Below are 54935 nucleotides of genomic sequence, written 5' to 3'. Positions count from 1 at the left end.
GCGGACCCTCTCCATCTCCTCAGGTGTCACACCTGACAGGACATCACAACGTACCTGACGACGATCAACCGGGGTAGCTAACAAAGCCCTACTAGATCCGAACGGACACCGCTTCCCGCGTACGCGCCCGCTCCGGCCGGACCGCCACCGGCCGCTGTTCACGTTCGATCATCCGGCGCAGCGGCCCGTTCCGGGCGGCCAGTGCGGCGTACGTGCCCTGCTGCACCACCCTCCCGGCGTCCAGCACGAGGACCTCGTCCACCTCCTCCAGTCCCGCCAGCCGGTGCGTGATGAGCACGGTCGTACGGCCCTCGGTCGCCGCGAGCAGATCCGCCGTCAGCGCGTCGGCCGTCTCCAGGTCGAGGTGCTCGGCGGGCTCGTCGAGCACGAGTACGGGGAAGTCCGCGAGCAAGGCGCGGGCCAGGGCCAGCCGTTGCCGCTGGCCGCCCGACAGCCGCGCCCCGTGTTCGCCCACCAGCGTGTCGAGGCCGTCGGGGAGTGACCCGGCCCAGTCGAGCAGACGGGCCCCGGCGAGCGCGTCCCGCAGCTGACCTTCCGTCGCCCCGGGGCGGGCGAGCCGCAGGTTCTCGCGGATGGAGCTGTCGAAGACATGTGCGTCCTGGGCACACAGCCCGACGAAGGAGCGGACCGTGTCGCCGTCCAGCGCCGTCGCCTCGACCCCACCGAGGCTGTAGGTCCCCTCCGTGGCGTCCAGGAAGCGCAGCAGCACCTGAGCGAGCGTCGTCTTCCCGGAACCGGACGGTCCCACGACGGCCACCCGCTTGCCGGGGAGCAGCGTCAGGCCGACCGAGTCCAGGGCGTCGCGATCCGCACCCTGGTAACGGGCCGACAACCCCCTTATGACGAGCGGGAACGGGGAGTCGGGCGCCTTCGTGGCTTCGGCGGGCTCCTCGACCGGCACGGGAGCGTCGAGCACCTCGAAGACGCGCTCCGCGCTCCGCTCGACACGCCTGCGGTACTGCACGGCGAGCGGGAGCCCCGCCACCGCCTCGAAGGCGGCGAGCGGGGTGAGGACGACGACGGCGAGCTCGACGCCCGCCAGACGCCCGTCCTGGACCGCGGGCAGCGCGACGATCGCCGACGCCACGACGGTGAGCCCGCAGATCAGGGCGGACAGCCCGCCGCCGAGCGCGGTCGCCGTCGCGGCCCGCGAGGCGATCCGGGTGTGCACGGCATCGGCCTTGCGCACCCGCTGCTTACGGTCGGGCAGCGCGCCCGCCACCGCCAGCTCCGCCGTCCCGCCGAGCAGGTCGGCGACACGGACGGACAGCTCGGCCCGCGCGGGCGCCAGTTGGCGCTCGGCGCGCCTGGCACAAGCGCCGCTCAGCCACGGCACTCCCACGCCGGCGAGGAGCAGCCCCGCCGCGAGCACGGCGCCCGCCCCGGGAAGCAGCCAGCCCGTGAACCCGACGGCGGCCGCTCCCACCGCGAGCGCGGTACCCACCGGCAGCAGCCAGCGAAGCCAGTAGTCCTGCAACGCGTCCACGTCGGCGACCAGACGGGACAGCAGGTCTCCCCGCCGGGTCGTCCGCAGGCCGGCGGGGGCGACGCGCTCGAGCCCGCGGTAGACGGCGACCCTCAGCTCCGCGAGCATCCTGAGGACCGCGTCATGGGCGACCAGCCGCTCGGCGTAGCGGAAGACGGCACGGCCGATACCGAACGCCCTGGTCGCGGTGACAGCGACCGCCAGATAGAGCACCGGGGGCTGCTCGGAGGCACGTGAGATCAGCCATCCGGAGACGGCCATGAGTCCCACCGACGACCCGACGGCGAGGCTGCCCAGCAGCATCGCCAGCCCGAGTTTGCGGTGCTGGGAGCCGGCTGCCCCCCGCACCCGGGCGAGCACCCGGCCGCCGGTCGTCGGCTCCGTGTCCTTCAGCAGCACGGGCTCCCCAGGCCGTCCGGCGCCGGACGCGGCCGGCGGACCGGAGGCGGCGGACGAGGCCGGCCGGTTGCGCGAACCCGACTCGGCGCCCACCGGCGCCCGCCCGGACACGCGCGGGGTCAGCGACACCACACGGTCCGCGACCGGGAGAAGCGCCGGACGGTGGACGACCAGCAGGACGGTGCGCCCCGCCGCCAGCCTCCGCACCGCGTCGACGATGCCCGCCTCGGTCTCGCCGTCCAGGCTCGCCGTCGGCTCGTCGAGCAGCAGCAGAGGCCGGTCGGCGAGGAACGCCCGTGCCAGGGCCAGGCGTTGCCGTTGGCCTGCGGAGAGGCCGGCGCCGTCCTCGCCCAGCCGCGTTTCCTGACCGTCGGGCAGCGCGGCGACGAAGTCGTACGCACCCGCATCGCGCAATGCCGCCGTGACCGCCTCGTCCTCCGCATCAGGTCGGGCAAGCCGCACGTTCTCGGCGATCGTCCCGGCGAACAGGTGCGGCCGCTGGGGGACCCAGGCGATCTGCTCGCGCCAGCGCTCGGCGGCGAGGGAGCGGAGGTCCGCTCCCCCGACCCGTACCCGGCCCTCGTCGGGTTCCGTGAAGCCGAGCACGACGCTGAGGAGCGTGGACTTGCCGGCCCCGCTGGGACCGACCAGGGCGACCGTCTCTCCCGGCTCGACAACGAGCGAAGCCGCGTCCAGCGAGGGCTCGGTGCGGCCCGGATGCCGGACCGTCACGTCCTCGAGCTCCAGCCGCAGCGACGCCGGGACATCCTGGGTGCCATCGGCCGCGGGCTCCGTCTCCAGCACCGCGAAGATCTCTTCCGCCGCCGAGAGCCCTTCCGCCGCCGCGTGGTACTGCGCGCCTACCTGCCGGATCGGCAGGTAGGCCTCCGGCGCCAGTATGAGAATGACCAGCCCCGTGTAGAGGCCGAGCTCGCCGTGGACGAGTCGGATCCCGATCGTCACCGCGACCAGCGCGACGGACAGAGTGGCCAGCAGCTCCAGGGCGAAGGAGGACAGGAAGGCGATCCGAAGGGTCTTCAGTGTCGCCGAGCGGTACTGAGCGGTGATCGTGCGGATCGACTCCGCCTGGGCCTTGGCCCGGCCGAAGACCTTCAGCGTCGGCAGGCCGGCGACCACGTCGAGGAAGTGCCCGGAGAGCCTGGACAGCAGCCGCCACTGGCGGTCCATCCGGGACTGGGTGGCCCATCCGATGAGAACCATGAAGAGCGGAATCAGCGGCAACGTCACCACGATGATCGCCGCCGAGACCCAGTCCTCGGTGACGATCCTGGCCAGCACCGCCATCGGAACCACGACTGTCAGCCCGAGTTGCGGGAGATAACGCGAAAAGTAGTCGTCGAGGGCATCGACGCCCCGGGTGGCCAGCGCCACCAGTGACCCGGTCCGCTGCCCGCCCAGCCAGTCGGGCCCCAGCTCCGCTGCCCGGTCCATGAGCCGGCCCCGCAGTTCGGACTTGACCGCGGCGCTCGCCCGGTGGGCGGCCAGTTCGGTCAGCCAGGCCACGAGCGCCCGCCCCAGGGCGACCGCGCCCAGCAGAAGCAGCGGCGTCCGGAGGCCGGCCGCGGTCAGCCCGTCCTCGAACCCGCCCACCACCACGTCGGCCACGAGCATGGCCTGGGCGATGACCAAGGCCGCACCGACCAGCCCGAGTGCCACCACGGCCGCCAGGAAGAAGCGGGTGGCGCGGGCGTAGTGAAGGAGGCGAGGGTCGATCGGTTTCACGTGAAACAGCTCCCCAGTGAGCTCGTGTCGTTCGCGTCAACGGGTTAGGTGCGCACGCGGGCTCAGTGCGCGTCGGCGATGTGGTGCGTACCGATGCGCTTGCGGAACACCCAGTACGTCCAGCCCTGGTACAGCAGCACCAAGGGCGTCGCGATACCCGCGCACCAGGTCATGATCTTCAGGGTGTACGGGCTGGACGAGGCGTTGGTGACCGTCAGGTTCCACGCGTCGTTCAGCGAGGACGGCATGACGTTCGGGAAGAGCGTCAGGAAGAGCATCGCCACCGCGGCCGCGATGGTCACGCCGGAGAAGGCGAAGGACCAGCCCTCCCGTCCCGCCCCGATGGCCGCGATGCCTGCGACCAGGGACACCACGGCGACGATCATGGCGATCAGGCTCCGGCCGTTGCCGTTCTCCGCCTGCGTCCACACGAGGAATCCCAGGGCGAGTACCGCCGTGACGAGACCCAGCTTGAGCGCCAGCCCGCGGGCCCGGGCCCGGATGTCTCCGACGGTCTTGAGCGCGGCGAACACCGCCCCGTGGAAGGTGAAGAGGAACAGCGTGACCAGTCCGCCCAGCAGGGCGTACGGATTGAGCAGGTCCCAGAGGTTGCCGACGTACTCCATGCCGGCATCGATCTTCACACCCCGGACGATGTTTCCGAAGGCCACGCCCCAGAGCACGGCCGGGATCAGCGAGGTCCAGAAGATCGCGTGCTCCCAGTTGGTCTGCCAGCGTTCCTCGGGCCGCTTCGCCCGGTACTCGAAGGCCACGCCCCGCACGATCAGGCAGACCAGAATGACCAGCAGCGGCAGGTAGAAGCCGGAGAACAGCGTGGCGTACCACTCCGGGAAGGCCGCGAAGGTCGCGCCGCCCGCGCTGAGCAGCCACACCTCGTTCCCGTCCCAGACCGGCCCGATCGTGTTGATCAGGACCCGGCGTTCCTTGCGGTCCCGGGCCAGCAGCTTGGTGAGGACCCCGATGCCGAAGTCGAATCCCTCCAGGAAGAAGTAGCCGGTCCACAGGACGGCTATGAGCACGAACCAGATGTCGTGGAGTTCCATCTCTCAGCTCCGCTTGCTCTCAGTAGGAGAAGGCCATCGGCCGGTCGGCGTCCTGGTCGTGGCCGCCGATCCGGGTGGGCGGATCGAGGTCGGCCTCGGTGAGTTCGGGCGGCCCGGCCTTCACGTACTTCAGGAGCAGCTTTACCTCGATGACCGCGAGGATCGCGTAGAGCGCCGTGAAGACGATCAGCGAGGTGATGACCTCGGCCTGCGAGACACCCGGGGAGACCGCGTCGCGGGTCTGGAACACCCCGTAGACCACCCAGGGCTGGCGCCCCGTCTCGGTGAAGATCCAGCCCCAGCTGTTGGCGATCAGCGGGAAGAGCATGGTCCACAGGGCCGTGATCCAGTAGAGCCTGGCAAGCTTCGGGCTCAGCGCCCTGTTCTTGAAGAGCACCAGGTTCGGTACCTCGTCCTCGCCGGTGCGCAGCGCCTCCGGGAGCATGAACCTCTTCCGTGTCAGCCACAGTCCCAGCAGGCCGAGGCTGAAGGAGGCCGTCCCGAAGCCGATCATCCAGCGGAAGCTCCAGAAGGCCACCGGGATGTTGGGCCGGTAGTCCCCCGGGCCGTACTTCTCCTGCTCCGCCTTGTTGATGTCGTTGATGCCGGGGACGTGCGAGGTGAAGGTGTCGTCCGCGAGGAAGGACAGGACCCCGGGGATCGAGACCTCGACGGTGTTGCGGCCCTCGGCGACGTCCCCCACCGCGAAGAGCGAGAAGGGCGCGCCCTTCTGGCCTTCCCACAGGGCTTCGGCAGCCGCCATCTTCATGGGCTGCTGCTTGAACATCACCTTGCCGAGCAAGTCGCCGCTCACCGAGGTGAGCAGGCCGGCGATCACCACGGTGACCAGTCCGAGGCGCAGCGAGGTGCGCATCACCGGGATGTGCCGCTTGCGCGCCAGGTGGAAGGCGGCGATACCGACCATGAAGGCGCCGCCCACGAGGAAGGCCGCCGTGATGGTGTGGAAGAACTGGGCGAGCGCGGTGTTCTGCGTGAGCACGTGCCAGAAGTCCGTGAGTTCGGCGCGGCCGCGTTCCTTGTTGATGCGGTAGCCCACCGGGTGCTGCATCCAGGAGTTGGCCGCCAGGATGAAGAACGTGGAGAGGACGGTGCCGAGGGAGACCATCCATATGCAGGCGAGGTGGATCTTCTTCGGCAGCTTGTCCCAGCCGAAGATCCACAGCCCGATGAAGGTGGACTCGAAGAAGAACGCGATCAGCGCCTCGAAGGCCAGCGGGGCACCGAACACGTCACCGACGAACCGCGAGTAGTCGGACCAGTTCATGCCGAACTGGAACTCCTGGACGATACCGGTGACCACGCCCATGGCTATGTTGATCAGGAAGAGCTTGCCCCAGAACTTGGTCGCCCTGAGGTACTTCTCGTTGTCCGTGCGCACCCAGGCGGTCTGCAGGCCGGCCGTGAGCGCGGCGAGAGAGATCGTCAGGGGGACGAACAGGAAGTGGTAGACGGTGGTGATGCCGAACTGCCATCGCGCCAGGGTCTCCGGTGCCAGAGCCAGGTCCAGGTTCACGCCGCTTCTCCTTACGTCGCCGCGGTCACAGCCGACCCCCTGTCCCATAAATCCACCCGATCACGGGAGGAAACGGGACGCGCTTGTGAACGCGTTCACATTCACAAGCAATTATGGCGCACATGTCTTCGAGTCCATCGCGCGGGGGGTCCCCTTCCGGCCACACCGGCCACACCGGCCACACCGGCCGCACCACCCGAAACCGGACAGGGACGCGACCCTCGGAGCGGACACTTCCCCGGGCAGGGAACACCGGTGGCCCCGGACCTCGACGATCGAGGTCCGGGGCCACCGGTGGCAGAGCGGGCTACGGCCACACCACCGCTACTGCGGGTCGTAGGACTCCGTCACCTTCAGGAAGACGTCGTTCGCCTCGGCCTCCCCGATCGTGATGCGCACACCCTCACCGGCGAACGGCCGCACGACCACTCCCGCCCGCTCACAGACGGCCGCGAAGTCGAGCGTGCGCTCGCCGAGCCGCAGCCAGACGAAGTTGGCGTGGGACTCGGGGACCGTCCAGCCCTGCCGCACGAGGCCGTCGTAGACCCGGGACCGCTCGCCCACGAGCGCTCCGACCCGGCCCAGCAGCTCACCCTCGGCGCGCAGCGAGGCGACGGCGGCGTCCTGGGCGACCTGGCTCACGCCGAACGGGACAGCCGTCTTGCGGAGCGCCGCCGCCACCGGCTCGTGGGCCACTGCGAAGCCGACCCGGAGACCTGCCAGGCCGTACGCCTTGGAGAAGGTCCTCAGCACCGCGACGTTGGGGCGGTCCCGGTAGATCTCTATGCCGTCCGGCACCTCGGCGTCCCGGATGAACTCCTTGTACGCCTCGTCGAGGACCACCAGGACATCGCTCGGAATCCGGTCGAGGAACCGTTCCAGCTCCGCCCTGCGGACCACGGTGCCGGTCGGATTGTTGGGATTGCAGACGAAGATCATCCGCGTGCGGTCGGTGACGGCGCCGGCCATGGCGTCCAGATCGTGCACGTCACCGGCGGTCAGCGGCACCTTGACCGAGGTCGCACCGCTGATCTGCGTGATGATCGGATACGCCTCGAACGAACGCCAGGCGTAGATGACCTCGTCACCCGGGCCCGACGTGGCCTGGAGCAGTTGCTGGGCGACCCCCACCGAACCCGTGCCGGTGGCCAGGTGCGAGACCGGCACGGCGTGACGGTCGGCCAGTTCGTTCATCAGGCCGGTGCACGCCATGTCCGGGTACCTGTTGAAACCGGCGGCCGCCGTGAGCACCGACTCCATCACTCCGGGCAATGGCGGATAGGGGTTCTCGTTGGAGGACAGCTTGAAGGCAACCGGTCCGTCGGCGGCCGCCGGCTTGCCCGGCACGTACGCAGGGACGCCGTCCAACTCGGCACGCAGCTTGGGGCTCGTCTCGCTCACCGCAGGTCCTCCTCGACCGTCCGTACACATCAATACTGCTCACCTTATGAGGATTGGGCATCCGTGCGAATGGCCCTGATGCGAAAACTCCACGGCCGACGGAACTGCCCTCCCGCGCGCGTTCCCGGGACTCCCTGCCAGGGGGGAGCATTCGGCGACCTGGCGCACGCCCGTCGCTCACTCCGTGGCGCGCATCCCTCGAACAGGTGAGTTGAGACCTCTTCGAGACCTGGGCCATTGGCCAGGTTCATGCGCGTCGATGCATGACACATTGACCAAAGGGACCCCAACGTCCTTACTTTGCAAGGCATTTACTGCCCTATGATCATGCAGAAACGTGCCTGCCAACGGGTGCATATGCGACCGGTCCAACCCGGCGTCCGAGCCCTACTATCGGCTCGCCATGACAGCAGCAGGGAAGCACCAGGTGAGCCGGACAGAGACGCCCCGGCGCAGCGGCCGGCCGGGACGGGCGGGTATCCGGGACGTAGCCGCGGCGGCCGGAGTCTCCATCACGACCGTGTCCGATGCGCTCAACGGCAAGGGCAGGCTTCCGGATGCCACCCGCCGCCATGTCCGCGAGGTCGCCGAACGGCTGGGCTACCGCCCGTCGGCCGCGGCCCGCACCCTCCGTACCGGCAGGTCGGGGCTCATCGGCCTGACCGTGACCACGTACGGGGATGAACCTTTCACCTTCACCGAGTTCGCGTACTTCGCGGAGATGGCGAGAGCCGCGACGTCGGCCGCGCTCGCCCGCGGTTACGCCCTGGTGATCCTTCCGGCGACCTCACGACACGACGTGTGGTCGAACGTCGCACTCGACGGCACGGTCGTCATCGACCCCTCCGACCAGGACCCGGTGGTCACCGAACTGGTGCGCCAAGGCCTCCCCGTCGTCTCCGACGGGCGGCCGGCGGGAACGCTGCCCGTCACGGCCTGGGTCGACAACGACCACCGGGCCGCGGTGCTCGACCTCCTCGACCACCTCGCGGCCGCCGGAGCCCGCCGCATCGGTCTGCTCACCGGCACGACCACCGACACGTACACCCGCCTGTCCACCACGGCCTATCTCCACTGGTGCCAGCGGGTCGGGCAGGATCCGGTCTACGAGTCCTACCCGGCCCACGACCCCTGTGCCGGGGCCGTCGCCGCCGATCGCCTCCTGGCCCGCCCCGACCGCCCCGACGCCGTCTACGGGCTCTTCGACCCCAACGGGACCGACCTGCTCGCCGCCGCTCGCCGGTACGGACTGCGCGTCCCCGAGGACCTCCTGCTGGTCTGCTGCAGCGAGTCCACCGTGTACGCCTCGACCGAGCCCCCCATCACCACGCTCTCCCTGAAGCCCCGCAGGATCGGCACGGCGGTCGTCCAACTCCTCATCGACGCCATCGAAGGGGTCGAGCACGACGGCCCGGTGGAACAGGTGATACCGACGGAACTCATCGTCCGGACCTCATCGCAGCGGCGGCCACCGCGCACCACGGTCAGCCCCCCACGGTCACCCGCCGGGGACTGATCGGATTAATCCGGACCAAATGGCCGGTGAACCGCGAGTGCGTCCGGATTCACCACCCCTGGTGCGTCACAGAGCACGATCCGCATTCCTATGATGGGCGCACGACACCGCGGACCACCTCTACCAGGCAGGGCCCGTCAGGTGTACGGCGGCGCGACGGTGGTGGAGGGGTCGATGACTCAGGGGGCCGGTCAGGAACCCGTGGTGCGGACAGCGACGTTGCGCGACTTCCGCGTACCGCCGTATGCACAGGCGCAGGCGCCTCTGCCGCATCCCGGTAGCGCCATGGTGGGCGACGAACCACCGGAGGGGTACACCCCCACCGAGCGCGATCTTCCCGTGATCAACCGTGGCGACACCTTCCAGGCCCAGGCCGTTCCGGACGCCCGCCCGGCCTCCGACACGGGACTCGGTCCCCTGTTCGTCGTCGGCGACGTCCACGGTTACCTGGACGAGCTCGTGGCAGCTCTCGGCGAGCAGGGCCTGGTCGACGCCGACGGCCGGTGGGCGGCAGGAAACGCACGGCTGTGGTTCCTCGGTGACTTCACGGACCGCGGCCCGGACGGGATCGGCGTCATCGACCTCGTCATGCGCCTCTCCGCGGAGGCCGCCGCGGCGGGCGGGTACTGCAAGGCCCTCATGGGCAACCACGAACTGCTGCTGATCGGCGCCAAGAGGTTCGGCGGCACTCCGGTGAACTCCGGCGCGGGCACCGCGACCTTCCAGGCCGCCTGGCTGCTCAACGGCGGCCAGAAGACGGACATGGAGCGGCTCCAGGACGTCCATCTCCAGTGGATGGCCCGGCTCGACGCGGTCGTCGAGGAGGACGGGCACCTGCTGATGCACTCCGACACGACGGCGTACCTCGACTACGGCTCCACCATCGAGGACGTCAACGACACCGTGCACGCCATTCTCACGCGGAACGACGCGGACGAGTGCTGGGACCTCTTCCGCAAGCTGACCAAGCGCTTCGCCTTCCGTGACGAGGGCGGGTCTCAGGCCGTCCGGGACCTCATGACGACGTACGGCGGCCGACGCGTCGTCCATGGCCACAGTCCCATTCCGTACCTGCTCGGCGAGGTCGGGTCGGAGGACGGCGAGGAGGTGGCCCGCCCGGTGGTCGAAGGGCCGCACGTCTACGCGGAAGGTCTGGCCATCGCCATGGACGGCGGCGTGACCATGGCCGGAAAGCTACTGGTCGTGCAACTCCCTCTGGACGACTGACGCTTCGCGGGGCAGACGCGCCACCACCTGACACCGTCGGCGACCGGGCCATTTCCGGAAACCCTCTGTCACCACACGCCGTACGCGCTCTACCATCGGCGTATCAGTAGCAGGCTCTCCTCCGTTTCCGCCCGATCGCCCGGCCCACGCGACGATCAGGCCCTACGGAGCATCGGGGGATGCACATGAATAGCGCTCCGCACCTGCTGGCCGAGGACCGCCCCGAATACGAGCGGATCCTTGCCGACGCGCTGCGTCATGCTCACGAACGCCCCGACCTGGACGGGGTCGGCGACCGCCTCAACACGGAACAGCTCCGGACGATGGCGTTCAACGCCACGGCTCTGATCACCGACGCGGCCGCCGCCGAGTACGACCACTACGTCAAGGTCCGCGGCGAACTGCGCGGCCCCGTCGAACCGGCGGACACCGGCACCGTCCTCGGACCCGCCGCGGACGAAGCACACCCCGAGGGCGCGGGAACCCTCGCGGTGATAGCGGTCCTGGCCCCCGTCCTCGCGGGTACGGCAGCGCTCATCTTCCTGCTGGTCGGCTACCTGTTGAAGGCGGTCAGCTCCGCCGCCTTCGCCGGCCCGATGGTCGCGGCGGGCTGGTTCTTCGCGGCCGTCGCGGCCTTCGCCGTCCTCGCCGCCGCGATCGGGCTGCTCGTCACCGCACTGCGCAACGGCGCCACCGCGCTGCCCGCCGTGGACGACGAGGAGGAGCTGCCCGAGGAGGTGGCACGTGCCAGGGAGGCCTGGCGCCACGCCCTCCTGGAGCGCGGCATCCTTCCCTTCCTGCGGGACGCGCTGGCCGACCCGACCGCGGGCGCCGCCGCCCGTACACCGCACCGCTCGGTCCACCGCATGCCGAAGATCGGCTACAGCAGACCGGACTTCGCCGGGCCCGAGGACGGCCCGTCAGCGGGCCCACGCCCCACCTTCACGAGCCCGGACTTCACCAGCCCCGACTTCGGCGGGCCTGAACACCGGCCGGAGTGATCCGGCACCGGGCGGCTCCGTGAGGCCACCCGGGCGCACACGGCAGAGGCCGGGGCGGCTCGCTGCCGCCCCGGCCTCTCAACTGCTGTGCGGGTACCCGGCTCAGCCGGTGCGACCCGTCGTCCGCGAAGTTCAGACGGCCTGCGGGGCCAGCTTCGGGTTGGCACCGTACTCGTTGACCTCACCCGTACCCTCGAGGCACGCGAAGACGAGCAGGACGATGCCGCCGAAGGGGACGAACCCGAGCAGGAGCCACCAGCCGGACCGGCCCGTGTCGTGCAGACGACGGACGAAGACGGCCAGGGTCGGGACGAGCACGGCGACGATGTAGATGAAGTAAGGGATCTGCGAGTCGATGACCGCGCCGAGCGCCACCAGCACCGCTGCCGCGATGAAGTTGAACAGCGTGTACATCCAGTACTCCTTGCGGCGTGCACGCCCGCTGAAGCCCGCGTAGTTCTTGAGCACTGCCAGGTACCAGTTCATTGTGCTTTCCCTCCCCTGGCGTCCCCCGTTCGGGACGCACATTTTTTCGGCCAAGCACAGCGGAACGTAAGGCACAGATAAGTACACGGTCAAGCACAGGCGAACTTCCGCCGAAACGTACATCTACCTGCCGCATTACCGTGTCCTTATCGACTCCGAACACATACTGAAACGGCGTCATGAAGGTACCCAGTAGCGTAAATCGGCCACAGAGAACACCTTTCGGCACCTATACGCACAACCTGATGAGCAGCCCGACGGCACCGTCGAGAGCCCGGATTTCCCCGGATGATGGTGCGGCCGGGCGCGGGCGCGTGGGCCCGGCGGAAAGGTCCGCCGGGCCCCGGGGTCCGGCTCAGTCCGCGAGCGGCAGATAGACCCTGTTGCCGGCCGCGGCGAACTCCTTGGACTTCTCCGCCATCCCCGCCTCGATCTCGGCCTGCTGGTCCCCGTGCTCCCGCCAGATGTCGTGCGGGATCTTCATCGAACACAACTTAACCAGAAACACGACATGTTAAATTGCCAGCAAACGAGCCGAAGGCAGCAGCAAGGGGGCACCGTGGCCACACGGGATGAAGTAGTCAACAGGCTTCGAGGGGTGCCAGCCGACCTGCCGTCAGTGGCCGAAGTCCAGGCAACGCTTGCGGCCGACCCATCTCTCAAGTGCGTCGTCTGCTACGCACGAATCTCCTTCGACGGACGCGCCAAGGATGCCCACGGCATCGAGGACCAGCACCGCGAGCTGGCCGCGAAGGCGAAAGGACTCGGCTGGCTGGTCGTCTACCGATATACGGACAACGACAAGAGCGCCAGCAAAGAGGAAGTCATTCGTGACGACTTCGAGCAGATGCTGGTGGACTTGACCACGGGGCGCACGCCGGAGGGGTACCCGGTCCACGGCGTCATGGCGATCAACGATGACCGGCTGTACCGACGCCCAGGTGACTGGGAACGCTATCTCCGCGCCTTCACGGTCCAGCCGGAGCGGGTGTACTACGACTCCAACGGACTCCAGGACCTGTATGCCGAAGGGTTCGAGGTCAAGGGCCTGGTAGGTGTCGCGATGTCACTCGCCGAGACGAGGAAGAAGCAACGCCGCAGCCGGAGCAGTCACCACAACCGCGCGATCCGAGGCCAGTCGGTTTCCGCATGGCGCCCGTTCGGCTGGGACGACGACAAGATCACGCTACGCCCGGCGGAAGCGGCCGCCATTCGCAAGGCCGTCAAGGACGTGGTGGCGGGAGCGTCGGTGAGTGAGATCACGACGCAGTGGAAGGAGGCGAAGTTCCTCACCAGCAGAGGTAACGCCTTCCAGTACGCGACCGTGAAGCAGGTGCTGCTGAACGCCCGGCTCTGCGGATACCGCGAGATCAAGGGCGAGCTGGTCCGCGGTGAAGACGGGCAACCCATCGTCGGCGAGTGGCAAGCCGTGGTCACTCCCAAGGAGTGGTTCGCAGTGGTCTCCACGATCCGAGCACGGGGACGCGGAACCGGACAGCCGCGAGGCGGTCTCGTTCACAAGTACCTGCTCACCGGCATCCTCCGGTGCGGCAGCGTCGCGGACGACGGGAGCGCCTGCAACAACAAGATGATCGGCATCAAGTCGAACGACTGGCTCACCTACCGGCACGCCTACATGTGTAAGAAAACCGTCGATGGTGGATGCAACAAGACGTACAAGCGCGGCGACGAGACCGACAAGCACATAGAGCGACTGGTCCGAGCAAAGCTCAAGAAAGACGCGGCAGCCGCAGCCAAGGATGTCCCCGACTGGACGAGGGGCGACGAACTAGAGGCTGCCCTTCGCAGGCGGAAGGCGTTGGAGCAGCGGTGGCAGACGGGCCAGATCGATGACGAGACGTTCTTCCGAAACCTCCCCGCGCTGGACGCGCTCGTGAAGGAGCTGCGCGCCGACGAGGCCAGTCATCTGGCGTTGGTCGTGGCAGCCGAGGCGGCCACGTCCGACATAGATGTCGAGTGGCAGGGAAAGACGCTCACCCAGAGGCGCGAGATGATCAAGGGCGCCTTGCACGCCATCATCGCGGAGCCCGGCGGAAAAGGCCGGAAGCCATTCGATGTAAACCAGCTCAAACCGGTGTGGCGCTCTTCCGAGTGAGAGAGACACCAAGGATCTCCCCGATCCGGTGGAGCTGTGCGTCACCCAGAGGCGGCGCATCGCTCAGACACCGTTCAATCCATCGGTCAACGGCGTCTTCCTCGCACGTCATCGAGGTCCGGGCGTGGGGCTCAGCCACAGTAGTCACTGCCAGACCTCTCCTTCTGTCTTAACGCGTTCTGCTTGGTCGCGGGCTTCGGTGATGTTGTGGCGGGTTTGGGCGGCGAGGAGTTCTTCTCCGGGGCGGTAGCCGGAGGCGAGGTAGGCCCAGGCGGATTCGGTGATGAGGGTGGTGTCTTCGTCCGGGTCCGGGAGGCCGGCACGGGCTTGGGCTTGGGCAGTGCGCCAGGCTCGGCGTACGTCGCGGAGCGCGCCGAGGGTGGTGGAGTAGGCGCGGGATTTAGTGGAGAAGTGGCCGCGGAAGCCGAGCATGTGGGCCCATTTCCAGAGCTTGAGTTCGGCGAGTTCCGGCAGGTGACCCAGGATCCAGGCGGTGCGGATCATCTGGCGTACGTGGCGCTGGACGCGCTGATCGGCGAAGGGTTCAGCCTGGCCGGTGCCGTCGCAGTCGGTGCACAGGTCGCGGAAGCCGTCCGGACCACTCGTGTAGCCGCGTCCCGAGCAGGGATGGCAGACAAGCGAGCGGTCGACGGTGCCGGACCGGAAGCGGAACTGCTCACCGCACGGGTGAACGTGACGGCCCCCAGCGAGGTGGCGCAGTACGCGAAAGCCTTCCGTGAGTTCACACGGCTCGCAGTGTACGGAGCGGAGGCCCGTGCGCTGATCACCGATGCCATCACCTCATTGGAGTGATCGGTGTGGAACCTTGTGGAACTTCTGCGCATGGAGACGCCGCTCGTCTCTAGCGTTTTGTCCTACGACGAAACGAGGGGGTCGAGGCCATGAAGAACCCCACCCATCCCGGTCCGCCGGTCGAACGGCCGCTGAGACTCGTCACGGACCCGCCACCGGTGCCGGGGTGCGATGTGTGCAACGCGCTGGCCAAGGCGCGGGACACGGCGCGGTCCGCAGGAGACATGTCGAAGGTCTCGGACATGAACGTCGAGATCAGGGAGCACCCGCACGGCACCAGGCCGAGGCGGTCATGACCACTCTGGAGAAGTAGCACGGTGCCCCGGAGGTGAAGGAGGTCACCACGGCGCCGGCCGAGGGCGACGACATCGAGCAGACCGTGGCGGTGATGGGCGGCACCGACTGGGAACGGTGGATCACGTTCCTGGCCGACCGGTCCCTGCTCGCCGACGGCTTCGCCACCGTCGCCCTGTCCTACATCGGCTCGCCGCTCACCGCGGCGATCTACCGGCAGGGCACCATCGGCGCCGCAAAGTCCCATCTGGAAGCCACCGCACGCACGTTGGACGAGCGCCTCGGCAAGACCCTGGGCGGTCGGGCCGTGACCTCGGTCAACGCCGTTGCCGTCACCCAGTCCTCCACCGCCATCCCCGGAATCGCCTTGTACGTCGGGCTGCTGCGTGGCGTCCTCGGCGATGCCATGGTGGCCCCGATCGGTCAACTGGTGGAGCTGTGGGATCAGCTGACCGGCGCCCGCCCTCTCGACCTCGACGACGAGGGCCGGGTCCGCCTCGACACCTGGGAACTCGACCCCGCCGTGCAGAACGCCGTCGCCGAACGCTGGAGCACCGCCGCCAGCGAAACCATCACCGAACTCGCCGAACTCGACTGGTTCAGCGACGAAGTCCGCCGCCTCTACGGCTTCTCTGTCCCCGGCATCGACTACACCGCCGCCATCGAAACCGACGTCCCCTGGCCCACTCTCACCATCTGACCCGCGCCACGAACGCCCCCGATCGCGTCGTAAAACGGGCACTATCTGTATCCCATCAGCAGGTTTACTTGACAGCCCTAGGTAACGATCGCCGACTGCGTCCATACCACGAGCAGAGCGCAGCGGAACGGGTCTCAGCGTCCCCACGTATGCAGGGGGACGCTGAGATGTCAGAAGATCAGTCTGCAATTGGCAGGTACACGCGATGGCCTGCCTCTGCGAACTCCTTCGACTTGGCGAGCATCCCCGCTTGAGCTTCAGCGTCGCTGGTCACAGCGAGATCCGGGGCGAATTGTTCTGTGATGCTTCTACTAATCTTCATCGAGCAGAACTTCGGCCCGCACATGGAGCAGAAGTGGGCGGTCTTCGCCGGCTCGGCCGGCAGCGTCTCGTCGTGGAACTCCCGTGCGGTGTCGGGGTCGAGAGCCAGGTTGAACTGGTCCTCCCAGCGGAACTCGAACCGGGCGTCCGACAGTGCGTCGTCCCACTCCTGGGCACCCGGATGCCCCTTGGCCAGGTCCGCCGCGTGGGCCGCGATCCTGTAGGTGATGACACCGGTCTTCACGTCGTCCCGGTTCGGAAGCCCCAGGTGCTCCTTGGGCGTGACGTAGCAGAGCATCGCCGTCCCCCACCACGCGATCATCGCCGCTCCGATGCCCGAGGTGATGTGGTCGTACGCCGGCGCCACATCGGTGGTCAGCGGGCCGAGCGTGTAGAACGGGGCCTCCTCGCAGATCTCCTGCTGGAGGTCGATGTTCTCTTTGATCTTGTGCATGGGGACGTGACCCGGACCCTCGATCATGGTCTGCACGCCGAACCGCTTCGCCACGGTGTTGAGTTCACCCAGCGTCCGGAGCTCCGCGAACTGCGCCTCGTCGTTGGCATCGGCGATGCAACCGGGCCGCAGGCCGTCACCGAGGGAGTACGTCACGTCGTACGCCGCGAGGATCTCGCAGAGGTCCTCGAAGTGCTCGTAGAGGAACGATTCCTTGTGGTGTGCCAGGCACCAGGCCGCCATGATCGAGCCACCGCGGGAGACGATGCCGGTCTTACGGCGGGCCGTCAGGGGAACGTACGGCAGGCGGACACCGGCGTGCACCGTCATGTAGTCGACGCCCTGCTCGGCCTGTTCGATGACCGTGTCCTTGTAGATCTCCCAGGTCAGTTCCTCAGCCCGGCCGTCCACCTTTTCGAGGGCCTGGTAGAGCGGGACGGTGCCGATCGGAACGGGGGAGTTGCGCAGGACCCATTCGCGGGTCGTGTGGATGTTGCGCCCGGTGGAGAGGTCCATGACCGTGTCGGCCCCCCACTTCGTGGCCCAGGTCATCTTGTCCACCTCCTCCTCGATGGAGGAGGTGACCGCGGAGTTGCCGATGTTCGCGTTGACCTTCACGAGGAACCGCTTGCCGATGATCATCGGCTCGATCTCCGGATGGTTGACGTTGGCCGGCAGTACGGCCCGGCCTGCCGCGATCTCGTCCCGCACGACCTCAGGGGCGACGTTCTCGCGGATCGCGACGTACTCCATCTCCGGAGTGATCTCACCCCGCCGCGCGTAGGCGAGTTGGGTGACAGGACTGCCGTCACGGCTCCGCCTGGGCTGTCGCGGGCGGCCGGGGAAGACCGCGTCGAGATTGCGCAGACCACCGCGTGGTGAGGTGTGCTTGAGCCCGTCGTCCTCGGGACGCGCGGGGCGGCCCGCGTACTCCTCGGTGTCGCCCCGCGCGATGATCCAGTTCTCGCGGAGGGGGGCGAGGCCGCGGCGGACGTCGGTTTCGGTGGTGGGGTCGGTGTACGGCCCGGACGTGTCGTACAGCGTCACGTCCTTGCCGTTGGTGAGGTGCACCTGACGGACCGGCACCCGGAGGTCCGGGCGTGAGCCCTGGACGTACCCTTTGTGCCAGCCGATGGACTTTCCGGCCTCGGTGTTCTCCGTTTTCTCGGCATTCTGCGCATGCTGCGCGTTCCGCTCCGAGGCAGGCTTGCGTGCGTCCGCTGTGGTCATGAGACCTACTCCCTACGCCGGCATTACCCGGTAACAGGTTCGGCGGTCGGCGCAGCTGTCCCGTACGGATATACGGAGGTCAGCGCCCTCTCAGCCCGGTGCTCCGAGCTCCCGCGTGTGCAAATGTGCCCCCACGCTAGCGGCCCGGCTGGCGTGCTGGCCAGAGGGCCTCCTCCGTTCTTGGGATGATCGGCGTGTGACGTCCCCCCGAAGCGCTCCCGAACCGCACGCCCCCGCGTCAGGCAGCACGCAGAGTCATGCCCACGGCCACACGCACAGCCACGGTCCCGCCGCGCCCGTCTCGAAGCACCTGCGGAAGGTCATCGCGGCTGTGGTGATCCCCTTCGCCACAGCTGTCCTGGTCGGCCTCGTCGCGTTCTGGCCGGGCGGAGCACCCGCCCACGAACGCACGGGTGTCGGCTTCGACCGGCAGACCCAGGAGGGCACGGTCGTCGAGGTCGTCAGGGTCGACTGCGCGGACGTCAACGCCTCGCAGGTGCCCCCGACCGGAGACACCTCCACGCCCTCGGGCAGGGAGGCGGTCGCCGGGCAGTCGGGGCAGTGCAGGAAAGCCACGGTCGAAGTGACGACCGGAGAGGACAGGGGCCGCAGGTTCGTCGAGATCATCCAGCCCGACGCCACCCGTCAACTTGAGGAGGGCCAGGGCGTTGTAGTGGCCTTCGCACCCGACGCGCCGCGCGATCTCCAGTACTCCGTGACGGACGTGGACCGTACGGTCCCCATGGCCCTGCTGGCGGGGATCTTCGCCCTCGCGGTGGTCGTGGTGGGGAGGCTGCGCGGCCTGATGGCGCTGATCGCGCTCGCCGTCTCGTTCGCGGTGCTGACGCTGTTCATCCTGCCGGCGATCCTGCAGGGCTCGAATCCGCTCGTCGTCGCCGTGATCGGGGCCAGCGCCATCATGCTGATCGCCCTCTACACCTGCCACGGCCTGACGGCCCGTACGTCGGTGGCCGTCATCGGCACCCTCATCTCGCTGATGCTGATCGGGCTGCTCGGTTCGCTCTTCATCGGCTGGGCGCACCTGTCCGGCAACACGGATGACAACACCGGCCTCATCCACGGCCTGTACCCGGGCATCGACATGAGCGGCCTGCTCTTGGCCGGTGTGATCATCGGTTCGCTCGGCGTGCTCGACGATGTGACCGTCACGCAGACATCCGCAGTGTGGGAACTGCACCAGGCGGACCCCACGATGGGCGTGCGCCAGCTCTACCGCGCGGGTATCAGGATCGGACGCGACCACATCGCCTCGGTCGTCAACACCCTCGTACTCGCCTATGCGGGCGCGGCCCTTCCCCTGCTCCTCCTCTTCTCGATCGCGCAGAGCAGTGTGGGCACCGTGGCCAACAGCGAACTGGTCGCAGAGGAGATCGTCCGGACGCTGGTCGGCTCGATCGGTCTGGTCGCCTCGGTGCCGGTGACGACGGTGCTCGCGGCCCTGGTGGTCTCCGCGGACCGCACGGAACTCGGCGCGGAGGCCGGAGCTCCGGCCTCCGCGCGGACCGGCAGGGGACGGCGCCGTAAGGTGTGATCCGGGGGCAGGGGACACGCGGCCCCCTGGCGGCCGGTGTTCGATGGCCCTGCCGGGCTTCTGCGCTCAGCCCGCGTTCTGTTCCTTCGCCAGGATGCGGCCCAGAGCCTCTTCCAGATTGCCGTCGAAGTCACTCAGCGTGTGCTCCTGTCCCAATGGCACCAGCTTGTCCGTCCGGTCGAGGAAGGCCACAAGAGGTGCCGTGCCGGCCCGGAAGAGTGCGCGGTCGGCGCCGACCTGCAACCGGATGTGTACGTCCGAGAGCCCTTCGGGCTCGGTGGGGCCGATGTGCACATCGCCGTCACCGCTGGGGCTGTTGAGACCGTCGAGCAGCAGCTCACGGCCGAAAGCCCAGGTGACGGGGGCGTCACCGGGCAGGTGGAAGGTCATCCGGATCGCATACGGATCGCTGACCTCGTACCGCAGCTCCACCGGAATACGGAAGGAAAGCTCCTCGGAGACGAGGAAGCTCATCATGACCTCTGCTTGAACCGACTCGCGCATCGTTCAACCCCGCAGTAGATGAATCTGGCCAGGAATGATCCCCCATGGCCCTATTGACGCCATCGTGGTGCACGCGCTAGCAGATCACAAGGAGTGATTTTTCAGATACTGATAGAGAACACGAACGAGCGCAAGAGCGCTGTCACTTCGCAGCGTAGTTGTTCGATTGCAGCGAGCAACCGTTCCTCTTCCTGTAGGGGGAGAGATACAGCCATCGCAGCCACGGCGGATCCGACGGTGATCGGGATGGCCGCGCACACCGTTCCGATGGCGTACTCCTGGCGCTCGACGACCGGTTCCGAACGCTTCATCGCCCTGAGCCGGGCCAGGAGCGTCTGACGGTCCCGTACCGAGTAACGCGTCAGCGGTCTGACGGGATACCGGTCGAGATGGTCCTCGCGCGCACGCTCGTCGAGCTGGCCCAGCAGGCACTGCCCGATCGCGTGGGCGTGACCGGCCTCACGAAACGCGACCCACTCCCGCACCGCGGGGGCGGAAGGCGAATCGGCCACCGCGATCATCTCGATCTCGCCCTCGCGGTACAGGGCGCAGTACACGGGGGCACCGATGACCTCCGCCCAGTGCGCGAGGGAGTCGACGATCACCCCAGGACGCGGGGTAGCGGGGCCGCCGCCCAGCCGCTCGGCGGCCGCGCCGAAGAGGAAGACGCCGTTCTCCCGGCGGAGGTAGCCCTCGTGGGTCAGGGTGCGCAGCAGGTGATAGGCGGTGGGGAGGGGAAGCCCGGCCTCCCTGGCGAGCTGCTTGGCCGGCGCCCCGTCCCGATGGGTGCCCACAGCCTCCATAAGTCGCAACGCCCGCTGAACCGAACCGATCAACGTCGGAACAGCGGTGCTCGATGCCGTGGTCACAGGTCGCCCCCAGGCATGGTGACGGGCCGTCAGCCCTCCCGTGGGGGCCGCCCCCACGGGCCCGCCGCGAAACTGGGGTCCTGAGACCGGACGGTCGCACAAACCACTGGGCAGGATGGTAACGAGCCGTCATTTCCCAGCTGGCGGCAGCGGTACGTCACTGTATCGGCACGACCCGCCACGGGAAGGTTTTCGTCCTGGACTTAGCTCCGCTGGGCTAACGCCCGAATCCATGGCCACCGGCCGCCCTCCGGCCAAGCCACCTGTCCGGCGACCGCCGGCCGCGCGAAGAACTCCCCTCCGGCCGCCGTGGACCTTCTACCAGTCGCTGCGCGAGGACGACGCCATGAACTTCCGTACGACGAAGATCAGGCCACCCACCAGGACGACGAAGACCAGCGCCTTGAACAGCAGACCGATGACGAATCCGATGACGCTGGCGATCAGGCCCCCGAACACGACGATCGCGATGAGAGGCACCGCGACCCACTTCACCCACCAGGGCATTCCCGCGAAAATCTCCCGCACCGCCATCGCCGCTACCTCGTCTCTGTGAGTTCCTGCCTCGATGCTAGAGGCGCGGGGGTGGACGACGGGGGGCCGGGAGCCCTTGGAGTCCCCTGAACGATCCCCTAGGGAATCCCGGCGGCGGCAAGGACGCGTCCCGGGGGGATGTGGCCGGGAGAGCCTCCGAACGGGGTGCCGTTCAGCCCTCCGGAGGCGAGAACACCACCATCACACGGAGATCCTCGGTGATGTGGTGGAACTTGTGGGCGGTCCCGGCCGGTACGTACACCACGCTCCCCCTCCCCACCTGTGTCGTCTCCGTGCCGACGGTGATGGAGGCGCGACCGCTCACGACGAGGTACACCTCGTCCTGTTTGTGCGGCTGCTGGGGGTCGAGCGCTCCGGCGTCCAGGGCGTAGAGGCCCACGGACATGTTGGGTTCCCGGACGAACTGCAGGTAGGCCCCGTCATTGGCGGCTCGTTCCGCCTCCAGCTCGTCCAGTCTGAATGCCTTCATCGCGCGTCCGCCCCTCGTACCCGTACTCGTCCGTCCGGCCTGTGCCCGCCACAGATCACGTCTGCCACGATCAGACACATGAAGCATTTCGTAGTCAAGACGATCGCCAACGCGGGTGCGCTGGCCGTGGCCATCTGGCTGCTCCAGGACATCACGCTGACCGGCGACAGCACCGGGCGCAAGGTACTCACACTGATATTGGTCGCCCTGCTCTTCGGCCTGCTGAACTTCATCGTCAAGCCGGTGGTGACGCTGCTCACCCTGCCCCTGTTCATCCTGACGCTCGGGCTGATCACTCTGGTCGTCAACGCCCTCATGCTGATGCTGACCTCATGGCTGGCCGATGTCGTCGATCTGAACTTCCATGTCGAGGGCTTCTGGACCGCGGTCCTCGGCGGCCTGATCATCTCGGTCGTGTCCTGGGCGCTCAACGTCGTCCTCCCCGACGAGGACTGAGCCGTCGCCTGGTGGCACAGTGCGGAGCGGAGCGGAGCGGACCGGTGGACACCGGTGGACGCCGGGGAGAACAGAGGAACGAGCATGAGCATGGACGACGGAACACGGGCCGTACGAGCGGGCCTGCCAGAGCCGGAGCAGTACGAGCCCACACTTCCGGGTCCTGTCTTCGCCGCGCACTTCCACCTGTCCGGAGAGCCCGTCGGTCCCTACACGTACGGCCGGGAGACGAATCCGACCTGGACCCATCTCGAACGGGCCATCGGAGACCTGGAGGCCCCGGGGGAGCGGGTCGAGACCACCGTCTTCGCCTCCGGCATGGCTGCCGTCTCGGCCGTCCTGCTGTCCCAGGCGCGCACGGGCGACGTGGTGGTCCTGCCAGACGACGGCTACCAGGCGCTCCCTCTCGTGAGGCAACAGCTCGAGGCGTACGGCGTCGAGGTCCGGACGGCGCCGACCGGCGGTGACGCCCAGCTGGAGCTCCTGGAGGGGGCCAAGCTGCTGTGGCTCGAGACGCCGTCCAATCCGGGACTCGACGTCTGTGACGTGCGCAGGCTGGTCGAGGCGGCCCACGCGGCGGACGTGCTGGTCGCGGTCGACAACACGCTCGCCACGCCGCTGGGCCAGCGGCCCATGGAGCTGGGGGCGGACTTCTCGGTGGCCAGCGACACGAAGGGCATGACCGGTCACGGGGACATCCTGCTCGGCCACGTGACCTGCCGGGACCCGCAGCTCGCCGCGGAGGTACGGCGCTGGCGCAAGGTGGTCGGCGCGATCCCCGGTCCGATGGAGGCCTGGCTCGCACACCGGTCGCTGGCCACGCTGCAGCTGCGGATCGACCGGCAGTGCGCGACCGCTCTCACCCTGGCCGAGGCGCTCTCCGCGCGCGCGGACGTGACGGGACTGCGCTACCCGGGACTTCCCGGCGACCCGTCCTACCCGACCGCCGTGCGGCAGATGAGGCGCTTCGGGTCGGTCGTCTCCTTCGAGCTGGCGGACGAACGGACCGCGGAGCGCTTCCTGGCCGCCCTGCGGCTGGTCGACGACGCGACCAGTTTCGGCGGCGTCCGCTCCACCGCGGAGCGCCGGGCCCGCTGGGGCGGGGACGCCGTGGCGGCGGGCTTCGTACGGTTCTCCGTCGGCGCCGAGGATCCCGCGGATCTGATCGCCGACGTGCAGAGCGCGCTGGACGCGGCCTCGCACTGAGCGTCCGCCCGATGGTCCTGCAGGACCGGTCCGGGACTGGGCGTCCCCGTCCACCGGACCGGTCCTGCTGCGGACGAGCGGTCCGAGTCTCCCCCCTCGTGACTCGGACCACCCCGGTTCCTGCGCAAAGAACCGCCTGGACAAGGCTAGTTGACCGTGCGTCAGTGTCCAATCACAGTAGCGGCAGCGCCCTATCGACATATCTATGGTTGTGATGGTCGGGCAGACGGATCGGACGGGCGAGGGGGCGGACCATGGATCTGGCGTTGCTGCGTACGTTCGTCACGGTTCACCGGGCCGGCTCGTTCACCCGTGCCGCGGCACTGCTCGGCCTGTCCCAGCCCGCTGTCACCTCGCAGATCCGCTCGCTGGAACGACAACTGGGCCGCCCTCTCTTCCTGCGCAAGGCCCGCTGGGTGACCCCGACCACCGTGGGCGACGAGCTCGCCCACCGGGCCGGGCCGCTCCCCACCTGGACGCGCTGATGGACATAGTCGAGGCGGGCCTGGACGACGAGGCGGGCGTGCGGACGCTGCATCTGACGGGCCCCCGGAGTTCACCTCGCTACGGGCCATGCCGGCCCTGGCCCGGCTGGTCTCCCAGGGACTCGCGTTGCGCGGCACATTCCTCGCGAACAGCGAGGAAGCGCTGGAAGGACTGGCTGCCGGACACCACGATCTGGCCATCGCGACGGCCCGGCCTCGTGGTGGGCAGCTGACCTCCACGACGCTCTGCGACGAGGAGCACGTGCTGATCGCGGCGCCACGCTGGGCCGGGCGGCTCGGGCCCGGAGCCCTGAAGCACAAAGGACCCGTCCTGCTGGAGCAGCTCCCGGTCGTCGAGGTGCACGAGAGCCTCCCTCTGGTCTCGCGCTACTGGGCAACCGTCTTCGACAGTCGTCCGGCTGCCTCCGCCGCCGTCATCGTTCCCGACCTGCGTGCCGTGCTGGAGTGCGCCGCGGCCGGGAGCGGTCTCGCGGTGCTGCCCCGCTACCTCTGTGAGAGCGCCTTGGAGCGGGGCGAGATAGTCGCGCTGCTCGACCCCGCGGTACCCCCGCTCCGCACCTATTTCCTCATCGCGAGGACCGGCACACTCGGCCTCCCCCACATTGCGCGGGCGCACGAGTGGCTGGTGCGTGCTGCCGTGGACTGGTGACCGGTATGCCGACAGGAGTTTCAGATCGGCCTTCCTGGGCCACTCTCTTGCCATGACCGAACGTCCTGTGGTCAAGCGCACAGCCCGAGCCGTCCTGCTCGACGGCGATGACCTGATCCTCATCAAGCGGACCAAACCCGGGGTCGATCCGTACTGGGTCACGCCCGGGGGCGGAGTCGAGCCGGAGGACTCCACCGTCGTCGAGGCGCTCCACCGTGAGATCGACGAGGAGCTCGGCGCCAAGGTCGTCGATGTGGTGCCGTGTTTCGTCGACACCGTCGAGCACATCGTCGGCGATGGCGTCAAAGGCGTGAAGGTGCAGCACTTCTTCGTCTGCCGCCTGGCGTCGATGGACACCTCGCTCCGTCACGGCCCGGAGATCGAGGAGCCCTGCGGGGAGTACGAGATCGTGCGGGTTCCCTTCAGCCGCGTCGGCATCGCGGCGGTGCACCTGGTGCCACTTTCGTTGCGCCACTACCTGGACGGCAACATCGAGGGGGTACGAGCCCTGCACGCCCCCGACCTGGGCTGAGCTGCATCTCCCTGGCCCGAGCACGATCGGGGCGTGGCACGGGTGCGGCCGTGAACCGTCGAAGCGTGCGGCGCGGGTGGAGCCTGATGCGATCCGAGTGCACGGCGCGGGTGGAGCGCGCCGTGTACGCCGAGGCCAGTAGGGACGGATACTCCCGCTGCCGGATGACCCCGCGTCCGGCGCTTGGGGCCGTGTTTCACGTGAAACCACTCAAGCGTCCCGCACGCCGAGCCACTCTCGTCCTCCATGTAGCGGTGACCGTGGTTCTGGCTGACGCTCGCCGCAACGGGACTGTCGGTCTTCTCGCTCCGCCCCGGCATCGAGGCCGCGGCCCGGGGTGCGACCGGCATCGACCGTCATCGCACCCTCGGTGGCCACGGCCACGTACATCTTCATCACCGCGATATCGGTGCTGAAGCCGTGGGGACCGACCCGCCGTGGCCGGCTCCTGCGGCTGTCCCGGGAGCCCGGTCGGCGGCCAGGGGGGCCCGGCTGACCGTGCGGCGCTCCAGCGTGCCGGAGAACACGGCCAGGAGAAGGGCCGAGGCCGCGAGCACGGCACCGACCCAGTTGGGGGCGGTGTAACCGAAGCCGGCGGCGATGACGATGCCCCCGAGCCATGCCGATAGCGCGTTCCCCAGATTGAAGGCTCCGATGTTGACAGCCGAGGCCAGGGTGGGCGCACCCGCGGCCTGGTCGAGAACCCTCTTCTGCAGCGGTGGGACGGTCGCGAAGCCCAGGCCTCCGATGAGGACGATGGTGATCGCTGCCGCGATCTTGTTGTGCGCGGTCAGGGTGAACAGGGCCAGAACCACGGCGAGCGCACCGAGCGACACATACAACATGGGCATCAGGTGGCGGTCCGCGAACTTGCCCCCGAGAAGGTTGCCGCCGACCATCCCGAGCCCGAAGAGAACCAGCAGCCAGGTGACGGACGACGTCGCGTAACCGGCGGTCTCCGTCATCATCGGCGTGATGTAGGTGATCGCCGCGAACACCCCGCCGAAGCCGAGAACCGTCATTGCCATGGCGAGCAGTACCTGGACGTTACGGAACGCGGCCAGCTCGTGCCGGAGCCGGACACCCTGGGGCTTCGGCTGCTCGGGGACCAGCTTGGCGACGCCGGCCAGCCCGAGAACTCCCAGTCCGGCGACGACCAGGAACGTGAGTCGCCAGCCGAAGTTCTGCCCGATGTAGGTCCCCAGCGGCACACCGACGACATTGGCGACGGTGAGCCCGGTGAACATCAGGGCGATGGCGCCGGCCTTCTTCTGCGGGGCGACCAGATCGGCGGCGACAACGGATCCGATACCGAAGAAGGCTCCGTGTGCGAGCGAGGCGATCACCCGTCCGGCGAGCATCACGCCGAGAACAGGAGCGAGCGCGGAGACCACGTTGCCCACGATGAACAGCCCCATAAGGATCATCAGCATGCGCTTACGGGACACCCGGGTGCCCAGGACCGTCATCAGCGGAGCACCGAGAACGACACCCAGGGCATAACCCGTGACGAGAAAGCCGGCTGTCGGGATCGAGACCTGGAAGTCCGCCGCGACATCAGGGAGGAGTCCAATGATCACGAACTCCGTGGTCCCGATACCGAATGCCCCCATGGCAAGGGCGAGGAGTGCAAGCGGCATGCGTGCCACCTTCCAAAAGATTGCATAAGCGCCTTACGGGCGCTCACAATAATTGCAGACGCTGACTAAATGCAAGCACGGGCTATTGCGGATGTGCCCTATCCTGGAGGCAACCAGCTCCCGCACGGAGGGAAGACCCATGACAGCGACCGATCCCGCACTGACGGCCCTGGCCCAGAACTGGTGCGCTCTCTCCCTGCTCCACGGAAAGATCGAGGCACGCATCGAGCGGGCGCTGCAGTCCCACCACGACCTCAGTGCGCGAGAGTTCTCGCTGCTCGACGTCCTCAGCCGCCAGCACAGCGGCACGGGGGGCCATCTGCAGATGAAGCAGGTGGCCGACGCCGTGGTGCTCAGCCAGAGCGCCACCACCCGGCTGGTCACCCGACTCGAGGACCGCGGTCTGCTCACGCGGTATCTCTGCGACACGGACCGCCGGGGCATCTACACGGATGTCACGGAAGCGGGTCTCACACTTCTGGGCGAGGCCAGGCCCACCAACGACATCGCGCTGCGCGCCGCTCTGGACGAGGCCGGCGAGAACCCGGAGCTCGCGCCACTCGTCCGCACGGTCGAAGCACTCAAGGTGCCTGCCTGAAGCTCGACGCGTGCAAGGTGTGGCCCACCCCGGAGTTGCGTGCCCGCCGACCGACCGCCGCCGCAGACGCCCGCCCGGGCTCAACGGTCCGAGGGGTCCCTCCCGTAACCCGTGTCGTACAAAGCTTTTTTCCCGGGCCGGCGAGTTGCGTACTCTGCCGATCATGAGCGATCTCGACATACGCCCTGCCGCGCCCACGGACATCCCGGCCGTCGTGGCCATGCTGGCCGACGACCCGCTGGGGGCGCGGCGCGAGTCCCCGGACGACCTCGCCCCGTACCATGCCGCGTTCCAGCGGCTCGCCGACGACCCGAACCAGCATCTGGTCGTGGCCGTGCGCGAAGGGCGTGTCGTGGGGACACTGCAGCTCACGGTCATTCCCGGGCTCTCGCGACGCGGGGCCACCCGTTCCCTCATCGAAGGTGTCCGCGTCCACGCCGACGAGCGGGGCAGCGGCCTCGGCACCCAGCTGATCCAGTGGGCGGTCGACGAATCCAGGCGCCAGGAATGCCAACTGGTACAGCTGACGTCTGATGCCACGCGACTTGACGCCCACCGCTTCTACGAGCGGCTCGGCTTCACAGCGAGCCATGTGGGGTTCAAGCTCGCACTGTGAACACGTAGGCCCCGGGAAGCTCCGGACCACAAGAGGGCAGGCGCATGTACCGCATCGACGACGAGCAGCGCAGGAGCAGGCTGGGGCGACGCCATCTACTGGCTCCGTCCGAGCGCACCCACTCGGTCGTGGAGGTGGCCGACGCCTTGGTGGCGCTGCACGCGACCGACGCCGCGACGCTCCACCTCTCGGTGTGCGCGCGCCTGTCGGAGCCGGGGAGCACCGTCGTGGAGCGAGCGCTCTACGAGGACGTCTCGCTGGTCCGCCTGCTCTCCATGCGGAACACCCTGTTCACCGTCTCCACGGACCTCGCACCCGTCGTCGACGCGTCGAACGCCCGCGCAGTGGCAGCCAAGGAGCGGCTCAAGCTGCTCAAGCATCTACGGGAGGACGGCAACGGCCTGGGAGAGCGGTGGCTCGCCGATACCGAGAACGAGACGCTCGCCGCTCTGGCCGCCCGGGGGCAGGCGACGGGAAGTGAGCTCTCCGCTGCGGTACCGGCTCTGCGTACGAAGATCACAGTCTTCCCTGGTACGAAGCAGGAGGCGGTGCAGGGAGTCGCCTCGCGCGTCATCAGGGTGCTCGCCGCGGACGGCCGGATCCGACGCGACCGGCCGCGCGGTTCCTGGACATCGAGCCAGTTCCGCTGGACGGCCGCCGAGCCGTGGCCGGCGTCGGAGCCCGCCGCGGCGCGGGCGGAGTTGGCCAGGCGCTGGCTCCGCTCGTACGGTCCGGCGACCGAAGGGGACCTGAAGTGGTGGGCCGGCTGGGGCCTCCGCGAGACGCGTGCGGCCCTGGCCGCCGCAGGTGCGCAGGAGGTGCTGCTCGACAGCGGGGCCGTCGGCCTGGTCGCCCGGGGTGATCACGCTCCGGAGACGCCACCGGAACCTTGGGCGGCCCTGCTGCCCGGCCTGGATCCGAGTGCGATGGGGTGGGCCGACCGCGGCTTCCATCTGCCGGCCGGTCATCGTGCCGCGCTGTTCGACCGAGCCGGCAACGCCGGCCCGACGGTGTGGTGGAACGGCACGGTGGTGGGCGGCTGGGCCCAGCGTGCGGACGGTGAGCTGGTGTGGCGGCTCGTGTCCGACGTGGGCGAGGAGGCCTCCCGACTCGTCGAGGCAGAGGCAGCCCGGCTGTCGGCGTGGGCGGGCGCGGCCAGGATCACTCCACGCTTCCGTACGCCGCTGGAACGTGAGCTGACGGCCTGATACTCCCGTCCGCCCGAACACCTCCCGCACGTGCTCCGAAAGCGCGGCACGAGTCCAGCTACGGTCAGTCCGGAGGTCGAGGGCGGTATGCACAAGGGCCGAGGGCGGGGTGGCCGGCGGTTCACGTGAAACGCCGGCCACGGCTCTCAGGTGGCGAGCCCCCGCCAGCCCCCTTCGTCCACGCCGCCGGGAACGTCCGCGCCCCGGTCGTACGGTTCCCGGGTGAAGGCGAACGACCCGAGGTCCAGGTGATCGACCGTGCCGTCGGCCGCGCGCACGATCCTGAGCGTCTCCCCCGCGTAGTAGCCGTTCAGGCCGGTCCAGGTCCCATCGGGGCACGCCCGGAACCGGGCCGAGCGGCCGGGCCCGCGCAGTGGCTGGAGTTCCAGGCCTCGGTCGGCCAGCAGCTTCAGGCCGTAGACGTGAGTACCCCAGTGCCAGGTGCCCGTCAGCGCGAGCAGTTCTTCGTCGAACTCGGGGAGCGGGCGCCACGGCTCCGGAATTCTGGGCTCCGCGTCCGCGACGATCTGCAGGAGGTCCGCGGCGATCGAGCCCGTAAGCGGACCGGAGGTGGCGTTGGAGAGCACCACCGCAGCGACATCGTCCTCGACGCTGAACCACAGAGCGGCGACGAAGCCCGGCAGCGATCCCGAATGGCCGAGCAGCGTGCGCTCGCTCCTTCGTACGGCCTGCAGACCGAGTCCGTAGGTGGCCGCCCAGTCGCCCGCCTCCGACGGCGCGGCCGGGGCACGCATCTCCTCCACCGAGGAGGCACTCAGCACACGGTCGTCGCCGTGAACCATGAGCGAAGCGAAACGCAGAAGGTCGGTGGTCGTCGACCAGAGCTGTCCGGCGGGAGCCATGAGCCCGAGATCCTCGGCCGGCTCGGGCAGCATGACGTCCGCCCACGGGTGGACCGCCCAGCCACCGGCGTGCGGGGACCGGGCCTCAGGGCTCGTGCGGTCCATTCCCAAGGGCTCCAGGACCTCGCGGCGCAGCACGTCGGCCCAGGGCTCTCCGCGAAGCTTCTCGACGAGCGAACCGAGAAGCGTGTAACCGGGGTTGGAATAGTGATGGCCATGACCGGCCGGGTGCATCAACGGCTTCTCACCCAGCACGTCGGCCAGTCCCGGCCGGGTGTCCCCCGGCGTCCTCTCCCACCATGGAGCGGGAGTCTCGGCCCCCAGGCCCGCGCTGTGTCCGAGTAGTTGGAATACGGTCACGTGGCCCGCCTCCGTACCGGGAAGGTGCTTCTCCAGAGGATCGTCCAGCTCGAGCACGCCCTCGTCACGCAGGCGCATCACCAGCACAGCGGTGAACGTCTTGGTGATGGAGCCGATCCGGAACTGCGTATCGCCGTCAGGGGCATGGCCCTCCACACAGCTCCGGGCACCGCTCCAGGCGATCCGGCCGTCTCTCTGTACCGCGGCGACGAGCGAAGGTGTCCGCCCTTCGGTCTGCGCGGTGGCCACACGATGGAGCAGTGCACGTCGAGTGCTGGGGAGCAGGGATTCGGAAGAGGTCATGCCCAAGAATGGCCCGTACCGCGCTCAGCTGACGAACCGTCTTCCGGCCGCCGGAAGCACCGGGTCCGAACCCTCGGAGCACCTTGCGTTCCCGTGGTCGTTGCGACAGTCTTGTTCAGGCCAAGGCGCTGGACGGCATCCTGACCGGCTCGGAGTCGAGGTTGGACGCCGTGCTCGACCTGGAGCTTCCCGAGGCCGAGGTGGTCAGGCGGATCGTGGGAAGGCGGCTGTGCCGTCGGAACCACGAACACATCTTCCACATCGAGTGCAGCCCACCTGAAGCGGCGGGAGCCTGCGACGTATGCGGCGGTGAGCTGTACCAGCGTGATGACGACCGCGAGACGACCGTTCGCAAACGGCTGAAGGTCTATCGCAGCGCGACGCACCCGGTCGTCGACCACTACCGGGCCCAGGGTCTGGTGGCCACGATCCCGGCCTTCGGTCAGGTCCAGGAGGTCCTGGACCGCGCTCGTCGCGATCGGCCGGGGCCAGGACAACGCCTCAGGCGCGTCGGGCTGTTGACCTTCGCACGGAGAGGTGCGGGGCTGCCGCCCCGGATGAGGGCCGCCGGCCGACCGGGCGAGTCGACCGACGAGTCCGCCCAGGGCCGCCACTCGACGCCCGTGCTGTCCCGGAAACGAAGACCGGCTGCCACGGCAGGGAGGTCCACGGCGTCGCGTCCCAGGTGTGAAGGCCATGCGGTCAGCTCCGGGAGCGGCGCGGCCCACCAGGAACTGCACGCAGACTGTAGGTTCTCGCTTTCGGTGTCATAACGCGACGCTGTGACCTGCAGGTCTTAGCGGTGTCTCACCCGGGTTGGCCAGCGTTCTGTCTCACGGCCGTGTCACTTCCTCGCAGCCACCGCAGCTCGCAGCCGAGGTCCCCCAAGGTCATCCAAAGAGCAGTTCAACGTTCGAGTCGACGCAGAACTTCAATACGATCACGAGCTGTCGCGCATCCTCGATGTGCCGCAAGAGAGTGGGGTCGCCTTCCTCGGTCTCCCACTTCCTGATGATCTCGGCCAGCCGGGGCAGAACCCTGGCGCAGTCGGCAGCGGATAGGTCGCCGGCATCATCAGGATGGTCAAGCAGAGGCTCAAGCGTCGATGTGATCTCGCTCCATTGTCGGTCCCCGCCGAAACCCCACATGTCCGGCAGTGCGAACCCCTCGGACTGCGCCAGCCGCTGGCGGAAGGCCTTGAAACCCGAGTAGGACCAGCTGACATCCGGGCTGGTGAGGTCACCATCCCCAGGGAACAGGCACAATCCCACGAAGCCTCCTCGATCAAGACTTCATGATCGAGCCGGCAGCGCGGGTGCGGCAAGTGACTATCGGCCCCGGGGCAGGGGCCGCGGTCACATGATCAGCGGATCTGCCATGAGGACGACTCGATCGGCCTCGACATCGAAGCCGAGCACCGGATGCCCGTAGTCGCCCTCCGGATCCATCATGACGGGCTTGCCCAGGCGTCGCCCGATCTCCCGCAGGAAGCCGCAGAAGACATCAAGTCGCTGCTGCCCCTGCAACTCCCGCAGGTCAACGTCGAAGTCGATGACCTTGTCGTCAAGGAAGCGAAAGATCGCCAGAACATCTGGAGCCGGCCAGACCCGCAGGTCCGGGCACTCAGCGTCCGCCGGACGAGACAGCACGGTTTCCGCCCGGGGCACCGGCAACACTGTCCCGCCTTCCGAGTACCGGCACTTCCAACCCCTCTCGCCGACAAGATCGAGGACCGCCTGCCAGTCCTGCACCGAACAGCCTGGGACATGCAGGTCCGGCAGCGACCCCATCGAGTCCGGTTCGAAGAAACAGCTCACGTCATCCCATAGAAGATCAGCCACATCGCCATGCTGCCCGGCTCCCCGATCCCACGCAGCCCCGTTTCCCTTGACCGCCCCTGGCTAGCAATCACGACGGCCGGGCTGTGATCTGCCGACGGGCGTCGTGCCAGAGCTCCTCGAACTCGACGGAGGTCAGCTCCTCCGGGTGGTGGCCTTCCCACTCGGAGACGGGCAGTTCCGCTGTGATCCCGAACCTGTTGTCGTACTCGTCGAGGTGGCTTGTGTCGCGGGCGTGCTGTCATTCGGCGAGGGAGGCGGCTGCAATCGGGGTCAGCTCAGGCCCTTCAAGCTCGATCTGTCGGGTCACCCAACCCTCAACGTCGACCTCGAAGTAGAACCAGACGTCTTCCTCGTCCCAGTAGCAGCGCATCCATGTCTTCACGAGCCCATGATGGCGGCTATCTGCGCGCCAGCCGCTGCGGTGTCCAATTCCTGTGGATCGTCATCTGGACTACTGGGATGCTCCTGCTGTGACCACCACGACGAGCGAACTGCAGACCGGCGCCGGATGGGACGGCCCCTATTACCGTGTCCTCGCCGAAGGGTTCGAGGCCCTGTTCCTTCCAAGCCCTGACGAGGTGCTTGATGAGGTCTGCAATGTGGATGTCGAGGTTCACCTTCCCGATGGCTCTCGCTGGAGCGCGACGATCTTCACCCTCGCCGAGGTGGACCGGCTGATGAGGAGATGGGCGGGGACCGGAGAAGCCGCAGGGGGCCGGTGCTTCTGGTGCTCAGACGGGCTGATCGTTCGGGACCCTGGCATCCAAGGCATGGTGGGCGTGATCGCCGAACTGCTTGCGTCGGACGAGTTCGACGGAGCCTTTCATCGCCTTTCCGACCCGGAGTGAACTCCGGATTTCACGACGCCGCACCATCTTGAGACGTGCGAATAGCCCTGAGCACCCTCCTCCCCAAGAGAGTCAGCGTCATGGGCCGGCCGCGTTCGGCTCTGACCAGCAGCGGTCCGCCGAGCTCTCGCTCGATCCGGTTGATCTGCGCGGCGAGGGTGAACGTGTTGAGACCGAGGCCACTCGCCGCCGCGCCCAGGCTGGGAAAGGCGGATGCAGCCGCGAACCGCCTCAAGCGTTCACTGGCACCCTGACCGCCTAGTGCTGGCCGGAGGACACGCGGCGCTCGATGGGCCTGGTCGACAGCGCGAAGTGCCTGACTGTGGCTGGCTCCCCCGCGTGATCGCAGCGGGACGTTGTGGGTGTGGGCCCAGCGGGCCATGTTCGCGGTGCTCATCCCGGCTTCTCGGGCGAGGTCCGGGAGGGTCCGGCGGCGGTGGACGTACTGCTCGATGAGCCAGGCCCGTTCGATGGTGCCGCGGCGTTTGTAGTCCTTGGGGCCCTCGCGGAGCGGGATGCCGTACTCCTTGTCGAGATCGGTCAGCACTCTGCGGGAGAAGCCGGTGAGGGTGGCGATCTGCTGAAGGGACCGGTGCTCGTCAAGGTAGAGCCGGGTCAGGGCGCTCTGCCGGAATGGCTTGCCGTGCATGCTGCCGGATGCGGCCGGTGGCCCTGGCGGCGCTCTTCGGCCGCGTCGGCCGCAGCTTGCCGTACGGACCCTCCGGCCGACCGGCGATATCCCGGTTCCGCTTCGTACTCAACCGGAACAACGGATGGCGTCGCTCCAGCTCCTCCAGCAGCCGAAACGCCGTCGCCCGACTCGCTGCGGCACAATCCCATCACCGAACCGCGCAATCACCCGAGACCGAGTCCGCTCAATCACCATCGTCCGCGACGGCCGTGACTGATCGGTGTGCTCGACCATCACCTCAACCGCCGTCTCCACCCACCGGTCGTCAACTCCCGAGTGGGGCTTCCCCGTTGCCCTCTTCGGTGCGAGCCCGGCTTCTCCGCGACGACGGAAATCAGCGACCACTGCTTCACGGCGCGAAGAGATACCCCCAGCTCATCGGCCTTGGCCGTGTATCGCGCCTCCCACGGTCGCTCCGGGCGATACTCCGGGCGCGGCTCACCGTCGCGTGCCAGTTCCGGGGATCCAGATCGGTATCCCGTCAGAACCTCCCGGACGTGTTCGGCGCGTTCAAGAACCTTCGCCCGTGCTGAGCTATCGAGCTGGCCCAGTACGACCGAAGCGATCTCCTCTTCGTCGTCAGCTGACGGCCCCGGTCCGTCTGGGCTGACAGCGGCACGGTCGGAGAACAGGAGTTCCTTGAGTGAGAGCCGCAGCAACCGCCCCTGGCCGTCCTTCAAGACCACCTCGTTGCCTGCCGTGGTCGCGGCCATCTCCACCACCTCGACAGCCTCCCCGTCGTAGCGGAAGCGCGTACCGACCCCGAGCCGAGCCGCCGCCCTGCTCACGCCGCCCACCTCAGAACGTGCGAAGGGCTGAGCGTCCGATCGAGGTCGGTGACAAGAGATTGTGTCCAGAGCAAATGGTGGATAGCGGAGCGGACTTGAGGTTTCGGACGATCCGGTAGACAGCCCACGGCCTGCCCCAGAGGGACACCGTCGAGTTCAGCTTCCCGAAGCTCTTCCAAGACTTCGGCGCTGAACAGCCAATCCCTTCGATAGCCCGCCAGGAACCGGATGTTCTCCAGCTCCGCGGCCGGGGGCTCGCTCCAGACTTCGTACTTCCATCCACGTGATTCGACCGCCCGCCGGGTCCAGTCAAAGGTGAACGCAACCTCCGGTTTGGACAACTCGTGCAGCGGCTTGACGTCGACGACCACCGGAACCTGCCCGGTGAGCAGGAGATAGTCAGGGATGTGCCGACGGACCTTCGCCTCCAGCACCGCCTTCAGCAAGAAGGGCTGGGCAACGATGCCGCGTACCGCAGGATCGAAGTCAGCGAAGAGTAACCGGGTGAGCTCCAGGCGCGACTCGTAGATCACGTGATCGCGCATCGTCGCCGACCAGTAGGTGCCCGAGTAGTGCTTCTGGCCCTTGTGCCAGCGGAACGTCCGCCAGGGCATGGTCGAAGCCAGACCTGGCTGGCTCGGTAGCCCAGAACCGATCTTCGACGACCTGGCCGTTCCGACGACGCATGCTCACAGTCGCAGCGATGTCCACCGCACCCCCCAGCCCACAACACGAGTGACTCTCCGTGTAGCCAAGGTGCCAGTGCTCGCTCGCCGCGTGGAGGGGTCGGCACTTTCCTTCACTCGGAAGAGCGAAGGCTCCGAGCTGCGTGTCCTGTCGCAGTGCAGCTGACAGATCGTGGGCCGCTGACCTGCTGGGTTGCCATGTCGTTTGAGAACGCCGCGGGCCGGCGTTCTCAAACGGCATGGCTTTCACGGAAGCGCGCTGGTGTTGGGCAAGGACAGCTCAGCCGTCTCGCTCTTCGGCAAGGCTGCCCGTGGCCGTCCGGAGACGGTGCCAGGCCGCTTCCAGACGTTCGGCGTAGTCGGCGGCGAAGTTTCCAGGAAGCGCTTTGTCCAGTGTTCCCGCGATCTTGTGGATCGGGGCCCATGCGGCCGGATAGTCGACCAGGCGGCTGAGATCTGTCATCTGTACTCGCTCCAGCCAGTCCGAGAGGACCAGGGCCGGCCTCGTCGGGGGTGAGCTTGATCGTGATGTCGCTCTTCTCCATGACCGGAACTAATTAGTCGCGCTTGGGCCAGATCGGGCCTTGGTCGGTCCAGATGACGCCCTTGTTGCGGCACAGACAGAAGGGGTGGCCGATCGGGTCGGTGTAGACCTGCCAGCCATAGCCGTTGGGGCCGATGAAGTCCTGCCTCAGCGTCGCGCCGAGGTCGAGGACGCGGAGCTGCTCGGACTTGATCTCGTCCACTTCGAAGTCGAGGTGGAACTGCTTGGGGTGCTCGCTGTCGGGCCACTGCGGAGCGCGATAGTCGTCCACCCGGATGAATGCCAGCTCGATCTCGCCGAACTGGATGCCAGCCCAGTCCTCGGAGCTGCCTTCCTTGATCGGACGGCCCGTCACCTCGGAGTAGAAAGCCGCCAGCTTCATCGTGTCCGGGCAGTCGATAATGAAATCGGTGAGTCGCAGCATCCCGCGATCTTGTCACAAGCTCACACCCGACTTCGAGACAGGCCAGTCGCGATCTCGATAGAGACAGAAGCGCCGGTAGAGGGGGTCCTGGGTTCCGAGGGTGGTGTAGATCCGCGCGAATCGTCGGCTCAGCTCGGCGGTTGTTGCCAGGTAGAGCTCTTTGGGGTCGAGGGCGGTTGTGGGCGGGTCGAGGATCAGGTGCGTCAGCATCACGATCTCGGGGAACGCCGCGAGGCGACTGCGGTCCTCAGCCGAGACCTTCTTGCTGACAGCGAGAGCTTCGACTCGGTCGAGGCGGTCAGTCCACTCCTTTCCGAGGTCGATCGGCATTCCGGAGGCGGACCAGTCCTCGACGATTCTCCGCGCCATGTCGAGGGCTTGTCGGACCTTGCGGTGACGGCGGGCGAGCTGGTCGAGTCGACGCTGGGCCTCGATGACTTCCGGCAAGGAGACGATCGGGATGTCGTGAGTGGAGCGGGTCCAAAGGTGATGCCGCAGGCAGAGGTGGACGTGGGCGGGCGCGAGGGTGATGACCACGGAAGCGGTGGGGCTGCGGCGGGCTGTGCAGCAGCGGCAGGGGCGGCTGATCAGCTGTTCCGTCCGCCGCCCGGGATCACGCGTGCTGAGGAAGTCGGCGAGCGCGGGCAGGGCCCAGGCGAGCTGGGACGTTGGACGCCCGGAGAGTGTGGCCAGACGTTCAGGCGAGTGGGGATCCCAGCCGGCTGTGGTGTTGCTGAGCGGGGAGAACTCCGGCGGCAGCGGACCCAGGAGGCGGGCGAGGAAGCCCGCGGGACGGTTGTTGGCGACGGCCAGGCGGTGGAGATAGGAACCGAGGGTCTCGTTATGGACGGGGCCGAGAGCGATGGGCAGCTGGCGGAGTTGGTCAGGCTGCGTCGGCATCCGGCCTCCGGCGGCGGGGGCGGCGGTTGCGGCGGTGTTCCTGGCGGGCGTCCTCGGCGGTCTGGTCGACCTCGATGGTCTCCAGAGTCTTGCGGGTGATGGCCTCGCTGCCGCTGATGATGGCCTCAAGGGCGGCGCCGCGGACGAGTTGGGAGAGGCTGCCGATCGCGCCGTCGGTGCGTTCGTGGAGGTAGCCGTCGAGTTTGACCAGGCTGCCGGGCTTGTGCCGGTGGAGTCGCAGGGCGTCTTCGAGCGAGGCGATCAGGTTCCGCCAGCTCTGCCGCTGTGCGGTGGTGCCGTAGGCGAACGGTTCGGTGTCGGTGACGGTGTATCGGCCGGCGATCTGCTGGCCACGGACACCGCTGAACAGGCCGCTCGCGGCGACATCGATGCCGGCGAGTACGAAGGTGGCGGGGATCCGCTCGGACAGGTATTTGAGCTGGTCGGAGGCTTCGGCCCCGGCCTGGGTGGCGAGGTTGAGGTTGTGGATCTCGTCAACGAGCGCGAGCTCGACGCGCATTTTGATCAGCAGGTCGCAAACGGCGTTGGTGATGGAGGTCTGGGTCTCTTGCCGGACGACCGGGAGGCCGAGAAACCGGGCGAACTCGATGGCGAGCATTTTCGGGGTGGCTCGGGGCGGGACGGTGACGTAGACGACCGGCAGCCGCCCTGCGGCGGCCGGGCCGAGCCGTTTGCGGACCAGGAGTTCATGGTGACGGCCGAGCTGGGCGATGGCCGTCGTCTTGCCGGTCCCGGCCTGGCCGGTGACGATCAGCCCGCGGCGGCCGGAGATCTGGTGCCGGTTGAGCAGGACCAGGCGGCGTCCGGTGGTGAACACGTTGCGGACGGTGGGGGTGGCCACGATCACGAGCCGGGAGTGGTAGTCCAGCCGGGGCTCGTTGTAAGCGAGCCGCTTCTCCTCGGCCAGGGCCTTGAAGGCCCGTAGCGAGAGCATCGGCGGACAGACCGGGGCGTCGTCGACGAACTGTCTCCAGCCGTCCTTGGTGGTCAGCGGGTTGTGCTCGTCATCATGGGCGTCGGGCGGAGTCACCACAGCGGATTCCCTTCCTCTTCCAGAGGGTTGAAGACGCCGAATGGGGTGACCGGCGCCTCCTCCGGACCCTCGTTCTCGCTGTCGTCCGCATCGGCGGACCGGGCGGGCGGGAGTGCGGGCCGTGCAGGGGCCTCAAGGGCTGCCCTGGTGCGGGCCATGACCTGCTCCGATCCGGCCGGCGGCTTCCCCGACCTGCGCAGCAGCTTGGCCAGGACCTGGGCGACGGCGGTCTCGCTGGTGTCGTCGCGGCCCTGGTCGGCGAGAAGCTGGCGTGCGTGACGCCAGGTGAAGTCGGCGAACGGGGCCCGGACCATGGGTAGATGGGTCCACGGGACTTCGATCCACCGGCGGCTGTCGCTTCGCCGTACCCAGACGCGGGAGACGTCGTAGGGGTCGTAGTGGACCTCCCACAGATCCTGCTTGCCCGTCACCCCGGACGGCTGCCTCCGCAGCCGGTTGAGCTCGGGGCTGTCGTAGGTGCGGTAGTTGACCTTGATTCCGTAGTCGTTGACGGCCCTCCAGACCGCGGGCAGCAGTTCGATGTAGTCCTCCGCCGACAGAGCGACGGGCAAGTATCCGGCGCGGGCGACGGCGATGGCGTACGACTCGTTCGGCGACAGCGTCCGCCCCGCCATATAGGGGTTGCGCAGACCCTCGTGCGGACGCTGCTGCCAGCAGATGATCCACTCGTCCAGGAGATCCTGGAGCTGGGCCAGGGTCCAGACCGCCTCGGAGGCCGGGTCGCTGCCGCGACGGGTGACATCGGAGCCGGTGTAGCCCGCGACGTACTGGCAGAACAGCGAGTTGATCGACGCGAACGTCCTCTCCACGATCGCCTTGTCCGTCGGAGTCCTGGGCCGGGCGAGCTGCAGGGAGATCCCCAGCAGCGAGCAGGCGGAGGAGAACGTGTCGGAGACGAACACCTTTCCGTGGTCGATCACGATGGTGTCCGGGACGATGACCGGCTTGGCCGCTGCTTTCTCCAACCGCGCGTCCACCGCCATGAGCCGCTGGTGCGGCAGGATCGAGTCCGACATCGCCAGGGTCTGGCTCCAGCCCGGCCGCATCGGCTCGGGAACCAGCATCCTTGCCAGCAGCACCGCGGCGTCGACGCCTTTCGTGCCCGCGGGCCTGAGCAGGGCCGCGCAGATCGTGCGCGTCGTGACATCGACCGCGATCGTCAGTTCCGGACGGGCCACGACTCCGTCGTCCAGCACCGCCATCACGTCCAGCCGCGTGGAGTCGATCTGCACGATCTCCCCGGGTCGGGCGGCCATGGAGGGGGTGAACGGCCCCACGGGCCGAAGAGCCCGCTGACGGCGGACCGTGGCCGGCCCGAAGGACTCGTTGTTCTTGGCGAGGCTGTTCACCAGCCGGTAGAAGGTCGCCCTCGTCGGCAGGAGCTTCACTGCTTCCTCGCCGTGCTTCGCGGCGAGGATCTGCTCGGCCTGCAGCATGAGCCGCTTGCGGTCGCCCGTCGAAAGGTCCGTCTGCCCGGCCAGTGCCTCGGTGACCGCCTCGACCACGCGCTCGTCCGTCCGTCCGGTGCCGGGGACCGGGGCCGGCGGTTTCCGGGACCGGCCGTCCACCAGTCCCCACAACCCCTCGGCCTCGTAGCGCTGCCGCATCCGCAGAAAGGTCCGCTTGCTTATCTGCTGCCCGCCGGCCGCCAGCTCGGCGACTTTGGCAGCTTCTCGCTCCATCAGCGTCCGCCAGGCCGGGTCGTACTCGGGCCGAGGAGTCGTGCCCTCCGGAGCGTCCGGAGGCAGCCCGGTGAGTACTTCCACCACGTGCTGTTCCCAGAACCGGGCCTGCTCGACGGCCGACGGCGGCAACGCGTCCACCAACGCGAACGGCGGCAGGACTCGTTCCGGGACCGCCTCCGGCCCCCGGTCCAGCACCTCGAAATCGGCGGCCGCCATCACGTAGCCGGCAGCCATGACACTGGTGTCGCCCTCGTCGCTGAGCAGTCGCAAGGCCGTTCCCTCCAGCCCGATGACCTGCTGGTTCCGGCACTCGAACCGGATCCGGTCCCCGACCCGCAGAACTCCGCGTGGTGCCAGTTCAGCCATGACTCACCGCCGCGCAGCCGATCATGGAGCCGTCTCCCAGCGGCACCGCCAGGTCAAGGCTCAGGTCCCCGCACCACAGCAGGTGGTAAAGCGTCGGCAGGACGGACAGCGGGTCCCCCACTGCTTGGGCACCGTCTATGAGTAACCGCGGGTCGTCGAAGGCGTCCATGAGCCGTCTCGCGACGTCGCCGACCCGGTTGCGTGGATGCCGATAGCCCGACAGCCAGCGGACGTTGGCCATCTCCACCGGATCGGGCTCGTGCACCAGCGCGAAGGACCAGCAGCCCATCTCCTGGCACATCGCCTCGGTCCCCGAGAACTTCACCGCGTCCTCCGGGCCGACCCGGTCCGCCGGCCGGACATCGACGACCAGGCCCGAGCCGTCCTCCAGACGCGCGAAGTAGTCCGGCGTATGCGAGATCCGGCGCTTCTCTCCTTGCCATGTCACCCGGAACGGCTGCGAGGCAAGCCCCACCACCCGCCGGTCATGATCGAGGAGCATGGCCCGGTCCCGCTCCAGCCACGACTCAAACCCCACCAGCGACTGCGTTGTCGCAGCCCAGTACCAGCCCGTGAAGTGCCGCTGCCCGCGATACGACGGGAACCGCCGCACCGGGAGCACCGACTCGAACCGAACCCGGGACACCGCCTCCAGCACGGACTTCCGCAGCCCGCCACCCTCACCGTCCGCCCACTCGACATCGACCAGACCCAGATCCATCGCCACCCCCGGCTCCGCGTACCTGCCGAAAACGACGGTGACAGGTACAGCGAGAACCGGACCAGGGAAATGAGATCAAACCCCACGTACGGGGCAAACGTCATCGCTCAGTGCGCGACGCAATGAGAATCCGCCACCACGAACGAGAAGCGGTGAGAATCCGACAACCGCGGTGCGACAGGACAGCTGCGAGTCTCATGATGGCTGCATAAGTGCCATCCATATGCAGTCGACCCTGAGATTATGAAGCTGAATTTGAGACCCTACAAAGACACTGTAGGGTCTCGCGGCCCGTGGCACAGGCCGGGCCGCTGACCAGCGGCTTTCAATCCGTCTCACGGCGATGGCACACGGCTCAGTCTCACGAAACGTGGCACTTCCTCCGCGCTTTGCGAAGGCGCAGGCCCCTGACCTGCGCGTCTCACAAATATGCCGTCATGTGCCAAGATCGAATGAGACTGTGCCACGAGATTTGAGACCCTACACAGATGTAGGATCCTGCGGCTCGTGTCATAGAGCATCGCTCTGACCTGCAGCTTCTCTTTGAGTCTCACGGCGTGGCGGGCTTGATCAATCTCACGGACGTGGCAGATTCCTCCACACGTGGGGCAGGCTGCCTCGGTGACCTCGAACGCGACGCCCCCTGCCCCGCATGAGCCACTCCCGGCCGATGCTTCCTTGTATCCAGACCTGGCGTCCGCCGGCAGTTTCGCCGGAGCGCTGGAGGCCGTGGCTGCTGAGCTCGGTCTCTCCCTGGGCAGGGTTCTTGTGGATGGTTCGAACCCGCTCCGGTCGGCAGGCGTCGAGAGCACGGTGGCTGACCGTGAGGCGTGCTGGATCAGCCTGGGGTCTGTGGAGCGGTGGTTCATCTTCAGCGGTTGGTCCATGGGGGTGCAATTGGTCTCGGGCGCGACTCAGGACTTGGGCGAGATGGCACGGGCCCTGGAGGCATGGCGGAACGGCCTGAGGCTCAAAGAGATCCGCGAGGTGAGCCCATTCGTCAAGGTCACCGAGCTGGCCGAAGCCCATGAAAAGGGTCCGGCCGAGGCAGTCGCAGTGAAGTGGCGCTTGCTCCTTGAAGGCCTGCGCGAAGATTCGGACCGTCTGGAGCTCGCCCATCGGACACTGAAGGTTGCCGAGCTTGCGCATGCCGAGCGACAGCTGCGCCAGCTGCTTCCGTTCACCAGCCACTGGTCGCTTCATTTCACAACCTGCACTGGGTTCCCGTACTCATGGGACGTGCCGTTCATCGATCCGCTGAGCGACGGGCGATATCGAGTCTGTGGCCCCTCACGAGGAAGAGTGATCGGTGAGGCGGACACCGCTCAGCACGCGATCGCTTTGGTGGTAGGCGGGCTTCCGGCGAACTGCGGACCAGCAGTCGCCGGCACTGTCAACGATCAACAGTCTTCGTAGTTCCTCCTCCACCCGTCCGATCTCATGACGGCCGGGCTGCGATCTGCCGACGGGCGGAGTTCCAGACCTCCTCGAACTCGTCGAAGGTCAGCTGCTCCGGATCGTGGCCTTCCCACTCGGAGACGGGCTGTTCGGCTGTGATCCCGAACCTGTTGTCGTACTCGTCGAGGCGGCCTGCGTCGTATGCCCGCTGCCACTCGGCGAGAGAGGCAGCTGCGATCGGGGTCAGCTCGGGCCCTTCGAGTTCGATCTGCCGGATCACCCAGCCTTCGGCGTCGACCTCGAAGTAGAACCAGGTGTCTTCCTCGTCCCAGTAGCAGCGCATCCATGTCTTCACGAGCCCATGATGGCGGCGGTCTGCACGCCAGCCGCTGCGGTGTCCAATTCCTGTGGATCGTCATCTGGACTACTGGGATGCTCCTGCTGTGACCACCACGACGAGCGAACTGCAGACCGGCGCCGGATGGGACGGCCCCTATTACCGTGTCCTCGCCGAAGGGTTCGAGGCTCTGTTCCTCCCGAGCCCTGACGAGGTGCTCGATGAGGTCTGCAATGTGGATGTCGAGGTTCACCTTCCCGATGGCTCTCGCTGGAGTGCGACGATCTTCACCCTCGCCGAGGTGGACCGGCTGATGAGGAAGTGGGAGGGGACCGGAGAAGCGGCAGGGGGCCGGAGCTTCTGGTGCTCGGACGGGCTGATCGTTCGGGACCCTGGCATCCAAGGCATGGTGGGCGTGATCGCCGAACTTCTTGCGTCGGGAGAGTTCGACGGAGCCTTTCGTCGCCTTTCCGCCTGGAGTAAACTCCGGATTTCATGACCCTGCACCATCTTGAGACGTGCGAATAGCTCTGAGCACCCTCCTCCCCAAGGGGGTCAGCGTCATGGGCCGGCCTCGTTGGGCTCTGACCAGCAGCGGTCCGCCGAGCTCTCGTTCGATCCGGTTGATCTGCGCGACGAGGGTGAAGGTGTTGAGACCGAGGCCGCTCGCCGCCGCGCCGAGGCTGGGAAAGGCGGATGCAGCCGCGAACCGGCTCAAGCGTTCACTGGCACCCTGACCGACTAGTGCTGGCCGGAGGAGACGCGGCGCTCGATGAGCCTGGTCGGCAGCGCGAAGTGCCTGGCTATGGCTGGCTCCTCCGCGTGATCGCAGCGGGATGCTGTGGATGTGGGCCCAGCGGGCCATGTTCGCGGGGCTCATGCCGGTTTCGCGGGCGAGGTCTGGCAGAGTCCGGCGGCGGTGGACGTATTGCTCGATGAGCCAGACCCGTTCGATGGTGCCGCGGCGCTTGTGGTCCTGGGGCCCTCGGAGCGGGATGCCGTATTCCTTGGCGAGATCGGTCAGCACTCTGCGGGAGAAGCCGGTGAGGGTGGCGATCTGCTGGAGGGACCGGTACTCGTCGAGGTAGAGCCGGGTGAAGCGCTCTGCCGGAAGGGCTTGCCGGGCCTGCTGCCGGATGCGGCCGGTGGCCCTGGCGGTGCTCGTCGTCAGCGGGGGTGCAGGGGCTGGATGTTCGTCGAGGACATGTCGGATGGCCTCGACGGTCGTGCCCAGGACCTGGGCGGCGTGCTGAACGGGGTGCTGGCGTTCTCGGACGAGCTGGTGCAGGCGGGGTAGGTCGACGTGTGCCGGGTCGGGGCCGGGAAGGGAGAGCCCTGCCAGCAGGGTGGCGGGAGGCTGCCAGGTCACGGGCTCGTCGTGGATGTGGTGTGAGGCCAGGAAGTTGAGGGCTTCCTGCTGGAGGGCGTGCGCGAGTTCGGGGGTCTGAAGCGCGGTGAACCGTAAGGACGTTGCCCGGAACTCTGCGCTGTCGAGCCCGCCCAGTTCGTCGGGGACAGACTCGGCGGGCAGGCCGCTGAGACGTTGGAAGAGCTGGCTGCGTGCGATGCGTTCGCGCCGTCCGGTTCCTGGTGGTGTTCCGGTGCGGCGGCAGATCTCCAGCCAGCGGTCGTGAGGAAGCAGGCCGGTGTAGTCCAGGAGTCGGCGCCGGCCGTAGTCGATGGGGGTGCTGTTGGCATCGAGGTAGTCCGCGAGCCGGTCCAGGGCAGTGGCGGTGTCCGGCCATTGCGGAAGGTCGTCGAGTTCCTGGAGGAGGCGTGAGACCTCAGTGCCGTCGATGGCGTCGCCGATCAGCCCGGCTGCCTGGTCCAGGGATGTGCGGCTGTCGGGAATCAGCAGCAGGGCGGCGAGAACGGGGGCCAGAGCCCGCGCATGGATTCCTTCAGGTGGTGCGAGCCGGATCGTCCAGGGCGGCCAGAACATCGTGGGGATCTTCCTGGCTCGCTGCTCGATGTCCCGAGTGGTCCTGGCCGGTCGGCGGGGGGTCTCGGTCGTGATGCGGTAGCGGACGTATTCGCTGGGGCGGAGGGAAGGGGCGAGGGCGGCCAGGTGCACGGACTGCAGCACCGGGCTGATGCCCCTGCCCCAGTTGTCGATGCTGGTCGCCGAGATCTGCGTGAGTTCCTCGCGTACTGCTTCCAGCAGGCCGCGCATGGCCTCGCCGGCTGGGTGGATTCCTGGTTGCTCCAGGATGCTCAGGGCCATGGTGACCGCGACGGCCGTGTCTGCGGCTCGGGGCGGGGCCATGAACCCCGGACGTTCCATCGTCTGTCCGGTGTGCGGGGAGACCGCACCGGTGCTGAGGTGCGCTTCTGCGATGTCAGCGGGGATCTGTTCTCGTAGGACAGCCGCGGGCAGGTCGCTCAGGACGCGGATGCCCAGGGCCCGGATGTCCGCCAGCACCGCCGATGCCGGCTGGGGAGAGGTTTGGTAGGGGCCGAAGGCAGCCGGTGACCCGTCGATGATCTCCATCACTCGGTCTTGTGCCATGAGAACCGGATGGCCAGGAGACAGGAGAAGCGTCGAAGCGCGGGTCAGATCGGTGCCGCAGCCAGCCGAAAACGAGCGAGTGGGGCGGGTCGGTGGATTGCCGCAGAATTCGGACTGAGGGACCGACCGGCCGGAACGGGGCCGCTGCCGCAGCACCCTCCCGCAGTGCGGGCAGCAGTCCGCCAGCAGTCTGCGGTGCCGGGTGCAGGCGAAGGAGAATCCGAGCCTCCAGGACAATTGCCATCGCCCACCAGTGGCAAGAAGGCACTTCGGGCAGAACCGGGATCCCCCTCCGCGGCCCCAAAGGACGTGCCGTGACACGGCCCGGCCTCCGGCACTCATGTGGAGGGCCCGTCCGTCGTAATGCGCCAAGGTCAGGGCAGCGACTGTCTCCGGGGACGTCCCGGTGGCGTGCGCGACGGCATTGGTCAGCTGTTCGTCGAGGACGATCGTCCAGTCTGCCGGGATGCCCCTGAACTGGTCTCCGGCCCGGTGCCGGACCGGGAAGCCGAAGTGCAGCAGGACATCACCGAGTGCGGTGTCCATCCGGCTGGCCGTCGCCTCCAGCCATGAGTCCAGGGCCTCGCCGGGCAGTGGAGGCAGCCGGATCGGCAGGGTGCGGACCGGCGTTCTCATGTGGGTCGTCGGCTCCGGGGCCGCGGACGACTGGTCAGCCGTTTCCTCTCCAGCGCGGCCTGAAGTTCGAGGCGGGCAGCCTCGGATGCCTCGTCGTTCTTCACCCTGTCCATGAGCTCCTGGTCAAGACGTTCGGCGCCGGTGCGGACCGCCCGCTGGCAGCTGCGGTTGATCAGCGTCATCAGCGAGCCGATGTGTCCGGTGCTGCGGGCGAAGAGGTAGTCCGACAGGTCGTCCGCGACCATGCCGGGGTGCTTGTCGGTGAGCACGACGCGCTGTTCGAGGGCCAGCAGCATCTGCCGCCATTCCCGACGACCGGCCTCCGTATCGATGGTGAACGGACGAAGCCCGAGGCGGGTGGTGCGGCGGCCGGTCTGGGCCAGAGCTGTGTCGCGCCCGTTCGTTCCTTCGCCGAACAGGCCCTTCTTCGCGAGCTCGACCCCCACCATCAGCAACGTCACCGGGAACTCGTTGGCGATCCACTTCAGGTGGTTGCTCACCTCTATGCCGCTCTTCTGTCCCCATTTCAAGAAGTGCAGATCGTCCAGAACCACCAGGCGGACATCGCAGGACAGCACGCAGTCCAGCACCCGCCGTCCGAACTGGGCGGTGGTCCCCCGCATCTGTCCGGGGTGTCCGAAGAACTCCAGCATGGCCCGGTTGAGATCCTTCATTCCGGTGTTCCCGGTCAGTCCGACCCGGCAGACCGGGATCCGCTCGTGCCCTTGGCTCGTGAACGCTCCCGACTCCTCGATCTCCCGCTGGTGGAAGTCGCGGGCGAAGGCGAGCACCGAGGTTGTCTTGCCCAGCCCCGGGAACGCGTCGACGGCCACTGCACCTTTGGCCTTGTCGCCGTCCTGCTCATTGCTGTCGACGATGTCCCATAGGTCTTCATGGAGCTCTGTCAGTTGCGGCGTCTTGACCGGGCCGATGTTCGCGTGCCACTGCCGGCGCTGACGGTCGTAGTCCGCCCGCGCCTGTGTGGGCAGGGACTTCAGCTGCTTGCGGGTCAGCAGGTCGGGCCGGCTGCGGCGAGGGCTCTCTGCGAACGCCTTGAAGTCCTCCTTCCGCGACAAGGCAAGACTGCCCGGATGCGGAACGCTGCCGTCGTTCACACGTCCTCCAGGGCATCGGCGTAGAAGTCGTCCTCCCCGGCGAGGTCCTCCAGATCGGCCTCGTCGTCATCCCCCGTCTCCGTCACCACGTCGGGCTCCCGCAGTTCCGCGGTCTGCTCGTCCTGGCCGAGGGCCTTGCGTACGGACGGAAGCGAGACGACCGTCTCCGCCTCACTCTCCGGAAGCTCGATGGCGGCCTGCTCGCGCGAGAGCCGCAGGGCCATGCGCCGCTCGGCGATCGTGGTGCCCAGCCCGAGATTCCACCGCTCCAACAAATCAGCGACGGCAAGCCGGTCGTCAGGAAAGCGATACTTCGAGGCCGCCAGCTGCCGGGCGAACGTCAACGCGTCCTCGCTCAGCGGCATCTCGGCCGACGGCGCGTGCTCCCAGACCAGCGTGCGCCAAGCCCGAGTAGCCGGATCGCGGAAGTAGATCCGGGTGATGTCGTCGGGGTCCACCTGGAAAGGCCAGCCGTTCTTGACCGGACCGTCGTAGGGGCTGCGGACGCCCGGCTCCGGCAGGCCGGGGCCGCTGTAACGGCGGCGGCCGATCTCGACCCCGTAGTGCTGGACCGTGCGCCACTTCGTCTGCAGGAACTCGAAAGCTAGGTCCCGGTCGCGGGGTGCTTCGATGTAGCCAGCCCGGGCCATGCCGTGCTCGAACATCTTCGCCGGGGACATCCGCAGCCCCGGCAGGCCCGGATCAACCAGACCCGAGTGCGGCCGGCAGTGATAGACCGCCGCGGTCCACTCCCGGATGATCGCCTCAAGCTCGTCGAGGAAGAAGAACGCGTCGTCCTCCGGGCTCTCGCCCCGCGAGTGAATGTCGGGCCCCTTGTAGCCGGGCAGCACCTGCAGCAGCCCCTCCCGCAGGGTCCGGAAGTAGCGCTCGACCGGCCCCTTGTCGCGGCCCGTCCGGAGCCGGGCCGGCTGGATGGAGATGCCCATCCGTCGGCAGACGCTGGTCAAATGCTCCGAGACGTAGACCTTGCCGTGGTCGACGACCAGCGTCTCGGGAACCAGAGGAGGCGAGGCCAGGCCCGGCCCTGTGGCGCCTTCGACGTCGACCAGGACGGTGCGGGGAATGCCGTGCTCGGGCCAGACCGCGTGCCGCGGCCAGTCCCGCCCCGCCAGCCGCGGCCGAAACGACTGGAACAGCACCGCACTGACATCCACCGCCTTCGTCGAGACCGGAGTCAGCCGGATCCCCGTGATGCAGCGGGAGTACCAGTCCATCCCGACACTCAACTCGGCCTGAACCCACTTCAGGGTCAGCGGGTCGAACGCGAAGACGTCCAGGCGCGTGGAGTCCATCAGCAGATACTCGCCCGGCCGCGTCGGCCGCAGCTTCCCATACGGACCCTCCGGCCGACCAGCGATATCCCGGTTCCGCTTCGTACTCAGCCGGAACAGCGGATGACGTCGCTCCAGCTCCTCCAGAAGGCGAAAGGCCGTCGCCCGGCTCGGCTGCGGCACCACGCCCTCACCGAACCGCGCGATCACCCGAGCCCGGGTCCGCTCGATCACCACCGTCCGCGACGGCCGCGACTGGTCGGTGTGCTCTACCATCACTTCCACCGCGGTCTCCACCCACCGGTCATCGACCGAGATCCGTGACCGTTCCGACCGCGTTCCCCTCGGTGCAAGCCCGGCCTCACCATGCTGAAGAAACCCAGCGACCCAGCGCTCAATGGTGCGGGTCGTCACGCCAAGTTCCGCCGCCTTCGCCGCCTTCCTCGCTTCCATCGGCACTGCCGTGGCGTAGGCGGCCTTCGGCTCGTCCCCGGCCGCCAACTCCCCGCTGCCGGAGCGATAACCGGTCAGCACCTCGCGGACGTGCCCAGCTCGCTCCAGGACCTTCTGCCTCGCCTCCGCATCGAGCTGCCCGAGGACCACGGAGGCGATCTCGCCTTCGTCATCCGCGGACGGTCCCGGGCCATCAGGACTGATCGCGGCACGGTCAGAGAACAGCAGTTCCTTGAGCGACAGTCGTAGAAGCCGCCCGTGGCCATCCTTCAGAACTACTTCGTTGCCCGCCGTGGTCGCGGCCATCTCCACCACCTCGACGGATTCCCCGTCGTAGCGGAAGCGCGTACCAACTCCGACTCGAGTCGCCGCCCTGCTCACGCTGGCCTCCGCAGGATGTGCGAAGGGCCGAGGGGCCGGTCGAGATCGGTTACGAAAGCCTGCGTCCAGAGCAAATGGTGGATAACGGAACGGACTTGAGGTTCTGGATGATTGGGCAGACACCCCATGGCCTGTCCCAGAAGGAGTCCGTCGAGATCTGCATCCCGCAGCGCTTCCAAAATCTCGGGGTTGAACAGCCAGTCCCTGCGGTAACCCGCGAGGAACCGGATGTTCTCCAGCTCTGCGGCCGGAGGCTCACTCCAGACCTCGTACTTCCAGCCCCGCGACTCCACCGCCCTCCGGGTCCAGTCGAAGGTGAACGCCACCTCCGGCTTGGACAACCGCTGCAGCGGCTTGACGTCGACAACTACCGGCACCTGCCTGGTGAGCAAGAGGTAGTCCGGGATGTGCCGACGCACCTTCCCCTCCAGCACCGTCTGCAGCAGAAAGGGCTGGGCCACGATGGCGCGTACGGACGGATCAAAATCGGCGAAGAGCAGACGCGACAGCTCAAGTCGTGACTCGTAGATCACGTGGTCGCGCATCGTCGCCGACCAGTAGGTGCCCGAGTAGTGCTTCTGGTCCCTGTACCAGCGAAACGTCCGCCACGGATGAGCCGTCTGCAGCAACGCCGGTGCCACAGAGGCCCAGGAACACTCTTCAACCCCGCCAACGTGCCCACGAAAGCTGACCGTCGCTTCCATCCCCACTCCCGAGTTGGAGTTGCCCTCGGCAGCACGATGCTCCCGTCCAACACGCCGACGGGAGCACACCAGCAACACTTTCACTCGAACGAGGTACGGCAGCGACCTGCGAATCTCAGCTCAGTGTCGGATCCGACTTCAATCCGACATCGACCGTGAGATTCCGACACGAAATTTGAGATCCTACAACAGACACCTCTCAGGTCTGCGCCATGTCCACGAAGCGCGAGTAGTGGCCCTGGAACGCCACGGTGATCGTCGCCGTCGGGCCGTTACGGTGCTTGGCGACGATCAGGTCCGCCTCGCCCGCACGGGGCGACTCCTTCTCGTACGCGTCCTCACGGTGGAGCAGGATCACCATGTCGGCGTCCTGCTCGATGGAACCGGACTCACGCAGATCGGAGACCATCGGCTTCTTGTCGGTGCGCTGTTCGGGTCCACGGTTCAGCTGGGAGAGGGCGATGACCGGCAACTCCAGTTCTTTGGCCAGGAGCTTGAGGTTTCGGGACATGTCCGAGACCTCCTGCTGACGGCTCTCGGCCCGCTTGGCGCCTCCGGACTGCATCAGCTGCAGATAGTCGATGACCACCAGCTTCAGATCGTTGCGCTGCTTGAGGCGACGACACTTCGCCCGGATCTCCATCATGGACAGGTTCGGCGAATCGTCGATGTAGAGCGGGGCGGCGGAGACGTCCGGCATGCGCCGGGCCAGCCTCGTCCAGTCCTCGTCGGTCATCGTGCCCGACCGCATGTGGTGCAGCGCCACACGTGCTTCGGCGGACAGCAGGCGCATCGCGATCTCGTTTCGCCCCATTTCCAGGGAGAAGATCACGCTCGGCAGGTTGCTCTTGATCGAGCAGGCACGGGCGAAGTCCAGGGCCAGCGTGGACTTACCCATGGCGGGACGGGCCGCGATGACGATCATCTGACCGGGATGCAGCCCGTTCGTCAGGGCGTCGAGATCGGTGAAGCCGGTGGGCACACCGGTCATCTCGCCGCTACGGGACCCGATGGCCTCGATCTCGTCGAGAGCCCCTTCCATGATGTCGCCCAGCGGGAGGTAGTCCTCACTGGTGCGCTGCTCGGTGACGGCGTAGATCTCGGCCTGGGCGGAGTTGACGATCTCGTCGACGTCGCCGTCCGCCGCGTATCCCATCTGCGTGATCTTCGTGCCGGCCTCGACCAGGCGGCGGAGCACCGCCCGCTCGTGGACGATCTCCGCGTAGTACGAGGCGTTGGCCGCGGTGGGCACGGACTGGACCAGCGTATGCAGATACGGCGCTCCGCCGACCTTGGTGATCTCACCGCGCTTGACCAGTTCGGCCGCCACGGTGATCGGGTCGGCCGGCTCCCCCTTTGCATAGAGGTCGAGGATCGCCGTGAACACGGTCTCGTGGGCCGGCCGGTAGAAGTCGTGTCCCTTGATGATCTCCACAACGTCGGCGATGGCGTCCTTGGAGAGGAGCATGCCGCCGAGGACGGACTGTTCGGCGTCGAGATCCTGCGGAGGCACCCGCTCGAAGCCGGACGACCCGCCGTCCCAGCCGCTCTCGCGCCCCCGTTCGTGCTGCTCGTCGCGCCCCTTGCCCTCTCCTCGGCGCTGACGGGACACGGGCAGACGGTCGCTGGGACCGACGTCGGCCCAGGGATCGTCCAAAGGCTCGGGAATGCTCACCGGGCCACCTCCTCCCGTCCGCGTCGCGGACCTAGCCGTGCCACTCTTTCTTACGGCACGGCACCGACAAACAAGACGCCCGACTCCGGTTCCGGCGCGTCAGGTTCTGCGGTTTTTCAAGCCGAGACGAAGTGCGGGCGCCGCACCACGGTAGGCCCGTCCGCACCGTCAGCCAATCTGGTTATCCACAGGGCATGTGGACGACGGACCAGATGCTGTGGAGAACTCGGCAGAACCTGTGCACGGACCGGGGGACAGCACTGTGGACAAACTCATACCGCCTCACCCGTGGAGCGCTTGACCTGGCCTTTCTTCGTCCACGGCCTGTGGGAGAGAAAAACTTTTGCCCTCAGTTCAAGATCACCGTAACCCGCCCCCAACGGAGGTCGTTACAACGGATCGAGTAAGGACCCCAAGAGGTTTGCATCTCTTACCTGTGGAAGATTAGATTGACCCCCATGACTCAGGCCTCAGCCGGCCAGCGGCCGTCTCCCCGCAGGCACGATCGCGAGATCATCGCTCTCGCTGTTCCCGCCTTCGGCGCGCTCGTCGCGGAGCCGCTTTTCGTGATGGTCGACAGCGCAATCGTCGGCCATCTCGGCACCCCGCAACTGGCCGGCCTGGCCATCGCAGCGGCCCTGTTGACCACCGCGGTCAGCGTCTTCGTCTTTCTCGCCTACGCCACCACAGCTGCCGTCGCCCGCCGGGTCGGCGCGGGCGATCTCGCTTCCGCCATCCGCCAGGGCATGGACGGCATCTGGCTCGCCCTCCTGATCGGTGCGGCGGTAGTCGCTCTCGCCCTCCCCCTGGCCCCATGGCTGGTCGATGCCTTCGGTGCGTCCGACACCGCTGCGCCTTATGCCACCACTTACCTACGGATCTCCATCCTCGGCGTTCCCGCGATGCTCATCGTCCTGGCGGCCACGGGTGTGCTGCGCGGACTACAGAACACCCGCACGCCTCTGTACGTCGCGATCGGCGGATTCGCGGCCAACGGCGCCCTCAACGTCGCCCTCGTCTATGGCGCAGGACTCGGGATCGCGGGGTCCGCATGGGGAACGGTCGTCGCCCAGGCAGGGATGGCGCTCGTCTACCTGATCGTCGTGGTACGCGGGGCGCGTCGGCATGGAGCCTCGTTGCGTCCGGACCTAGCGGGTATCCGCGCCAGCGCACAAGCGGGCGTTCCCTTGTTGATCCGCACGCTCTCGCTGCGCGCGGTCCTGCTCATCGCCACAGCGGTGGCCGCGCGACTCGGCGACACGGATATCGCCGCGCACCAGATCATCCTGTCGCTCTGGAGTCTCACAGCTTTCGCGCTCGACGCGATCGCCATCGCGGGTCAGGCCATCATCGGCCGGTACTTGGGAGCGAGCGACACGGAAGGCGCCCGCGAGGCCTGCCGGAGGATGGTCCAGTGGGGGATCATGTCCGGGTTGGCACTCGGCTTGCTGATCGTCCTCGCCAGACCGCTGTTCGTCCCCTTGTTCACCAGCGACGACGGCGTGCAGAGCGCTCTGCTCCCTGCACTACTCGTGGTGGCCCTCTCCCAGCCGATCTGCGGTGTGGTCTTTGTGCTGGACGGAGTGCTCATGGGGGCGGGTGACGGTCGATACCTCGCCTGGGCCATGATCCTGACTCTGGCAGTCTTCGCTCCGTTCGCACTCCTCGTCCCCAGCCTCGAGAGTGGGCTCACCGCTCTCTGGGGGGCGATGACATTGATGATGGGAGTACGGCTGGTGACCCTCTGGTGGCGTATGCGTTCCGGCCGCTGGATCGTCACCGGTGCCACACGCTGACCCGAGACATGCTGACCGAGACACGGTGATCGGTGACACGCTGACCGAGACACGGTGATCGGTGCCGAGTGACCGGTGCACGGGTGACCAGTGCACGGTATTTCAACCAGCCCCGTTTCACGTGAATCGGGTAGGAGGGCCGGGTCGCCCGGCCCTCCTCCCACACCACCGGACATGCGGGTCACGCATCCGGCGGTTCATCGGGCTGATCTCAACCGTTGCCAGGTCGGCTTGAGCATCTTCAGGCCTAGGTCGTCCCAGTAGGAGTTGGGCAGCCCCCGCTGAAGGACGGCAGACCCCGCGATCCGCCAGTAGCCTTTGCTGCTGCTCGCCCATTCACGGGCGGCGCGCTCGGGGATCCCGAGTGCGAGCAGGTTCCGGCGCCTGGCCGCGAAGCGTTTCCATTCCTTCCAGCGGATCTGCCGCATCCTGCGGCGGAGCCATTCCTCCAGGTCCCGGAACGGCCTGGAGGCGTCCGAGAGCTGGAAGTAGCCCATCCATCCGGCCATGTACTGGTTGATCTTCGCGATACGTTCGTCCATCGCGATGCTCCACCGGCGTGAGGTGAGCTCCCGGATGCGGTCCTTCCAGCGCGCCAGCGCCTTCGGATCGACCCGGATCTTCACCCCGCTCCGGGTGAAGTAGAAGCCGAACCCCAGCAGCGTTGCGGCGGAGGCCCGTACCACCTTCGACTTCTCCCGGTTGACCTTCAGTTTCAGCCGCTGCTCGACCACGGCCGTGACCGAGGCGAGCACTCTGTGGGCGGCCCGTTCGCTCCGCACGAAGATCCGCAGATCGTCGGCGTAACGCACGAACCTGTGACCGCGCTTGAACAGTTCCCGGTCCAGGTCGTCGAGCATGATGTTCGACAACACGGGCGACAACGGGGAGCCCTGCGGGGTTCCCTCCGCGCTCGGCTGTTTCACGCCGTCCACCATGATCCCGGCTTCCAGGTACCTGCGGACCAGCTTCAAGACCCTGCGGTCACTGACCTTGCGCGCCACCCGCGCCATCAAAACGTCATGCTGGACCCGGTCGAAGAACCGGTCCAGGTCAACGTCCACGACCCACCGGTTGCCGTCCTCGATCGCCCGCCGCGCGACCCGGACCGCCTGATGAGCGGACCGGCCAGGACGGAAACCGAAGGACGACCCCGAAAACTCCGGGTCGAAAATGGGCATGAGCACTTGCGCGATGGCCTGCTGGATCAAGCGGTCCAGCACCCGCGGCACCCCCAGCATCCGCTCGCCGCCGCCAGGCTTCGGGATAATCACCTGACGGACCTGTCAATGGCCTTGAAGTTCTCCCCGTAGGCGGCCGCGGTTTCGCCCCGCTGGCGGCCTGCAAGATCTCCCCGCTGGCGGCCAGATATCTCCCC

The 54935-nt window shown here is 67.7% G+C and carries 45 protein-coding genes, 9 pseudogenes and 1 riboswitch; of the genes and pseudogenes, 21 read left to right on the top strand and 33 right to left on the bottom strand.

The features are described 5' to 3' along the window. Positions 1–91 precede the first annotated feature (91 nt). The 4 genes from cydD to hisC all read right to left on the bottom strand — a co-directional run bounded on the left by cydD (position 92) and on the right by hisC (position 7648). On the bottom strand, positions 92–3649 hold the full coding sequence (gene cydD / locus ACFU5K_RS17930) for a thiol reductant ABC exporter subunit CydD (protein WP_384062343.1): 3558 nt from the start codon (positions 3647–3649) through the stop codon (positions 92–94). A gap of 62 nt (positions 3650–3711) precedes the next feature. Beyond that, entirely contained in the window at positions 3712–4713 is a 1002-nt protein-coding gene (cydB, locus tag ACFU5K_RS17925) for a cytochrome d ubiquinol oxidase subunit II (protein ID WP_384062341.1), read from the bottom strand. A 19-nt stretch (positions 4714–4732) separates the two neighbouring features. Beyond that, positions 4733–6241, bottom strand: a complete 1509-nt coding sequence (locus ACFU5K_RS17920) for a cytochrome ubiquinol oxidase subunit I (protein WP_384062355.1) — start codon at positions 6239–6241, stop codon at positions 4733–4735. A 330-nt stretch (positions 6242–6571) separates the two neighbouring features. After that, positions 6572–7648 (bottom strand): histidinol-phosphate transaminase, encoded by a 1077-nt coding sequence (gene hisC, locus ACFU5K_RS17915; protein ID WP_384062338.1) that lies wholly within the window; start codon positions 7646–7648, stop codon positions 6572–6574. Positions 7649–8051: 403 nt separating this feature from the next. Between hisC and ACFU5K_RS17910 the strand changes: the two genes are divergently transcribed. The 3 genes from ACFU5K_RS17910 (at position 8052) to ACFU5K_RS17900 (ending at position 11392) form a co-directional block, all read left to right on the top strand. Continuing rightward, complete coding sequence (locus tag ACFU5K_RS17910; RefSeq protein ID WP_384062336.1) at positions 8052–9164, top strand: LacI family DNA-binding transcriptional regulator; 1113 nt, start codon at positions 8052–8054, stop codon at positions 9162–9164. A 174-nt stretch (positions 9165–9338) separates the two neighbouring features. Beyond that, positions 9339–10391 (top strand): metallophosphoesterase, encoded by a 1053-nt coding sequence (locus ACFU5K_RS17905; protein WP_384062334.1) that lies wholly within the window; start codon positions 9339–9341, stop codon positions 10389–10391. A 179-nt stretch (positions 10392–10570) separates the two neighbouring features. Next, a complete protein-coding gene (locus tag ACFU5K_RS17900; RefSeq protein ID WP_384062332.1) occupies positions 10571–11392 on the top strand; it encodes a hypothetical protein in 822 nt (273 codons plus the stop codon). Between the two features lie 132 nt (positions 11393–11524). On the opposite strand, the gene ACFU5K_RS17895 is transcribed toward ACFU5K_RS17900, so the two are convergent. Both ACFU5K_RS17895 and ACFU5K_RS17890 read right to left on the bottom strand, forming a co-directional pair. Next, on the bottom strand, positions 11525–11878 hold the full coding sequence (locus ACFU5K_RS17895) for a DUF805 domain-containing protein (RefSeq protein WP_384062329.1): 354 nt from the start codon (positions 11876–11878) through the stop codon (positions 11525–11527). A 355-nt stretch (positions 11879–12233) separates the two neighbouring features. Continuing rightward, positions 12234–12362, bottom strand: a complete 129-nt coding sequence (locus ACFU5K_RS17890) for a hypothetical protein (protein ID WP_384062357.1) — start codon at positions 12360–12362, stop codon at positions 12234–12236. Between the two features lie 114 nt (positions 12363–12476). Between ACFU5K_RS17890 and ACFU5K_RS17885 the strand changes: the two genes are divergently transcribed. After that, the gene (locus tag ACFU5K_RS17885) at positions 12477–13994 is read left to right on the top strand and encodes a recombinase family protein (protein WP_384062327.1); all 1518 of its coding nucleotides are present in this window, start codon (positions 12477–12479) and stop codon (positions 13992–13994) included. Positions 13995–14138: 144 nt separating this feature from the next. Here ACFU5K_RS17885 and ACFU5K_RS17880 read toward each other — a convergent pair. After that, positions 14139–14654, bottom strand: a pseudogene (locus ACFU5K_RS17880) (replication initiator); the annotation flags it as partial. A gap of 6 nt (positions 14655–14660) precedes the next feature. Between ACFU5K_RS17880 and ACFU5K_RS17875 the strand changes: the two are divergent. The 3 genes and pseudogenes from ACFU5K_RS17875 to ACFU5K_RS17865 form a co-directional block, all read left to right on the top strand. Further along, positions 14661–14807 (top strand): annotated as a pseudogene (locus ACFU5K_RS17875) (transcriptional regulator); the annotation flags it as partial. A gap of 89 nt (positions 14808–14896) precedes the next feature. Beyond that, a complete protein-coding gene (locus ACFU5K_RS17870; RefSeq protein ID WP_384062324.1) occupies positions 14897–15103 on the top strand; it encodes a hypothetical protein in 207 nt (68 codons plus the stop codon). A gap of 20 nt (positions 15104–15123) precedes the next feature. Beyond that, a pseudogene (locus ACFU5K_RS17865) lies at positions 15124–15801 on the top strand (enoyl-[acyl-carrier-protein] reductase FabV); the annotation flags it as partial. Between the two features lie 178 nt (positions 15802–15979). On the opposite strand, the gene thiC reads toward ACFU5K_RS17865, so the two are convergent. Next, positions 15980–17806 (bottom strand): phosphomethylpyrimidine synthase ThiC, encoded by a 1827-nt coding sequence (gene thiC / locus ACFU5K_RS17860; RefSeq protein ID WP_384062321.1) that lies wholly within the window; start codon positions 17804–17806, stop codon positions 15980–15982. After that, a riboswitch (TPP riboswitch) is annotated at positions 17799–17931 on the bottom strand. Its footprint overlaps the gene before it by 8 nt. 71 nt (positions 17932–18002) lie before the next feature. Here thiC and ACFU5K_RS17855 point away from each other — a divergent pair. Further along, the gene (locus ACFU5K_RS17855) at positions 18003–19358 is read left to right on the top strand and encodes a YibE/F family protein (RefSeq protein ID WP_384062319.1); all 1356 of its coding nucleotides are present in this window, start codon (positions 18003–18005) and stop codon (positions 19356–19358) included. Between the two features lie 66 nt (positions 19359–19424). Here ACFU5K_RS17855 and ACFU5K_RS17850 read toward each other — a convergent pair whose 3' ends face one another. From ACFU5K_RS17850 to ACFU5K_RS17835, 4 genes are all read right to left on the bottom strand, one after another. After that, the gene (locus ACFU5K_RS17850; protein ID WP_327116726.1) at positions 19425–19862 is read right to left on the bottom strand and encodes an SsgA family sporulation/cell division regulator; all 438 of its coding nucleotides are present in this window, start codon (positions 19860–19862) and stop codon (positions 19425–19427) included. A 101-nt stretch (positions 19863–19963) separates the two neighbouring features. After that, positions 19964–20731 (bottom strand): IclR family transcriptional regulator, encoded by a 768-nt coding sequence (locus ACFU5K_RS17845; RefSeq protein ID WP_384062316.1) that lies wholly within the window; start codon positions 20729–20731, stop codon positions 19964–19966. Positions 20732–21049: 318 nt separating this feature from the next. After that, the gene (locus ACFU5K_RS17840) at positions 21050–21259 is read right to left on the bottom strand and encodes a DUF5326 family protein (protein WP_327122296.1); all 210 of its coding nucleotides are present in this window, start codon (positions 21257–21259) and stop codon (positions 21050–21052) included. A gap of 178 nt (positions 21260–21437) precedes the next feature. Continuing rightward, entirely contained in the window at positions 21438–21755 is a 318-nt protein-coding gene (locus tag ACFU5K_RS17835) for a cupin domain-containing protein (protein WP_384062313.1), read from the bottom strand. Between the two features lie 78 nt (positions 21756–21833). Here ACFU5K_RS17835 and ACFU5K_RS17830 point away from each other — a divergent pair, with 78 nt between their 5' ends. The 5 genes and pseudogenes from ACFU5K_RS17830 to ACFU5K_RS17810 all read left to right on the top strand — a co-directional run. Beyond that, complete coding sequence (locus ACFU5K_RS17830; protein WP_384062310.1) at positions 21834–22211, top strand: phage holin family protein; 378 nt, start codon at positions 21834–21836, stop codon at positions 22209–22211. An 84-nt stretch (positions 22212–22295) separates the two neighbouring features. Next, on the top strand, positions 22296–23417 hold the full coding sequence (locus ACFU5K_RS17825; protein ID WP_384062307.1) for a cystathionine gamma-lyase: 1122 nt from the start codon (positions 22296–22298) through the stop codon (positions 23415–23417). Between the two features lie 254 nt (positions 23418–23671). Continuing rightward, positions 23672–24572 (top strand): annotated as a pseudogene (locus ACFU5K_RS17820) (LysR family transcriptional regulator). A gap of 52 nt (positions 24573–24624) precedes the next feature. After that, a complete protein-coding gene (locus tag ACFU5K_RS17815; RefSeq protein WP_384062305.1) occupies positions 24625–25104 on the top strand; it encodes an NUDIX domain-containing protein in 480 nt (159 codons plus the stop codon). Positions 25105–25368: 264 nt separating this feature from the next. Then, positions 25369–25600: pseudogene (locus ACFU5K_RS17810) on the top strand (DUF2269 domain-containing protein); the annotation flags it as partial. Here ACFU5K_RS17810 and ACFU5K_RS17805 read toward each other — a convergent pair. Continuing rightward, positions 25500–26744: an MFS transporter gene (locus ACFU5K_RS17805; protein WP_384062302.1), complete on the bottom strand. Its 1245-nt coding sequence runs from the start codon at positions 26742–26744 to the stop codon at positions 25500–25502. The pseudogene ACFU5K_RS17810 and the gene ACFU5K_RS17805 overlap by 101 nt on opposite strands. 139 nt (positions 26745–26883) lie before the next feature. Between ACFU5K_RS17805 and ACFU5K_RS17800 the strand changes: the two genes are divergently transcribed. The 3 genes from ACFU5K_RS17800 (at position 26884) to ACFU5K_RS17790 (ending at position 29166) form a co-directional block, all read left to right on the top strand. Beyond that, on the top strand, positions 26884–27342 hold the full coding sequence (locus ACFU5K_RS17800) for a MarR family winged helix-turn-helix transcriptional regulator (RefSeq protein WP_384062299.1): 459 nt from the start codon (positions 26884–26886) through the stop codon (positions 27340–27342). A 163-nt stretch (positions 27343–27505) separates the two neighbouring features. Continuing rightward, positions 27506–27958, top strand: coding sequence for a GNAT family N-acetyltransferase (locus tag ACFU5K_RS17795; protein WP_384062297.1), 453 nt, complete (start codon positions 27506–27508; stop codon positions 27956–27958). A gap of 44 nt (positions 27959–28002) precedes the next feature. Then, positions 28003–29166: a winged helix DNA-binding domain-containing protein gene (locus ACFU5K_RS17790; RefSeq protein ID WP_384062294.1), complete on the top strand. Its 1164-nt coding sequence runs from the start codon at positions 28003–28005 to the stop codon at positions 29164–29166. Positions 29167–29312: 146 nt separating this feature from the next. Here ACFU5K_RS17790 and ACFU5K_RS17785 read toward each other — a convergent pair whose 3' ends face one another. Continuing rightward, positions 29313–30692, bottom strand: a complete 1380-nt coding sequence (locus ACFU5K_RS17785; RefSeq protein WP_384062291.1) for a serine hydrolase domain-containing protein — start codon at positions 30690–30692, stop codon at positions 29313–29315. Positions 30693–30808: 116 nt separating this feature from the next. Here ACFU5K_RS17785 and ACFU5K_RS17780 point away from each other — a divergent pair. Beyond that, a pseudogene (locus tag ACFU5K_RS17780) lies at positions 30809–31214 on the top strand (adenylate kinase family protein); the annotation flags it as partial. A gap of 368 nt (positions 31215–31582) precedes the next feature. Here the strand turns inward: ACFU5K_RS17780 and ACFU5K_RS17775 are convergent. From ACFU5K_RS17775 to ACFU5K_RS17765, 3 genes and pseudogenes are all read right to left on the bottom strand, one after another. Continuing rightward, a complete protein-coding gene (locus ACFU5K_RS17775; RefSeq protein ID WP_200695357.1) occupies positions 31583–31963 on the bottom strand; it encodes a hypothetical protein in 381 nt (126 codons plus the stop codon). Between the two features lie 84 nt (positions 31964–32047). Continuing rightward, entirely contained in the window at positions 32048–32533 is a 486-nt protein-coding gene (locus tag ACFU5K_RS17770) for a hypothetical protein (RefSeq protein ID WP_384062288.1), read from the bottom strand. A 67-nt stretch (positions 32534–32600) separates the two neighbouring features. After that, a pseudogene (locus ACFU5K_RS17765) lies at positions 32601–32903 on the bottom strand (hypothetical protein). A 100-nt stretch (positions 32904–33003) separates the two neighbouring features. Between ACFU5K_RS17765 and ACFU5K_RS17760 the strand changes: the two are divergent. After that, positions 33004–33381: a hypothetical protein gene (locus tag ACFU5K_RS17760; protein WP_384062285.1), complete on the top strand. Its 378-nt coding sequence runs from the start codon at positions 33004–33006 to the stop codon at positions 33379–33381. Positions 33382–33391: 10 nt separating this feature from the next. On the opposite strand, the pseudogene ACFU5K_RS17755 reads toward ACFU5K_RS17760, so the two are convergent. The 8 genes and pseudogenes from ACFU5K_RS17755 to ACFU5K_RS17720 form a co-directional block, all read right to left on the bottom strand. Next, a pseudogene (locus ACFU5K_RS17755) lies at positions 33392–34860 on the bottom strand (LysR family transcriptional regulator). Beyond that, positions 34857–35474 (bottom strand): TnsA-like heteromeric transposase endonuclease subunit, encoded by a 618-nt coding sequence (locus ACFU5K_RS17750; RefSeq protein WP_384062282.1) that lies wholly within the window; start codon positions 35472–35474, stop codon positions 34857–34859. Before ACFU5K_RS17750 ends, ACFU5K_RS17755 begins: the two are co-directional and overlap by 4 nt. Positions 35475–35826: 352 nt before the next feature. Continuing rightward, on the bottom strand, positions 35827–36009 hold the full coding sequence (locus ACFU5K_RS17745; protein ID WP_327122118.1) for a hypothetical protein: 183 nt from the start codon (positions 36007–36009) through the stop codon (positions 35827–35829). Positions 36010–36103: 94 nt separating this feature from the next. After that, complete coding sequence (locus ACFU5K_RS17740; RefSeq protein WP_327122119.1) at positions 36104–36514, bottom strand: VOC family protein; 411 nt, start codon at positions 36512–36514, stop codon at positions 36104–36106. A gap of 12 nt (positions 36515–36526) precedes the next feature. Next, positions 36527–37414: a TniQ family protein gene (locus ACFU5K_RS17735; protein WP_384062278.1), complete on the bottom strand. Its 888-nt coding sequence runs from the start codon at positions 37412–37414 to the stop codon at positions 36527–36529. Next, complete coding sequence (locus tag ACFU5K_RS17730) at positions 37398–38468, bottom strand: AAA family ATPase (protein WP_384062275.1); 1071 nt, start codon at positions 38466–38468, stop codon at positions 37398–37400. Before ACFU5K_RS17730 ends, ACFU5K_RS17735 begins: the two co-directional genes overlap by 17 nt. Then, entirely contained in the window at positions 38462–40540 is a 2079-nt protein-coding gene (locus ACFU5K_RS17725) for a Mu transposase C-terminal domain-containing protein (RefSeq protein WP_384062272.1), read from the bottom strand. The genes ACFU5K_RS17730 and ACFU5K_RS17725 overlap by 7 nt, the downstream gene beginning before the upstream one ends. Continuing rightward, positions 40533–41261 (bottom strand): TnsA-like heteromeric transposase endonuclease subunit, encoded by a 729-nt coding sequence (locus tag ACFU5K_RS17720; protein WP_384062352.1) that lies wholly within the window; start codon positions 41259–41261, stop codon positions 40533–40535. The genes ACFU5K_RS17725 and ACFU5K_RS17720 overlap by 8 nt, the downstream gene beginning before the upstream one ends. A 621-nt stretch (positions 41262–41882) precedes the next feature. Here ACFU5K_RS17720 and ACFU5K_RS17715 point away from each other — a divergent pair. Beyond that, positions 41883–42677, top strand: coding sequence for a DUF6193 family natural product biosynthesis protein (locus tag ACFU5K_RS17715; protein WP_384062270.1), 795 nt, complete (start codon positions 41883–41885; stop codon positions 42675–42677). Positions 42678–42699: 22 nt separating this feature from the next. Here the strand turns inward: ACFU5K_RS17715 and ACFU5K_RS17710 are convergent, their stop codons facing one another. Continuing rightward, positions 42700–43002, bottom strand: coding sequence for a hypothetical protein (locus ACFU5K_RS17710; RefSeq protein WP_384062350.1), 303 nt, complete (start codon positions 43000–43002; stop codon positions 42700–42702). 100 nt (positions 43003–43102) lie between these two features. Between ACFU5K_RS17710 and ACFU5K_RS17705 the strand changes: the two genes are divergently transcribed. Next, positions 43103–43495 (top strand): hypothetical protein, encoded by a 393-nt coding sequence (locus tag ACFU5K_RS17705; RefSeq protein ID WP_384062267.1) that lies wholly within the window; start codon positions 43103–43105, stop codon positions 43493–43495. Here the strand turns inward: ACFU5K_RS17705 and ACFU5K_RS17700 are convergent. The 6 genes and pseudogenes from ACFU5K_RS17700 to dnaB form a co-directional block, all read right to left on the bottom strand. Then, positions 43490–45505: a LysR family transcriptional regulator gene (locus ACFU5K_RS17700; RefSeq protein WP_384062347.1), complete on the bottom strand. Its 2016-nt coding sequence runs from the start codon at positions 45503–45505 to the stop codon at positions 43490–43492. The two genes, ACFU5K_RS17705 and ACFU5K_RS17700, sit on opposite strands and share 6 nt — an antisense overlap. A 243-nt stretch (positions 45506–45748) precedes the next feature. Then, positions 45749–46141 (bottom strand): annotated as a pseudogene (locus ACFU5K_RS17695) (TniQ family protein); the annotation flags it as partial. Continuing rightward, positions 46138–47256 carry an AAA family ATPase gene (locus ACFU5K_RS17690; protein WP_384062265.1) on the bottom strand — a complete coding sequence of 373 codons (1119 nt, stop codon included), beginning with the start codon at positions 47254–47256 and terminating at the stop codon, positions 46138–46140. The gene ACFU5K_RS17690 and the pseudogene ACFU5K_RS17695, both read right to left, overlap by 4 nt. Further along, positions 47253–49382, bottom strand: coding sequence for a transposase (locus ACFU5K_RS17685; RefSeq protein ID WP_384062262.1), 2130 nt, complete (start codon positions 49380–49382; stop codon positions 47253–47255). Before ACFU5K_RS17685 ends, ACFU5K_RS17690 begins: the two co-directional genes overlap by 4 nt. After that, on the bottom strand, positions 49379–50086 hold the full coding sequence (locus ACFU5K_RS17680) for a TnsA-like heteromeric transposase endonuclease subunit (RefSeq protein WP_384062260.1): 708 nt from the start codon (positions 50084–50086) through the stop codon (positions 49379–49381). The genes ACFU5K_RS17685 and ACFU5K_RS17680 overlap by 4 nt, the downstream gene beginning before the upstream one ends. 199 nt (positions 50087–50285) lie before the next feature. Further along, a complete protein-coding gene (dnaB, locus tag ACFU5K_RS17675) occupies positions 50286–51743 on the bottom strand; it encodes a replicative DNA helicase (RefSeq protein ID WP_384062346.1) in 1458 nt (485 codons plus the stop codon). Between the two features lie 476 nt (positions 51744–52219). Here dnaB and ACFU5K_RS17670 point away from each other — a divergent pair, with 476 nt between their 5' ends. After that, the gene (locus ACFU5K_RS17670; RefSeq protein WP_384062257.1) at positions 52220–53557 is read left to right on the top strand and encodes an MATE family efflux transporter; all 1338 of its coding nucleotides are present in this window, start codon (positions 52220–52222) and stop codon (positions 53555–53557) included. Positions 53558–53754: 197 nt separating this feature from the next. Here ACFU5K_RS17670 and ltrA read toward each other — a convergent pair whose 3' ends face one another. Further along, positions 53755–54831 carry a group II intron reverse transcriptase/maturase gene (gene ltrA, locus ACFU5K_RS17665; protein WP_384062255.1) on the bottom strand — a complete coding sequence of 359 codons (1077 nt, stop codon included), beginning with the start codon at positions 54829–54831 and terminating at the stop codon, positions 53755–53757. Between the last annotated feature and the right edge of the window lie 104 nt (positions 54832–54935).

The organism is Streptomyces sp. NPDC057428 (genome assembly GCF_042803195.1).
Taxonomy (GTDB): Bacteria; Actinomycetota; Actinomycetes; order Streptomycetales; family Streptomycetaceae; genus Streptomyces.
This window is presented reverse-complemented; position numbering and strand designations above follow the sequence as displayed.

Bases quoted from the DNA above. Each gene is read 5' to 3' on its own strand.
- cydB (WP_384062341.1), bottom strand. From the start codon at position 4,713: ATGGAACTCCACGACATCTGGTTCGTGCTCATAGCCGTCCTGTGGACC.
- ACFU5K_RS17910 (WP_384062336.1), top strand. From the start codon at position 8,052: ATGACAGCAGCAGGGAAGCACCAGGTGAGCCGGACAGAGACGCCCCGG.
- ACFU5K_RS17905 (WP_384062334.1), top strand. From the start codon at position 9,339: ATGACTCAGGGGGCCGGTCAGGAACCCGTGGTGCGGACAGCGACGTTG.
- ACFU5K_RS17900 (WP_384062332.1), top strand. From the start codon at position 10,571: ATGCACATGAATAGCGCTCCGCACCTGCTGGCCGAGGACCGCCCCGAA.
- ACFU5K_RS17895 (WP_384062329.1), bottom strand. From the start codon at position 11,878: ATGAACTGGTACCTGGCAGTGCTCAAGAACTACGCGGGCTTCAGCGGG.
- ACFU5K_RS17890 (WP_384062357.1), bottom strand. From the start codon at position 12,362: ATGAAGATCCCGCACGACATCTGGCGGGAGCACGGGGACCAGCAGGCC.
- ACFU5K_RS17870 (WP_384062324.1), top strand. From the start codon at position 14,897: ATGAAGAACCCCACCCATCCCGGTCCGCCGGTCGAACGGCCGCTGAGA.
- thiC (WP_384062321.1), bottom strand. From the start codon at position 17,806: ATGACCACAGCGGACGCACGCAAGCCTGCCTCGGAGCGGAACGCGCAG.
- ACFU5K_RS17850 (WP_327116726.1), bottom strand. From the start codon at position 19,862: ATGCGCGAGTCGGTTCAAGCAGAGGTCATGATGAGCTTCCTCGTCTCC.
- ACFU5K_RS17835 (WP_384062313.1), bottom strand. From the start codon at position 21,755: ATGAAGGCATTCAGACTGGACGAGCTGGAGGCGGAACGAGCCGCCAAT.
- ACFU5K_RS17830 (WP_384062310.1), top strand. From the start codon at position 21,834: ATGAAGCATTTCGTAGTCAAGACGATCGCCAACGCGGGTGCGCTGGCC.
- ACFU5K_RS17825 (WP_384062307.1), top strand. From the start codon at position 22,296: ATGAGCATGGACGACGGAACACGGGCCGTACGAGCGGGCCTGCCAGAG.
- ACFU5K_RS17815 (WP_384062305.1), top strand. From the start codon at position 24,625: ATGACCGAACGTCCTGTGGTCAAGCGCACAGCCCGAGCCGTCCTGCTC.
- ACFU5K_RS17805 (WP_384062302.1), bottom strand. From the start codon at position 26,744: ATGCCGCTTGCACTCCTCGCCCTTGCCATGGGGGCATTCGGTATCGGG.
- ACFU5K_RS17800 (WP_384062299.1), top strand. From the start codon at position 26,884: ATGACAGCGACCGATCCCGCACTGACGGCCCTGGCCCAGAACTGGTGC.
- ACFU5K_RS17795 (WP_384062297.1), top strand. From the start codon at position 27,506: ATGAGCGATCTCGACATACGCCCTGCCGCGCCCACGGACATCCCGGCC.
- ACFU5K_RS17790 (WP_384062294.1), top strand. From the start codon at position 28,003: ATGTACCGCATCGACGACGAGCAGCGCAGGAGCAGGCTGGGGCGACGC.
- ACFU5K_RS17785 (WP_384062291.1), bottom strand. From the start codon at position 30,692: ATGACCTCTTCCGAATCCCTGCTCCCCAGCACTCGACGTGCACTGCTC.
- ACFU5K_RS17750 (WP_384062282.1), bottom strand. From the start codon at position 35,474: ATGCCCTGGCGGACGTTCCGCTGGCACAAGGGCCAGAAGCACTACTCG.
- ACFU5K_RS17745 (WP_327122118.1), bottom strand. From the start codon at position 36,009: ATGACAGATCTCAGCCGCCTGGTCGACTATCCGGCCGCATGGGCCCCG.
- ACFU5K_RS17740 (WP_327122119.1), bottom strand. From the start codon at position 36,514: ATGCTGCGACTCACCGATTTCATTATCGACTGCCCGGACACGATGAAG.
- ACFU5K_RS17735 (WP_384062278.1), bottom strand. From the start codon at position 37,414: ATGCCGACGCAGCCTGACCAACTCCGCCAGCTGCCCATCGCTCTCGGC.
- ACFU5K_RS17725 (WP_384062272.1), bottom strand. From the start codon at position 40,540: ATGGCTGAACTGGCACCACGCGGAGTTCTGCGGGTCGGGGACCGGATC.
- ACFU5K_RS17720 (WP_384062352.1), bottom strand. From the start codon at position 41,261: ATGGATCTGGGTCTGGTCGATGTCGAGTGGGCGGACGGTGAGGGTGGC.
- ACFU5K_RS17710 (WP_384062350.1), bottom strand. From the start codon at position 43,002: ATGCGCTGCTACTGGGACGAGGAAGACACCTGGTTCTACTTCGAGGTC.
- ACFU5K_RS17700 (WP_384062347.1), bottom strand. From the start codon at position 45,505: ATGGCACAAGACCGAGTGATGGAGATCATCGACGGGTCACCGGCTGCC.
- ACFU5K_RS17680 (WP_384062260.1), bottom strand. From the start codon at position 50,086: ATGGAAGCGACGGTCAGCTTTCGTGGGCACGTTGGCGGGGTTGAAGAG.
- ACFU5K_RS17670 (WP_384062257.1), top strand. From the start codon at position 52,220: ATGACTCAGGCCTCAGCCGGCCAGCGGCCGTCTCCCCGCAGGCACGAT.